This window comes from Streptomyces phaeofaciens (assembly GCF_014648915.1).
In the GTDB taxonomy this organism is placed as follows: domain Bacteria; phylum Actinomycetota; class Actinomycetes; order Streptomycetales; family Streptomycetaceae; genus Streptomyces; species Streptomyces phaeofaciens.
Genome location: NZ_BMSA01000042.1, coordinates 1 through 57671, shown reverse-complemented (window position 1 = coordinate 57671; position 57671 = coordinate 1). Strand labels below are relative to the sequence as shown.

General features: G+C 64.8%; 51 protein-coding genes and 2 pseudogenes. 17 read left to right on the top strand and 36 right to left on the bottom strand.

Translation table 11 applies throughout. The features are described 5' to 3' along the window. Positions 1 to 44 precede the first annotated feature (44 nt). From IE275_RS47155 to IE275_RS41485, 6 genes are all read left to right on the top strand, one after another. A complete protein-coding gene (locus tag IE275_RS47155; protein ID WP_189717878.1) occupies positions 45 to 590 on the top strand; it encodes a phosphatase PAP2 family protein in 546 nt (181 codons plus the stop codon). 161 nt (positions 591 to 751) lie between these two features. Further along, complete coding sequence (locus IE275_RS41505) at positions 752 to 1171, top strand: phage holin family protein (protein ID WP_189717877.1); 420 nt, start codon at positions 752 to 754, stop codon at positions 1169 to 1171. Further along, positions 1168 to 1638: a DUF3618 domain-containing protein gene (locus tag IE275_RS41500; RefSeq protein WP_189717876.1), complete on the top strand. Its 471-nt coding sequence runs from the start codon at positions 1168 to 1170 to the stop codon at positions 1636 to 1638. Before IE275_RS41505 ends, IE275_RS41500 begins: the two co-directional genes overlap by 4 nt. Then, on the top strand, positions 1635 to 1901 hold the full coding sequence (locus IE275_RS41495) for a DUF4235 domain-containing protein (RefSeq protein ID WP_189717875.1): 267 nt from the start codon (positions 1635 to 1637) through the stop codon (positions 1899 to 1901). Before IE275_RS41500 ends, IE275_RS41495 begins: the two co-directional genes overlap by 4 nt. An 864-nt stretch (positions 1902 to 2765) precedes the next feature. Continuing rightward, positions 2766 to 3089, top strand: a complete 324-nt coding sequence (locus tag IE275_RS41490) for a magnesium transporter CorA family protein (RefSeq protein WP_189717874.1) — start codon at positions 2766 to 2768, stop codon at positions 3087 to 3089. 497 nt (positions 3090 to 3586) lie between these two features. Continuing rightward, positions 3587 to 3979: a hypothetical protein gene (locus IE275_RS41485; RefSeq protein ID WP_189717873.1), complete on the top strand. Its 393-nt coding sequence runs from the start codon at positions 3587 to 3589 to the stop codon at positions 3977 to 3979. 385 nt (positions 3980 to 4364) lie between these two features. On the opposite strand, the gene IE275_RS41480 is transcribed toward IE275_RS41485, so the two are convergent. The 14 genes and pseudogenes from IE275_RS41480 to ku all read right to left on the bottom strand — a co-directional run bounded on the left by IE275_RS41480 (position 4365) and on the right by ku (position 20615). After that, the gene (locus IE275_RS41480; protein WP_189717872.1) at positions 4365 to 4982 is read right to left on the bottom strand and encodes a flavodoxin family protein; all 618 of its coding nucleotides are present in this window, start codon (positions 4980 to 4982) and stop codon (positions 4365 to 4367) included. Positions 4983 to 5182: 200 nt separating this feature from the next. Beyond that, the gene (locus IE275_RS41475; RefSeq protein WP_189717871.1) at positions 5183 to 6034 is read right to left on the bottom strand and encodes an aldo/keto reductase; all 852 of its coding nucleotides are present in this window, start codon (positions 6032 to 6034) and stop codon (positions 5183 to 5185) included. Positions 6035 to 6190: 156 nt separating this feature from the next. Further along, positions 6191 to 6910, bottom strand: coding sequence for a hypothetical protein (locus IE275_RS41470; RefSeq protein ID WP_189717870.1), 720 nt, complete (start codon positions 6908 to 6910; stop codon positions 6191 to 6193). A gap of 194 nt (positions 6911 to 7104) precedes the next feature. Next, entirely contained in the window at positions 7105 to 7344 is a 240-nt protein-coding gene (locus IE275_RS46430; RefSeq protein WP_229871179.1) for a hypothetical protein, read from the bottom strand. Positions 7345 to 7426: 82 nt separating this feature from the next. Continuing rightward, positions 7427 to 8275, bottom strand: a complete 849-nt coding sequence (locus IE275_RS41460; protein WP_189717869.1) for an MBL fold metallo-hydrolase — start codon at positions 8273 to 8275, stop codon at positions 7427 to 7429. Between the two features lie 979 nt (positions 8276 to 9254). After that, positions 9255 to 9668, bottom strand: coding sequence for an SRPBCC family protein (locus tag IE275_RS41455; RefSeq protein WP_189717868.1), 414 nt, complete (start codon positions 9666 to 9668; stop codon positions 9255 to 9257). A gap of 89 nt (positions 9669 to 9757) precedes the next feature. Then, positions 9758 to 10594, bottom strand: coding sequence for an alpha/beta fold hydrolase (locus IE275_RS41450; RefSeq protein WP_189717867.1), 837 nt, complete (start codon positions 10592 to 10594; stop codon positions 9758 to 9760). A 615-nt stretch (positions 10595 to 11209) separates the two neighbouring features. Then, on the bottom strand, positions 11210 to 14203 hold the full coding sequence (locus IE275_RS41445; RefSeq protein ID WP_189717866.1) for an AfsR/SARP family transcriptional regulator: 2994 nt from the start codon (positions 14201 to 14203) through the stop codon (positions 11210 to 11212). 310 nt (positions 14204 to 14513) lie between these two features. Next, positions 14514 to 15083, bottom strand: coding sequence for a TetR/AcrR family transcriptional regulator (locus IE275_RS41440; protein WP_189717865.1), 570 nt, complete (start codon positions 15081 to 15083; stop codon positions 14514 to 14516). A gap of 506 nt (positions 15084 to 15589) precedes the next feature. Beyond that, the gene (locus IE275_RS41435; RefSeq protein ID WP_189717864.1) at positions 15590 to 16177 is read right to left on the bottom strand and encodes a hypothetical protein; all 588 of its coding nucleotides are present in this window, start codon (positions 16175 to 16177) and stop codon (positions 15590 to 15592) included. Then, complete coding sequence (locus IE275_RS41430) at positions 16174 to 16758, bottom strand: RNA polymerase sigma factor (protein ID WP_189717863.1); 585 nt, start codon at positions 16756 to 16758, stop codon at positions 16174 to 16176. The genes IE275_RS41435 and IE275_RS41430 overlap by 4 nt, the downstream gene beginning before the upstream one ends. A 1057-nt stretch (positions 16759 to 17815) precedes the next feature. Then, positions 17816 to 18073, bottom strand: a pseudogene (locus tag IE275_RS46425) (IS607 family transposase); the annotation flags it as partial. Between the two features lie 1208 nt (positions 18074 to 19281). Continuing rightward, complete coding sequence (locus IE275_RS41420) at positions 19282 to 19614, bottom strand: STAS domain-containing protein (protein WP_189717861.1); 333 nt, start codon at positions 19612 to 19614, stop codon at positions 19282 to 19284. Positions 19615 to 19679: 65 nt separating this feature from the next. Beyond that, positions 19680 to 20615 (bottom strand): non-homologous end joining protein Ku, encoded by a 936-nt coding sequence (gene ku / locus IE275_RS41415; RefSeq protein ID WP_189717860.1) that lies wholly within the window; start codon positions 20613 to 20615, stop codon positions 19680 to 19682. 421 nt (positions 20616 to 21036) lie between these two features. On the opposite strand from ku, the gene IE275_RS41410 reads away from it, so the two are divergent. Beyond that, a complete protein-coding gene (locus IE275_RS41410) occupies positions 21037 to 21306 on the top strand; it encodes a DUF5133 domain-containing protein (protein WP_189717859.1) in 270 nt (89 codons plus the stop codon). A 354-nt stretch (positions 21307 to 21660) separates the two neighbouring features. Here IE275_RS41410 and IE275_RS41405 read toward each other — a convergent pair whose 3' ends face one another. Beyond that, on the bottom strand, positions 21661 to 21912 hold the full coding sequence (locus IE275_RS41405; protein WP_189717858.1) for a hypothetical protein: 252 nt from the start codon (positions 21910 to 21912) through the stop codon (positions 21661 to 21663). A gap of 69 nt (positions 21913 to 21981) precedes the next feature. Between IE275_RS41405 and IE275_RS47390 the strand changes: the two genes are divergently transcribed. Further along, positions 21982 to 22605, top strand: coding sequence for a transposase (locus IE275_RS47390; protein ID WP_373299383.1), 624 nt, complete (start codon positions 21982 to 21984; stop codon positions 22603 to 22605). Positions 22606 to 22714: 109 nt separating this feature from the next. On the opposite strand, the gene IE275_RS41395 is transcribed toward IE275_RS47390, so the two are convergent. The 11 genes from IE275_RS41395 to IE275_RS41345 all read right to left on the bottom strand — a co-directional run bounded on the left by IE275_RS41395 (position 22715) and on the right by IE275_RS41345 (position 32793). After that, positions 22715 to 23941, bottom strand: coding sequence for a beta-ketoacyl-[acyl-carrier-protein] synthase family protein (locus IE275_RS41395; RefSeq protein WP_189717856.1), 1227 nt, complete (start codon positions 23939 to 23941; stop codon positions 22715 to 22717). After that, a complete protein-coding gene (locus IE275_RS41390; RefSeq protein ID WP_189717855.1) occupies positions 23941 to 24177 on the bottom strand; it encodes an acyl carrier protein in 237 nt (78 codons plus the stop codon). Before IE275_RS41390 ends, IE275_RS41395 begins: the two co-directional genes overlap by 1 nt. 12 nt (positions 24178 to 24189) lie before the next feature. Continuing rightward, positions 24190 to 25149 (bottom strand): beta-ketoacyl-ACP synthase 3, encoded by a 960-nt coding sequence (locus IE275_RS41385; RefSeq protein ID WP_308435776.1) that lies wholly within the window; start codon positions 25147 to 25149, stop codon positions 24190 to 24192. Positions 25150 to 25181: 32 nt separating this feature from the next. Continuing rightward, complete coding sequence (locus IE275_RS41380) at positions 25182 to 26168, bottom strand: AfsA-related hotdog domain-containing protein (protein WP_189717853.1); 987 nt, start codon at positions 26166 to 26168, stop codon at positions 25182 to 25184. Between the two features lie 27 nt (positions 26169 to 26195). Further along, positions 26196 to 26615, bottom strand: a complete 420-nt coding sequence (locus IE275_RS41375; protein WP_189717852.1) for an SCP2 sterol-binding domain-containing protein — start codon at positions 26613 to 26615, stop codon at positions 26196 to 26198. A 153-nt stretch (positions 26616 to 26768) separates the two neighbouring features. Next, positions 26769 to 27680, bottom strand: coding sequence for an LLM class F420-dependent oxidoreductase (locus IE275_RS41370; protein ID WP_229871176.1), 912 nt, complete (start codon positions 27678 to 27680; stop codon positions 26769 to 26771). Further along, on the bottom strand, positions 27643 to 28527 hold the full coding sequence (locus tag IE275_RS41365; protein ID WP_189717850.1) for an SAM-dependent methyltransferase: 885 nt from the start codon (positions 28525 to 28527) through the stop codon (positions 27643 to 27645). Before IE275_RS41365 ends, IE275_RS41370 begins: the two co-directional genes overlap by 38 nt. Positions 28528 to 28557: 30 nt before the next feature. Further along, positions 28558 to 29781 carry an amidohydrolase family protein gene (locus tag IE275_RS41360; protein WP_189717849.1) on the bottom strand — a complete coding sequence of 408 codons (1224 nt, stop codon included), beginning with the start codon at positions 29779 to 29781 and terminating at the stop codon, positions 28558 to 28560. Then, positions 29781 to 30710 carry a UbiA prenyltransferase family protein gene (locus tag IE275_RS41355; RefSeq protein WP_189717848.1) on the bottom strand — a complete coding sequence of 310 codons (930 nt, stop codon included), beginning with the start codon at positions 30708 to 30710 and terminating at the stop codon, positions 29781 to 29783. Before IE275_RS41355 ends, IE275_RS41360 begins: the two co-directional genes overlap by 1 nt. Beyond that, entirely contained in the window at positions 30692 to 31678 is a 987-nt protein-coding gene (locus IE275_RS41350) for a nucleoside-diphosphate kinase (RefSeq protein WP_189717847.1), read from the bottom strand. The genes IE275_RS41355 and IE275_RS41350 overlap by 19 nt, the downstream gene beginning before the upstream one ends. Beyond that, a complete protein-coding gene (locus tag IE275_RS41345; protein ID WP_189717846.1) occupies positions 31675 to 32793 on the bottom strand; it encodes an SDR family oxidoreductase in 1119 nt (372 codons plus the stop codon). The genes IE275_RS41350 and IE275_RS41345 overlap by 4 nt, the downstream gene beginning before the upstream one ends. Before the next feature lie 267 nt (positions 32794 to 33060). Between IE275_RS41345 and IE275_RS41340 the strand changes: the two are divergent. Then, positions 33061 to 33777: pseudogene (locus IE275_RS41340) on the top strand (transposase); the annotation flags it as partial. Positions 33778 to 33863: 86 nt separating this feature from the next. On the opposite strand, the gene IE275_RS41335 reads toward IE275_RS41340, so the two are convergent. The 3 genes from IE275_RS41335 to IE275_RS41325 all read right to left on the bottom strand — a co-directional run bounded on the left by IE275_RS41335 (position 33864) and on the right by IE275_RS41325 (position 39608). Continuing rightward, on the bottom strand, positions 33864 to 35558 hold the full coding sequence (locus tag IE275_RS41335; protein WP_189717845.1) for a hypothetical protein: 1695 nt from the start codon (positions 35556 to 35558) through the stop codon (positions 33864 to 33866). 262 nt (positions 35559 to 35820) lie between these two features. Further along, on the bottom strand, positions 35821 to 38514 hold the full coding sequence (locus tag IE275_RS41330) for a phosphoenolpyruvate synthase (protein WP_229871174.1): 2694 nt from the start codon (positions 38512 to 38514) through the stop codon (positions 35821 to 35823). 50 nt (positions 38515 to 38564) lie between these two features. Next, the gene (locus IE275_RS41325) at positions 38565 to 39608 is read right to left on the bottom strand and encodes a phosphatase PAP2 family protein (RefSeq protein ID WP_189717844.1); all 1044 of its coding nucleotides are present in this window, start codon (positions 39606 to 39608) and stop codon (positions 38565 to 38567) included. 716 nt (positions 39609 to 40324) lie between these two features. On the opposite strand from IE275_RS41325, the gene IE275_RS41320 reads away from it, so the two are divergent. Next, the gene (locus IE275_RS41320) at positions 40325 to 40504 is read left to right on the top strand and encodes a hypothetical protein (protein ID WP_189717843.1); all 180 of its coding nucleotides are present in this window, start codon (positions 40325 to 40327) and stop codon (positions 40502 to 40504) included. Between the two features lie 828 nt (positions 40505 to 41332). Continuing rightward, positions 41333 to 41563 (top strand): bacteriocin immunity protein, encoded by a 231-nt coding sequence (locus tag IE275_RS41315; protein WP_189717842.1) that lies wholly within the window; start codon positions 41333 to 41335, stop codon positions 41561 to 41563. Positions 41564 to 41572: 9 nt separating this feature from the next. Here the strand turns inward: IE275_RS41315 and IE275_RS41310 are convergent. Beyond that, a protein-coding gene (locus IE275_RS41310; RefSeq protein WP_189717882.1) for an IS5 family transposase occupies positions 41573 to 42504 on the bottom strand; the annotation gives its coding sequence in 2 pieces (ribosomal slippage) (positions 41573 to 41769 and positions 41769 to 42504; 933 coding nt in all). Positions 42505 to 42637: 133 nt separating this feature from the next. Here IE275_RS41310 and IE275_RS41305 point away from each other — a divergent pair. Further along, positions 42638 to 43756: an IS630 family transposase gene (locus tag IE275_RS41305; protein WP_189717841.1), complete on the top strand. Its 1119-nt coding sequence runs from the start codon at positions 42638 to 42640 to the stop codon at positions 43754 to 43756. Between the two features lie 12 nt (positions 43757 to 43768). Here IE275_RS41305 and IE275_RS41300 read toward each other — a convergent pair whose 3' ends face one another. The 3 genes from IE275_RS41300 to IE275_RS41290 all read right to left on the bottom strand — a co-directional run bounded on the left by IE275_RS41300 (position 43769) and on the right by IE275_RS41290 (position 48446). Further along, positions 43769 to 44083, bottom strand: a complete 315-nt coding sequence (locus tag IE275_RS41300; protein ID WP_189717840.1) for a hypothetical protein — start codon at positions 44081 to 44083, stop codon at positions 43769 to 43771. A gap of 665 nt (positions 44084 to 44748) precedes the next feature. Further along, entirely contained in the window at positions 44749 to 47472 is a 2724-nt protein-coding gene (locus tag IE275_RS41295; protein WP_268255354.1) for an AAA family ATPase, read from the bottom strand. Positions 47473 to 47591: 119 nt separating this feature from the next. Then, positions 47592 to 48446, bottom strand: coding sequence for an alpha/beta fold hydrolase (locus tag IE275_RS41290; RefSeq protein ID WP_189717839.1), 855 nt, complete (start codon positions 48444 to 48446; stop codon positions 47592 to 47594). A gap of 1010 nt (positions 48447 to 49456) precedes the next feature. On the opposite strand from IE275_RS41290, the gene IE275_RS41285 reads away from it, so the two are divergent. From IE275_RS41285 to IE275_RS41275, 3 genes are read left to right on the top strand one after another with little or no spacing between them, the layout of a single operon-like run. Further along, positions 49457 to 50545, top strand: a complete 1089-nt coding sequence (locus tag IE275_RS41285; RefSeq protein ID WP_373299384.1) for a bifunctional DNA primase/polymerase — start codon at positions 49457 to 49459, stop codon at positions 50543 to 50545. Next, positions 50542 to 52062 (top strand): DNA primase family protein, encoded by a 1521-nt coding sequence (locus IE275_RS41280; protein WP_189717837.1) that lies wholly within the window; start codon positions 50542 to 50544, stop codon positions 52060 to 52062. Before IE275_RS41285 ends, IE275_RS41280 begins: the two co-directional genes overlap by 4 nt. Then, positions 52059 to 52460: a DUF6009 family protein gene (locus tag IE275_RS41275; RefSeq protein WP_189717836.1), complete on the top strand. Its 402-nt coding sequence runs from the start codon at positions 52059 to 52061 to the stop codon at positions 52458 to 52460. Before IE275_RS41280 ends, IE275_RS41275 begins: the two co-directional genes overlap by 4 nt. Positions 52461 to 52592: 132 nt before the next feature. Here IE275_RS41275 and IE275_RS41270 read toward each other — a convergent pair whose 3' ends face one another. The 3 genes from IE275_RS41270 to IE275_RS41260 all read right to left on the bottom strand — a co-directional run bounded on the left by IE275_RS41270 (position 52593) and on the right by IE275_RS41260 (position 55360). Next, positions 52593 to 53132 (bottom strand): hypothetical protein, encoded by a 540-nt coding sequence (locus IE275_RS41270; RefSeq protein ID WP_308435774.1) that lies wholly within the window; start codon positions 53130 to 53132, stop codon positions 52593 to 52595. A 565-nt stretch (positions 53133 to 53697) separates the two neighbouring features. Continuing rightward, the gene (locus tag IE275_RS47535; protein WP_189717834.1) at positions 53698 to 54705 is read right to left on the bottom strand and encodes an SsgA family sporulation/cell division regulator; all 1008 of its coding nucleotides are present in this window, start codon (positions 54703 to 54705) and stop codon (positions 53698 to 53700) included. 223 nt (positions 54706 to 54928) lie between these two features. Next, complete coding sequence (locus tag IE275_RS41260) at positions 54929 to 55360, bottom strand: universal stress protein (protein ID WP_189717833.1); 432 nt, start codon at positions 55358 to 55360, stop codon at positions 54929 to 54931. Between the two features lie 1087 nt (positions 55361 to 56447). Here IE275_RS41260 and IE275_RS41255 point away from each other — a divergent pair. Further along, positions 56448 to 56921: a Dps family protein gene (locus IE275_RS41255; protein ID WP_189717832.1), complete on the top strand. Its 474-nt coding sequence runs from the start codon at positions 56448 to 56450 to the stop codon at positions 56919 to 56921. A 262-nt stretch (positions 56922 to 57183) separates the two neighbouring features. Then, the gene (locus IE275_RS41250; RefSeq protein ID WP_189717831.1) at positions 57184 to 57432 is read left to right on the top strand and encodes a DUF2630 family protein; all 249 of its coding nucleotides are present in this window, start codon (positions 57184 to 57186) and stop codon (positions 57430 to 57432) included. Positions 57433 to 57671 lie beyond the last annotated feature (239 nt).

The window sequence follows — 57671 nt, the reverse complement described above, 5'->3', positions numbered from 1 at the left end:
AGGTCATCGAGTTAGGCGCTGCTCAGACCGGGAAGTCGCAGGTCATGAGAGTGCTCGCAGATCTTCGTGAAAGTGACCACCGAGCGACGCGATGGGCGGCATCATGGCGGTCGACTTGCGTACGCCGGGTCCTGCCAGCCGTCGAAGAGACGGCCGAGCACACCAAACTGTGGTGGGGCGCCGCCGCGGCCCTGTCCACCACAGGGTGGCGGGGGCGCAGGGCCGCGACCGCCGGCCTGGCGAGCATGGCGGTTGCGGAACTGGCCTCGAACTGCGTCCTCAAGCAGATGTGGCACCGGCGTCGGCCGCCGAAGGAATGGATCTCGCACAAAGAGGTTCATGATCGCCCCGACTCCTCGTCCTTCCCGTCCGGGCACACCGCCGCAGGGGTGGCGTTCAGTACCGCGGTGGCGGCGGTGTGGCCGTGGGCGGGCGCCGTGTGCTCGGTGCCGGCCGTCATAGTGGCCACCGAACGTGTACACACGGGCGCCCACTACCCCTCCGACGTCGCTGTCGGCGCCGCGACAGGTCTGGCCGCAGCCGCCTTGGTACATCGTGCTCCTCGCTTGGTCTTGCGACTGCTGCGTTGACAAGCACACGCCACTCGATTGCCGCAGGTCCGCTGGATGGTGGACCCGCATCCGGGTACCCGAAACTCGGCCAGGCGGGTGGGCCTCGAGACCCCACACAGGCCGACGCCTTTATTCAGGACACGAGTACCACCGGCAGCTGAGAAAGGCGGAAATCCATAATGAGTACGCAGGATTCCCACCGCGGCCCGAGCGGCTCGCGGGAGCCGGTCGGTGACCTGGTCCAGCGGGCCTCCCAGCAGCTGACAGAGCTGATCCGCAGGGAGATGCGGCTGGCCCAGGCGGAAATGAAGGAGAAGGGCAAGCGGTATGGCAAGGGCGGCGGCCTGTTCGGCGGGGCCGGTCTGACCGGCTTCCTGACAGCGCAGGCACTGGTCGCCACCGCCATCGCGGCCCTGGCTGTTCCCCTCCCGGTGTGGGCCGCAGCCCTGATCGTCACCGCTGTCCTCGGCGTGATCACCGCCGTGCTGGTCCTGACCGGCAAGAAGGAGGTCAGCCAGGCCGCACCACCAGCACCGCAGCAGACCATCGACAGCGTCAAGGCCGACGTGGCCGAGATCAAGGAGAGTGCACAGCGATGACCCAGCCTCCTAACGACGAGCCCACCGCCTCCAGCCCCGAGCAGCTGCGCGAGCAGGTCGCGCAGACCCGCCAGGCACTGGGCGAGACGGTCGAGGATTTGGCCGCCAAGACGGACGTCAAGGCCCGCGCGCAGGAGACGGCGACCGCACTGAAAGAGCAGGCGGGCACCAAGGCCACGGAACTGAGCCGACAGGTCAAGGTGAAGGCTGCCGAGGCCGCGCACCTGGTGCAGGACAAGCTGCCCGACCCGGTCAAGGACAAGGCCACTGCGGCCGCCGAGCAGGTGAAGGCCAAGGCCGGACAGGCCGGTCAGGTGTGGCAGGACAAGGCACCCGAACCGGTCCGGGCCAAAGCCCAGCAGGGCGCCCGGGCCGCCCGTGACAACCGCACCGTGCTGATCGTGGCCGGCAGTGTGGCGGTGGCCGCATGGCTGCTGCTGCGCCGCCGGGGCAGGAGGCAGCCGTGAAGGCGTCGAAGGTCGCCTACAAGCCGGTCGGCCTGGCGCTCGGCGCTCTCAGCGGCATGCTGGCGGGCGGGCTGTTCAAGCAGCTGTGGAAGAAGCTCGGCCAAGACGAGGACGCCCCGGACGCCACCGATGAGGAGCGCACCTGGCGAGAGGTTCTGTTCGCCGCAACCCTGCAGGGCGCGATCTTCGCCGGAGTCAAGGCCGCCGTAGACCGGGCAGGAGCCACCAGCACTCGGCGCCTGACCGGAACGTGGCCCGGCTGATCCACCCTCCGCCTGCGGCGCCCGTCCCTCCCGGGCGCCAGTGGCTTGTGCACTCGGCCCGGACTGGTGAGAGGAAATTGTGACCACATACCGCTCATGGGCGGCCCTCGCCGCTGTGGCGGTTACCGCCACAGTGCTGCTGGCCCGATGGTGGGTGAGTTACCGCCACAGCGGCGCCCGTGCCCGCCGACACAACACTGGACCTCCTGGAGGCGACCGAGTCGGCGAACCCCGCCCGGCGATGCCCGATGCCGCCTCCGAGCACGCGCTGCGTGAGGTCGAAGAACATCTCAGCAGACACTGGGAGCGGCTGCGGTCGCTCTATCCCCGTCACCCCGACGACACCGCACACACTGACACGCAGTAGCTGGTGTGGAGGCTCGTGGGGCCGCCAGCCCAGCCGCTGCGTCTCCACCTGCGGTTGTATGCCGCTACGGCCGCACAGCCCGGGACGGGGGATGGACGACAGTGCGGCCTCTTCCCAGGAACCTCGCCCGCAGGGCGGCCGCTCTCGTCGCCCGAAGCCGGACAGTGAGGAAGAGGGAGATCACCGGCTCCGTCTCAGGGCTCAGGGAGGTGAGCGTTCCAACTGCCCAGAGGGAGCCGAGATCAAGCAGACCGGTTTCGCTTGCCGTCGCGAGCAGCTGCAGTAGCCGGTTGCCGCGGCGGCGACCCGCTGACGCCGAGACTCGTTACCGACTGCCGTCTGGGAGCCCGTGTGCGAAACGCGGGCTAAGTGGCGCCTGGCCCTGGTCCTGGCGTGGCGCGCGGGCTGCGGGGGGTGCAGGTTCCCTGAGCAGCCACTCCTCGTAGCGTCCGAGCGCAAGTACCAGGCCCAGCAGTCCCGGGGCGTTGGAGCGGCACATGTTCTCCGCGGAGCGCGAGAACTTCACCGAGCCGGTCTGCTCCCTCAAACGCGGGGTCCTGGAATTCCGCGACGCCGTCCAGCCCCTGGTCCCGGTGGTGCAGGACTTCGCCGGCCCTCACGCCGGGTGGCCCGAGGAGATACTGCCGCACTTCCGCGACGTCGCCGACCACATGCACCGCATCGACACCGAGGTGCGCTCGCTGGACGAACTACTCAACTCCGCCCTCCGCCGACTCCGCCACCACGACTGCCACCCACGGAGCGACGAACGCCATCGGAGCCTGCAACCACCACCCGGCCCCGCTCCGCCCATCCGATAAGGCGTACGACAACGCGCTGGCCGTACTGGACCATGTCGACCCGGCCCGCAGATCACCGGCGCACTGCCCCCACCGTCACTAGGCGGGTCGTCTCGTGGCCAGCGAGGCGTTCGGGCCAGCTACCGGCACGCGCGGCCCAGTCGCCGGCGGTGGTTGCCCTTTACATCCGCCGACAGGGCAGCGTGGAGCGTCTCCACGCGGCCGCCCGGCTTGAGAGCACGGCAGCTCGTCGCGGCCGCGTCCCACGTGAGCGGGCCGTTCCACTGGTGCTCGGTTGTGCCGGGTTCTGGACCAGCCTGCCTGATTCTCGTAACGAAGTGGCACTGTATGAAGCGGAAGTCACGACGGAGCCGCAATCGACGCACGCACCTTTGAGGGGAGTGGGGTGTACGCGTCGCCCTGCCGGCACTGCGTGACCAAAGAGCGCGGCCGACCGCGCAGACTGCCACCCGCCGGTCCTTCACCGGCCGGGTCTGCTCACCTGACACGATTGCTGGATGGATCCTCTGCCGACCCCCTGCCCCGCTCATCTGGTCCCCGACGTCACCGGCGCCGACCGCTTCGCGGCCGCGTACCAACGTGCCCGGGCGCAGCACGCTGTGTTCGTCGCCGTCGAACGCCAGGGCCCGTGGTGGACGGTGAAGGCAGACACACTCCCCGTCGGCCGCGGTCACGTGGTCGACAACGCCATGAACGCGGCCGCCCGCGACGCGGTGGTGCGCCTGGTCGCAGCAGGCGAGGTCCGCTCGGACGCCTATGCGGGCCCGGTCTATTTCGTCCTGCACGGCGTGGACGGCGAACAGCGCGCCCGTGAACTCGCCGCAGCCCTCCACGCCGCCCTCTACGGCGACCTGGAGCCCCTCACCCACGCCTTGCACAGGGCGCGCTGACCTGCCTCCCGCCCGCTGAGTGAGAGACGGGAGGGGGTAGTTGGGACGGCCGGGAGCAGTCCCCGGTGCTGGCCAGCGCCGCGGAGGCTACGCGAATACAACCACTGGCCGTCATGTCAGGCGGTGGACGAATGATGGCCCGGTGAGCGAGACACGGGGTGGCTGGGCTGGGCTTCCGATCATCGCCACGCAGCGGATCGACACAAGGGCCTCTTGCAGTTCGCTGGATTCAGACAACCGCGAGCTATCAAGAGGCCTCTATGCCATGCCTCGGCCCCGGCCAACTCTCCCGAGCCATCGTCACATTCGGTGCAAGGCTGTCCGCGTGATCGGATTGCTCACAGCCGATGGGGAGCAGCGGGGATGCCACATGCCAGAGGACGTGTCAGGCTACGAAGGTGGTGGACAAGGCTACGCGTCCGGCGACCACGAGCGCTGCCTGCCGGGCCACCCGGGCTCCCAGGTGCTCGGCGGTGTTGATGTCCGCGTCGTGCACGGCGTCGGTGCCACCGTCCACCATCGTCTGGGCGCCCGCGCCGGTCCAGTATCCCAGCCGGTTGAGGTCGTTCTCCGTGGCGGTGGTGGAGTTCCATCCCGGAGCGAGCCCCAGGTTGACCCAGAGCATCCGGTGCTGGGCGGCGAAAGCGGCGAAAAAGGCCAGGGTGTTGGACTTGTCGCCGCTCTTGGAACCGGAGTTGGTGAAGCCGGCAGCAGCCTTGTCCGCCCAGCGCCCCTCCCGGAAGCGCTGGCTGGTGGCCTCGGCAAACGTGTGGAATCCGGCGGACGCGCCGCCCATGTAAGTGGGCGATCCGAAGATGATGGCGTCCGCGTCGTCCAGCTGTCGCCACTGCTCGTCAGTGATGGTAGCGACGTTGATGAGAGCCACGTGGGCGCCTGCGTCGGCCGCTCCCCTCTGGACTGCCTCGGCAAGGACCGCGGTGTGGCCGTATCCGGAGAAGTAGGCCACGGCGACCGAGGGGCGCGAAGGGGTGAGGTCGGTCATGAGAACTCCTGCGGTACTTGGTGACGAACTGCGGTATTCGCAGATGCGTCGTGTTGTCGAATAGGCGAAAATGACCGGTCGTATTAAAGGCTAGTGGAGGCCTCAGGGACCGGCCGGATTGAGACAGCTGGGGGATCCGGAACTATCCCGGACCGCCGCGTTCAAGGCCGGCTGCTCGGCCCGGCGGGCCGGAGGCCAGCTCAGTTCAACTCGGCCAGGTCGGCCGGGCCCAGTGTGAGACCGGCCGCAGCAACGTTCTCCTCCAGATGTTCCACCGACGACGTGCCGGGTATGGGAAGCATCACAGGGGAACGTCCCAAGAGCCAGGCGAGGGCGACCTGGGAGGCTGTGGCGCCGAGCGCCGAAGCGCTGCGCGCGAGTGGCCCGCCGGGCTGGGCCAACTGTCCTGTGGCCAGCGGGAACCAGGGCAGGAAGGCCATGCCGTGGGCTTCGGCATAGTTCAGGACGTCCTCGGAGTTGCGTTGGGCGACGTTGTACAGGTTCTGCACGGACGCGATACGCACGATGCGGCTGGCCTCCTGCAGCTGTTCGACGCTCACCTCGGACAACCCAATGTGCCCGATCTTGCCCTCTTCCTGGAGCTCCTTGAGAGCGCCGATCTGCTCCGCGAAGGGGACAGCGGGGTCGATGCGGTGCAGCTGGAACAGGGGGATCCGCTCCAGCCCCAGGTTGCGCAGACTTGCCTCAGCCTGCCGGCGCAGGTACTCGGGGTGGCCGTTGGACCCCCACCTGCCCGGCCCCGGTCGGGTCAGTCCTGCCTTGGTGGCGATCACCAGGTCTTCCGGGTAGGGGTGCAGCGCCCTCCGAAGCAATTGCTCGGCCGTCTTGGGACCGTAGGAATCGGCGGTGTCGAAGAGGTTCACGCCCAGCTCAACGGCCCGGCGCAGCAGGTGGACGGCGGCGTCCGGGTACGGGTACGGGCCCCAGACGCCGGGACCGGTCAGCTGCATGGTTCCGTAGCCCACCCGGTTGACGGTCAGTTCGCCGCCAATGGTGAAGGTTCCGGAGGAAGCCGCGGAGATGGAGCTCATCGCGCGATGCCTTTCTCGTTCGTTCAGGGTCGGGCTCCATCCCAGGGGTGTAGACCCGGGTCTGGATGGGTGCCGCCGGGTCCGGTCCGGACGGAGGCAAATACCTTCCGAGTGGTAGCTGCCTCTAGCGGCCTGGACCCGACGACAGCTTGGGGGTCAGGAGACAGCGACGTTCTCAAGGCGCACGGAAACCACCAAGGGCTCGGGGATCTTGTTGCCGGACTCGTCGCGGGTGTAGATCTCTCGCGTGGTGGGGATGACCAGCCCGGACACCTGCTGGTGGCCGGAGACGTAGTGCGCCGCAGGGGAGCCCCCGGCGATGTCCACGCTGTAGTCGCGCCGGTGGATGAGCCCGTCGTCGCCGATGTACAGGACCTGCTCGGTGCTCAGGGTGGCGATGGAGGAGGGGAACGTCACCCGCAGCCGGCGGAACTTCCGCCCGTTCTCCGAGGCGGAGGCGATCTCCTCCGTCTGGACTCCCGGGAACGTCAGGGACAACGGTTCGGCAAGGTAGGTCCACATCGCGCTGCCAGAGAAGTAGGCCAGCTGGAGCCTGGTCCACGGGGTCGTCAGAACGTGGCCGGCGAACGAGGCGCGCGGATCGGTCAGTTCCTCGACCACGGTGCCGTCGGACGTTTCCACCGCAACGCGGTCGGCGGTGAAGGAGGTGCGGTGCTCGGGGTTGAAGAACGGCTTCTGTGACACGTACTGGCGGTCGAGCGCAACGGTGACGTCGACATCGTTGAGGGCGCCGGGGTGACCCTTCAGTTCCCACAGGGCACCGCCAAAGAACTGACGGGCGGTGATCTGGTGCGCTTCTTGCCAGCGGGCGAGGCCGCCGTGCGCGTCCAGGACGGTGTTCAGCAGGTCGGACACGGTATATCTCCTAGTGATGGGGCTGTCGGTACCAGCCGGGGAACTTGTAGATGTCCTTGAAGTCTTGGGTGGGGTACTGGAAAGACAATGCATGGGCGGCGTCGAGGTATTGCGGATTTGCGCGTCCGGAATCGAGGCGGCCATGCGGTGGCTGACCTTGGTTGGGATCATCAGGCCGTTGTCGCCCCGGGTGATCAGCGTGGGGCAGGATTCCGGTGAGCCGCTGCAGAGCCGAATGGTCGGGGGATGCCCCATTCCAGGACGGCGTCGTACTGGGCGTCGCGGGAGTCCAGACTGCCGGGAACGTCCCGGTCCTCGGTGCGTTCCAGAAACCGGCCCAACGACTCCACACCCTTGGCCTGGCTGGACTTGGTGTGTGCGAAGAAGATGTAGGGCAGTTCCTCACCGGTGGGCACTCTGGCGCGGGCAGGCATCTCAGGTGGACAAGACAGTGCTTCCTCTCTCAGCAAGCGGCGCGGCGCGTTCGGGACGCGCTCAGCGCGCCGGTCAGGACAACTACGCTGGGCCCGGGAGCTGGGCGGTCGCCGAGGCGAGGAGTGTGTAGGGGTTGCCACGATCACGGTGTGCGGAATTCATCGCCGTAATGATCTCCTCGGCGTCCCGAGCAGCGGCGACCGCTTCGACAAAGTCCTGGAGATAGCGGCGTGATGCCGCGAGCACGCGTGCCGCGTCATAGTCCGGCGCCGCAGGATCCCGGTGGCCGGACACCACGATCCGCGGGTTCAGCGCCGCCACGATATCCAGCGCCTTGAGCCACTGCATGCGCGCTTCATGGTCGGTATCCGCCAGCCACATGTGAATGCCGTCGTAGGCGACATCGCCGCCGATAACCGCGTCGAGTGCCGGCACGTGCAAGACGCTGGACGGATGGGTGTCGCTCTGTCCGACCGGCACCGGGCGCAGTTCGTACCCGTCGACCGTGATGACCTCTCCGGCCAGCGGCTGCGGTGCGACGGTGCGAGTCGGAAGCTGCCCGGGGAAGAGCGACTCCCAGAAGGAGAGCACGGGCGCGCTCAGCTGTTCCTCCGCGTACGGGACTACCTCGGGCAGAGCCACCGCGACCGCGTCGGGGAAGGCGTCCAGTACGACCGACAGGCCCAGGAAGTGGTCTGCGTGGCCATGGGTGACGTAGACGGTGGTGACGGTCTTTCCCTTAGCGCGGATCCATTCGGTGAGGCGCTCAGCCTCCTCGCGAGTAATGAGCGCGTCGACGAGGGCGGCCTCCTCCCGCCCATGGATCAGGGTCGCAGTGCTGGCCGGCCACGTCGCCTGCCTCCCGCCCCAGCCGGGCGGGGTGACAGCGATGGGTTTGTAGTCGCTGGTGTAGACGTCGATCGTCAACATCGGGGGTGCTCCGTTCCTCGCAGGACCAGGGACTACTGACCCGTGGGTAAGGCATGGTCGTGTCCGTCCGCGAATAAAACCTAGGTCAGGGCTGTGGCGTGCTTGTGGACTGCTTGTGGAGTCGGCGGCAGGCGCGTGGCAGGGCGAAGTCCCGAACATGTTTCGGCTGCCCGCCGTACTCCGCCGTCGAGGACTGGGCATGCATCCGGCGAGGGTGTGGCCCGATCTGCTGATCTACCCGGACGGCCGGCACCCGAGACCAGGCCCAGCGGGTACCCAAGTTTTGAGCGAACGGTCAGCTCATAGACCCGAGCATTCGATGGCATAGTCGAGCATCCGGCGCCAGACCCGACGTCCCCGACGACCATGGCAGCACTGGCTCAGTTGCTATCCGCACTTCAGTCACCGGAATCCATGCCCAGTCACACCATATGCAGAGCTGAAATGATGTACTGATGCCGCCTGTCAGCCCATATCCTCAGAGTTGTCTCACAACCTGGGTCATCAGGGCCGCCGAAGGCCACAACGATTCAGGCGGCGTTCGCCATCAGCAGCGTAGCGCTGCCAGTGGGGTCAGAGAACCGCCCCCGACTCGCCGAATGACAGTTCAAGCAGCTGCCCCCGCTCTGACGGTTTGTCACGGCAGCTCGAAGCAGTGGCGAGGGAATGACCAGGTCGCCGCGCCCGCCACCGCGCGTTCCTCACGCCCTGCCTCTGACCTGAGGCAATCCGCCGACCGGACCTGACCAGCGACCCCAAGGGCCGACCCCAGTCACGATGAGGGCCACGAACTCGTGGGCGGGTCGACCACAGACCGCCCACCGACATTTCGCACCGCCATGAAGCTCGCCCTCTGGCCCGGCGTGAGGCCGTCGGTGGCTGAACAGACGCCTGTCCATTACAGATACCGGACCCTCCGGTGAAAGGACGCTGTCAATCCTTCCCACCGGAGGAGAACAAAAGTGTCAGGCACCTGCTTTCATACGCCGAGCTCGACCGCGACCCTGTCGAGGCACGCCTGATAGAAGCCCGAGATAAAGGCTGCGGCGTCGGCCTCGGTAGAGCCGATTGCAGGGTCGAAAGAAACGGTCCAGTCGATTGCCGACTGCTGCGGACCGGTCTCGGTCACCGCCAGGCGTGCTGTGACGTTACGCAAGGGCAACGTCCCGGAGTCGTCGATGTGGTAGTGGTGGAAGTGCGGGCCTTCGTCCAGCAGCCTCTCCACGAGTCGGGCGCCATCGTGTGTCGTGATAGTGCGGGTCTTGCGGACATCGTCCCGGACGGTACTGGCGATGCCGGGTATCCACGTGTCCACGGTATAGAAGTCGCCAACAAGGTCCCATACCTGGGCGGCTGATGCGTTGTACTGCTGATTCTTCACCAGAGTAGCCATTTCTCTCCTCGTTTCACGAGCGATAGCGTGCGCTGGAACGCTGGCGCGCAATTCTTGTGCTATCTGAATATGCGCTGCCGCGCGGGGGATCACTTGGCCAGGAAGGTGAGTAGCGCCTCGTTGACTGCCTGCGCGTGTGTCCACAGCAGACCGTGCGGGGCGCCTTCGATCTCCACGTAGTCAGCGGCCGGTACCGCCTTATAGAAGGGACGCGCGGTGGAGTCGATCGGAAGGATGTTGTCTGCCGTGCCGTGCAGGATGAGAGCTGGCACGTCGATCTTGGGGAGGTCGTTGCGGAAGTCGGTGAACCACGTCAGGGGCGCCGCGGCCGCCGCATAGGCGCCACCGCCTGCCGCGACGTTCCAACTGTTGTGGACGGCCGCATCGCTGATGCGAGAGCCCAGGTTGTCCTCGAGATTGTAGAAGTCCTTGTAGAAGGCCGTGTAGTAGGCGTATCGATCGGCCTTGATGGTTTCGGAGATCTCCTGGAAGAACTCGATCGGGGCGGCGCCCGTCGGGTTCTCGTCCGTCTTGAGAAGGAAGGGCTCCAACGAGGCGAGAAAGGCGACCTTGGCCACCCGGGCGGTGCCGTAGGTGCCCACGTAGCGACCCACTTCGCCGGTGCCCATGGAGAAGCCGACCAGAACCACGTCGTTCAGGTCGAGGGTCTCCAGCACCGTCTTCAGGTCGGCGGCGAAGATGTCAAAGTCGTAGCCGGTGGTGGCGTGACTTGACTGGCCGAAGCCACGACGATCGTAGGTGATGACGCGGTATCCGGCGTCGAGCAGGGCGGCGCTCTGCTTCTCCCAGGAGTGACCGTCGAGGGGGAAGCCGTGGATGAGAACGACCGGCTGGCCGGATCCGTGGTCCTCGTAGTAGAGGTTGATGTCGGTGGAGTTCTCTTGACCGACCGTGATGAAGGGCATGGTGGATCACATTTCGGGTGGGTAGGTGTGTCTATCTCGGGCGCTTTGCATCTTGGGACGAAAGCCACGTTGTCCTCGAGGCTGCCGCTAGTGCGGTCTGAGCAGGCGCGCTGTCTTCCCTGTCCTGTACACAGCTTGGGTGTGGGTAGTGGAATTCTTGTGGCGAGATTCTTGGCCCCGCCCCCGCCTTGGTCTAGCCTCACTGCCTGGTGCCCTCAGGCATGCCAGTGGCGCGGGGTGGTGTGCCTGCTGTGAACCGCTGCCAGGACTGGTCGGGCGGGTCTGCTGCACGATCCGGTGACATCTGAACTGGCTTGCCCTGTGGGGCAGGTGGGAAGGATGTCGCTGCGCCCCAGCCCTATCCGGAAGAGTTCCGCCAAGACGTCGTGCGGGTCGCGAGGAACCGCGCCCCGGGTATGACGGTCGAACATGTGGCCACGTTTCGGGGTCCACCCGATGACGTTGTGGAAGTGGATGCGCCGGGCGGACATCGACGACGGGACAAAGCCCGGAACGACCAGCGAGGAGAGCGCACAACTGCAGGAAGCACCTCGGCGGATCAAGCTGCTGGACGCGGTGGGCCGTAGCCGTCCACACCAAGCCGCTCGGTAGCTCTCACGGTTGCGTCTCTTGCAAGCGAGCCCTCGCCTGCTGTACGGCCGGTAGCAGTGCGGGTTCGGCGGCATGAGCAAGGACTTCCATCCAAGCCGAGCGGGCCCCGGCCTGGTCTCCGGCGTCGACGAGAACCTCGCCCAACACCAGGAGACCGTGGACGATGTCGGCCCGGCCACCGATCTGCCGCAGCAGCTCAATGCCTTGTCGGTAGAACTGGGCCGCGCGGAGAAGGTTGCCGCTCGCTCGGTGAACGTCACCCAGCAGGGAGAAACAGCCTGCCTCACCGCGGATATTGCCCAGCTCCCGGAACACCGTAGCGGCGCTGCCGGCCAACTCGATCGCTTTCGCCGCGTTCCCCAGCCGCAGCTGGCTGTAACCGGTTGCCAGTACGGTATCGGCTTTCAACTCGCTTGGCCCGGTACGCCGTAACAGTCCCATGGCCTGCTCGTGATGCTGGCAGGCCGCAGCGAAGTCGCCCTTGCTGATCCATACCGTGCCCATGTCCTTGACGACGTGGGCGAGGTCCTCGACCAAGCCCAACCGCTCGAAGAAGTCGCGGGCGAATTCCAGGTGGGTCAAGGCATCATGGGTGTCCCCGAGGAAGTATTGCGCGCCGGCGAGGCCGTGATGGGTGCGCGCCATGCCCTCGACATCGTCGACGCGTCGTGCGGCTTCCAGAGCGGTCCGCATGGTTGCCGCCCAGTCGTGCCACCAATTGTTCCGCTGGTGGAACAGTTGCATGGACAGGGCCAGCTCCCAGGCCAGTCGCGCGTCACCCCGTGCCGCAGCATCGTCGATGAGCGCTCGGAGGGCGCAACTCTCCTCGGTGAACCAAGCCATCGCTGCCGTGCTGTCGCTGATCAACTCCGGTGCCACGCCCTTCAAGGGGGCAGGAGGAAGCACCGGATTTGTCGGCGGACGCAGCGCGAGGTTCGCAGCGTGCGCGGTCTGACGATAGTGGTCCACCAGACGCGACTTCGCCTCTGCCCGCTCTGTCTTGCTGTCGTCGCCGAGTTCGGCGGCGTAGGCCAGCATCAGGTCGTGGGACCAGTAGCGGTCGGGGCGCCGTGCAGTCAGCAGCCGGGCGTGCGCGAGTTCTCTCACCGCAACGGCGGCCTGGCGCGGTGGCAGGCCGGTCAAGCTGGCTACCGCACGGGTCGTGATGTCGGTCCCCGGATACAGGGGCAGTAGCCGGAACGCGCGCGCTGCCTGCGGGCCGAGCGTGCGGTAGGACCAGGAGAAGACCCTGCGTACGCCGTTGCCGGAGTCATGGTCGCTGAAGGCTTCGAGGCGCCGTCCGGCGCCGGTGATCTCGGCCTCTATCTCCGTGAGTGGCTGGTCAGGGTGAATTGCGGCCCTGGTGGCCACGAGCGCCAGCGCGAGCGGCAGCCGACCGCAATGCTCGGCGATACGCTCGATCGCGGCTGTCTCGGTGTCGGTCCGGTATTTCTCAACACGCGCCACGAAGTACGCCGTGGCCTCCTGCAGCGTGGGCACGTCCAGGGTGAGCGAGTGAGCGCCGTGCGCGGTGACCAGGCTGGTCAGCCGACTGCGGCTGGTCACGACCACCATGCACTCGGGAGTGCCGGGCAGCAGCGGCCGTACCTGTTCGACGTCGCGGGCGTTGTCGAGGATGACGAGGATCCGCCGTCCCGACAGGGCGCTGCGGTACAGGGCGGAACGCCTGTCCAGGGAGACTGGGATCTGCTGCTGGGCGACGCCGAGGGCGTCCAGGAAGTCGTGCAGCACTTCGTGCGGGTCTGCGGGATTGCCCTCTGGTGCGAAGCCACGCAGGTCTGCATACAGCTGGCCGTCAGGGAACTGCGCGGCAATCTGATGTGCCAGGTGGACGGCGACTGCAGTCTTGCCGATACCGGGTATGCCGTCGATCGCTAGGATGCGAAGGGCCGCCCCGGTGGTCTCCTGCGCAACGTTCTTGGCCCGCTGCAGAATCTCTCGGCGACCCGTGAAGCCCATGAGATCAGCGGGCAGCTGGGCAGGCCTGAGCGGGGCGGCGGAAGCGATTCGCACGCCGGGCACAGCCGAAGTGCCTTCCAACACGGGGGGTCCGGAGGCGTCGGTAGGTTGCGAAAGAGGAGCCGCGGTCACCTGCTGGTGCAAGATGTGGTGATAGGCGGTGCGCAGTTCGGCGCCGGGATCGACGCCTAGTTCGTCGGCCAGCCGCAGGCGCAGCGCCTCATAGGACGCCATTGCTTCGGCCTGCTTGCCGTCGGCGGCCAGCACCATCATCAGCTGTGCTTGGACAGCCTCGTCCAAGGGGTTGCGCTCGGCCGCCTGGCGGAGGAACGGCAGTACGGCTGCTGCGCGGTTAGCGTTCAGCCCCACCTCGGCCGCTTCGCGCACCGCTGAAACATATTCGTGCTCCAGCACGACGAAGCCTGGGTACGTATCGGCCACCAGATCCAGGTCGGCGCCGGCCCGTCCCTGCCACAGTCCCAGTGCGGTGGTGAACAGCCCGACCGCCTCCGCCTGGCGGTCCGCGCGGGTCATGGCACGGGCCTGTTCCATCAGGCTTCGGAAGGCGAGCAGATCCAGGCTGCTGGCGCTGACGCGCAGGAGGTAGCCGCCGCCCTGCCGAACCAGCCACCGCCCGGGAACCCGAGCGGACAGCTCCGGCTGCAGCAATCGGCGCAGTGTCCCCACATGGCGGTGCACCGCGTTGGCTGCGCTGGCCGGCGGACTGCCGTCCCAGAGCAGCTCGACCAGTTCCTCGAGCGATACCGACCGTCCGGGTCGGGCCAGCAGTGCGGCGAGTATGAGGCGCTGCTGCTTCGGCCCGAGGGACAGTTCGATGCCGTCGCGCCAGACCCGCACAGGCCCGAGAACGGAGAACTGGACGTTGTTGCAGGTGTAATCCCGCAGTACGTCAGGACCGCCGTGCGGACCCTCCCGGCTGTCAGGCGCGGCTGCGCCGCTGAGCGGGGCTTCGTCCTTGGGCAGTTCATCCAGAGTGCGAGAGGGAGACGCGTTCACCACAACCTCCACTCAGCCGGACGTCGTACTCGGTGCGGCGATCTGGCAACGCGGAGCACGTCGCTCTGAAGGGAACGGGAGCGGTCCAGTGCGGCGGAGCGGCCAGTAGGACCTGCTGAACGGCGCTCGGACAGGACTTCTAGGTTGTCCATCGGAGCCGGTGCACGGTAGGGCTCTGCTTCCGCGCGCTGCTGCGTGCAGAAGCGGCCTTGGTGTGGTCGGTAGCAAACACTGTCCATACCTGTATAGCTATCGGTGTCGTCAATGGTTCACGGGGTCGTGTTGTGGGCCGCAGCCAGCGGTCTGTGCCTCAGCGCTGCAACGAGTCCAGGGCGAGGTTCAGCGAGCGCATCGAAGCTGTGTCGTCCTCGGTGGCCTTGCCTCGCAGAGCTCCGCCCTCGAACGCGTCGATAAGGAAGGCCGCGACCTCACGCGCCGACGGGCCGGGGCGGATCTCGCCTGTCTGCCTGCCCTCCTCGATCACCGCCGCGAGGGCGTCGGTCCACGCCTCGATGGTCTCCCGCACGGCGTGGCGCACCTCCTCGCCTGCCGTGGGCGCGTCACTCGCCATGGTCACCAGGAGACACCCGAACTCGACTCCCGTTGAGCGGGTCCGGTCGGCCTGCGCAACGAAGTGCGCCCGCAGACGCCCCACCGGCGAAGCGTCACCGGCGAGCATGCCAAACTCGGTGGCGGCACCGTAGCGGCGCACGATTTCGGCCGCGAGTTCCTTCTTGCTCCTGAAGTGGTTGTAGAAGGAACCCTTGGGAACCTCCGCGGCGGCCGCGATGTCCTGCACGCTGGCACCGCTGAAGCCCTTGCATCGGAAGACACCTTCCGCGTGCTCTACAAGTTTTCCTCTTGCACTGACCTGAGGCATGCCTTCAATATGACCGGTTGTCTTCCCTGAGTCAAAGCCTTCAGCCCAGCCGCCTCGCCGGACGTCGCCGCGGCCCGGCCGTCCTGCGGCTCACCATCCAACGCATCGCCACCCACCTGCCGCGCTCCCGGCACGGCAATGGGTGACCTGGATGCCGGACCTGCAAGCCTGGCATCCAGATCACCCTGGGCGAGGTGCTTGTCGCCCCGGCCCACCGCACCTCTTGGCGACTCTTGTGACGGAATGTTTCCGTATGATTTCGTATAGCCATATTGCAATGCAGGCGGTGACCCCTGAGCGGCACGCAGTGAAGCCGGCACGGCGTTCAGGGCACCCCATGTGATCGCCGAGGCTGGCTGCAGAGGCTCACCCCAGCACCATTTCCACGAAGCCGCCGGGTTGATGCCTCCGCTCAGGCCGTCGGCCCCTATGTGCCGTATTTGCTTCAAGGCCCGCCGGATGCACCAACATGAGGATGCTGGCCAGCCCGGTAGCTGCCGCCTGGTTCAGCGTTCTGACTCGAAGGCCTGGCGATACAGCCGGCGCATGTCAGGCTCCGCGCCCACCGTGCCACCACATGGTTTGACTGCGCCCTTCCTGGCGACGACAAGGTAGCGCTCGCCAGGTGCGAACGTCAGGTCCTCCAGCCGCATGCTCTGCTTCATCGTCACCCCGCCGGAGAGGTCGTCGCCGCGGTAGCGGTGTGTTACGCGGAAGGTGACCTTGCCGCCGCTGACGGACGTGACCGTGCCTTCGAAAGCGGTCGTGTTCGAGCGCAAGATGTCGACCGTGGGCGCGGCGCAGCGCGTCGCTTCGTCTGTGTGCTGAACGGTAAGAGCCAGCGGCGCGGCCGACGGGTGAGAAGCGGTGGTGTGCGTGGCCTGCCAGGTGATGAATCCACCCGTGGCGATCAGCCCGGCGGCCGCGGCGGCAAGCAGTCGCGGCTGCCACCGCGAGGGCTGGCTGGTCTGCGTGTGGACGTCGGTGGTGGCCATCACGGTCTCCAAGAGTCGATCGATGTCGGGTGCAGGAGCCCTACGCGCCAGTGCCGGGTCAACGGCTCGCAGACGGGCCAGCAGTTCGTCCTCGTTCACCGGTTGCTCCTTCCTTCATCTGCTTTGTGTCCGACGGGAGTACCGTTCTTTCGTTCGAGAGCCGCGGCCAGCTTCTTCTTCGCTCGATGCAGCCGGATGCTCACGGCGTTGGGGCTCAGGCCGGTCACCTCCGCTATGGCGCGGGGCGATAGTTCCTCCCACCCCCACAGCAGCACCACTTCACGGTCCACCTCACCGAGCAAGCCCATCGCGGCGTATAGGTCTTCATGATCGTTCGCATGCGCAGGGGGCGGGGATGGTGATGCCATGTGCGTCAGCCGTTCAACGAGCCGCAGACGCCGTCTCTCTGCTCGGCGGGTATTGGCCAGACAGCCACGTGCGACGCCGTAGCACCACGGCAGCACCTGGTCGGCAACGGGCGCGGACTCTGCGGGCATGCCCGGTATGTCGTCCAGCCGGCGCCAGAGCACCAGCATGGTCTCCGCGAGTACGTCGTCGACCTGGTTCAGATGGGTCCGCCGCAGCAGATACCGATGCAAAGGCCGTGCCACCACGCGAACCAGCGCTTCGTACCGCCGCTCCCGGGATCGGGCGTGCTCCTGCTTCTGAAGGGATTCCACGCGACTATCTGTCCGCACCCCACCTCCTTCTTTCAAACAGGTTGATCAGCCAGTGGACAGGCTGGGGCGCCCTGGAGGTGCGTCGAAGGTCACGGGCCATCGGCTAGGGCAACGGCCCGTGACAGGGTCACCTGGAAGGCGGAGGGCCTTGGGACGGCCCTCGGCGTTTCCCCCGCTCAGCGGCCTTCTGTGCGTTGGCGGCGCACTGGAGTGAGTGCAACGGCTGGCGCCCTGCTCCTTACTGATCATTCAGAATGAAGTTCGTTGTGAGGTTCGGTAGTTGAGTGTTGTGCCGGCAGGATCTGTGGTGTGTCTGCGGATCTTGTGCCTGACGATCTGGGGGAACGTGTGACCCGCTGCTGCCTGCTCGTCCGCGCGGGCGGCATCGGTATCCCGGGCGGTCGCCCGCGGGATGGCCGCGCTGCGGTGAGGGGCATCGTGTACGCGCCGTGCAAGGGCGTGTGACGGCCTGGCGGCGTCTGCGGGACTGGACCAAGGCTGATGTCTGGCCGCAACGGCACGAGGTCCTGCCGGCCGAGCTGCGGTCGGTGGGCTTGCTAGACACGGGCGGCGCAGCGATCGTCGGCTCGCATGCCAAGACCCTCAAAGGGGGATCACACCGGGCCTCGCCGGTCGACCGGGCCCGGCCGGCAGCAGGCACCACGTGATCGTCAACAGACATGGCACCCCCTCGACCGTCTTACTGGCCAGTGGAAACCGTCACGACATCACACAGCTGATAGGCCTGTCGAACGCGATACCCCGCGTCTGTGGGTTCCGCGGGCGGCCGCGTCACCGGCCGGGCCAGCGGTTCGCCGACCGCCGCGTCCTGCGGCACGTTGTAGGACTCTCTCCGTCTTGCGCTGCTACCACGAGGCGGTCACCCACCCGACGGCCAAGTTCTACGCGGCCCCGGCGGCACCGCAGTGCAAGCGCAGCATCCTGGGAGGCATTCGGGTCCAGCGCGAAACGGTACGCCTGTACCACGAAGCCGGGCTGAGGCTGGAACTTCTTCACCCGTCGGCCTCGCGTGTCGACACGACCACCGCACGGGCGGCCTGGCTCTTCGCCTGCCGCCCATACGAGCGCACACATCGACGTCAGGACATCGGTGATGTCCTGCACCAGGTCGTCGGCAGTCTCGGCGGGGTCGAGGACGACCAGGCGCCGCCCGGACGCCGACAGGACGGCCTCCACGTGCTCGGCACCGAACTGCGCCCAGCAGGTCCCGGTGCTCGACTACGATGACAGCCGCCTGCGGGTCGCACAGCAGCCGGTGAAGCTTGCGGCGTCGCGCGTTCAGCCCGGACCCAATCTAGGTCACGACCTCGGCAACCGGCAGGAAATCAACCATGCCCGCTATCAATGCAGTTAACCGGACGACGCAGACTGGCGGAAGTCGTGTCATGGGCTCACGACGGGGACGGTCGTGGACCGGTCGGAATGCACTTCCACAGGGCCCGGGTCGGCTATGACGCATCACCTACATACAAACGGCTAGTCGCAGCAGGGGGCCAGCATGGCGTGGCCTGTGGGGACTATGGCTGCACACCACGATCGTCCGAACCTGAGAACGGAGCTGACAGTCGTCGAGTTGGTCTAGCGGGAAAGGTGCGGCCGCCCAGTGACTGGGGCCGAGAACGCGATCGGCGTGGCCGACAGGCCCTGGGTTGTTTCAAGGCTGGGGATCGCCGAAGGCACGTGCAGCAGGGGCCTTGCAGCCCCGCCGAACAACTCCGGGACTGGACTGGGGAACTTCGCAGCGCTGAATCTGACGGCCGATTGCAACCGGCTGCGCCCGCCAGCCGACTTGGAGAGACCGGCGCCCTAAGCCTGCGGCGGGCAGCGGGTGGCACGCCATCAGCCAACCGCGAAGCCGGGCGCCCCGTGTGCGCGGACTGCGGGAACAGGTTCAGCGACGACCGATGGACAGCGGTCGACCTACTGGACTGGGGCCGGCCGCGCAAGTCGCACCCGCATCTATGCGAGTACTGCCAGAGCCGGGCCGTCGTAGCTGAGCGCCGGGCCGAAGCCGACGAACGCGGGCCCCAGGAGCAGGAGCACGTGTGCCAGGAGGCGGTAGCCGAGCAGACCGTGCGGAAGGCCGGCGGCTGGCTCGGACGCTGGCGCCCCTGACCCGGGCGTGACTTCCGCCAGACGCCCACGAACACGACGACCCCGGCGACGGCGGTCTGGCGCAGCCGGGCGCCCCCGAGGACGTCGTCCAGGCTCTGTTCGCGCGTGTCCAGCAGCGCCGGAGTGAGGTGGGCGTTCATGGTGGCGGCGCTGGCTGGGAGGTTGGGAAAGGCGGTGGCCGGTTCGGCGAGCGCGAGGCTCCAGCTCGTGGCCAGGCCGCTGGGCGTGGCTCCGCCCCCACAGAGCACCCGCGCCCCACACCAGCCGTAGAAGAGGGCAGGAACGGGCAGGCGCCGGATGCGCTGTGGCGAACCGGGCGTCCGGGCGTGCCTTCACCCGTCGGCGGCGCCGCGTGCTATGGCGCTCGTGGGCGTGGCCCGCGCTGGTCTAGGGCAGGGCGTCGTGGAGGGTGGCGCGGACATCGAGCACGGTGTCGGTTCCGGTGATCTCCGGCAGACGCCGCAGCTGCGGTGTCGGGCCTGCCACGCGCAGTGAGGTCATGTGGTGGATGCGCAGCAGCAGGTTCAGGAACGTCGAGTCTGCGAAGGAGACGCCGCTGACGTCGACCACCACGGGGGAGTGCTTGCGTGCCGTGGTGTCCAGTACTCGGTGGAGCGGGGCGATCGTGTCGGGGTCGTAGTCGCCGTGAGCGACGACAACCCAGACACCGTCCCGCTCGTACTGCAACGCCGTGCGGTCGTCCTCGCGTCTCTGGCCCATGGAGGGATCATGCCCTGCCTGCCGAGGGTTGTGTTCCAGCGCCGTGAACCGTGGCCGGGAGGGGCTCAAGCGCTGCGCGGCCGCCGCCCCGGCGTTGTCTTCTTCGCGGCCGCCTTCTTTGCGGCGGTCTTCTTGGCCGGCTGCTTCTTCTCGGCCGTCTTCTTGACCGTGTCCTTCTTCTTCTTCGGCTCGGGCATCTCGTGCACGTCGGCGTCCTCGCCGCGCGAGGCCCTGGCCTTGGACACGGATTCCTGGAGCGCGGCCATCAGATCCATGACCTTGCCCGGCTGCTCCGGCTCCGGTGCCTGCGGGAACGGCGTGTGCTCCTTCTTTGCCTCGATGATCTTCGCGAGGGCCTCGGTGTACGTGTCCCGGAACTCGGGTCCGTCCAGATCGTCGCGGCTCATCATCTCCATCAGCGCGAGCGCGCCCTCGATCTCGTCCTCCGCCACCTCGACGGGCGCCGGCAGCAGCTCGGCGGGATCACGGATCTCGTCCGGCCAGCGCATCGCGTGCAGCACGATCGCGTCCTCACGCACCCGCAGGAGCCCCAGCCGCTCGCGGCCCGACCACGCGTACTTCGCGACGGCCACTTTCGACGACCGCTCCAGTGCCTGACGGAGCAGTTTGTACGGTTTGGCGGCGACCTGCCCGTCGGGGGCGAGGTAGTAGCCCTCGGCGATCCTCAGCGGGTCGACGGAATCCAGCGGCACGAACGCCTCGATCTCGATCGCCTTCGCCGTCGGCAGGGGCAGATCGCGCAGTTCCTCGTCCGTGACGGCGACCACCTGGTCGCGGGCGTACTCGTACCCCTTGCCGATCTCCGCGTTCGGAACCGGTCGGCCATCCAGCTCGCAGATCTTGCGGGTGCGGATCCGCGCCATGTCCTCCAGGTGGTACTGGTGGAACTGGATGCTGTGGTTCTCGGTCGCCGACAGGACGTGGATGGGCACCGTGACCAGGCCGAAGCTGATGGCGCCTGACCAGATCGTTCGGGGCATGGGCAACCTCCGCACAGGGGCCCCGAGACGTCCACCGTACGGCAGGGCGCCGGGCGGCCGCCCGACGTGGCCGGGGCACGACATCTGCCGCACCGGGGGTGCGAGACCGGTCCCGACAAGTGTCGCGCCAATCTGCGGCCCTGTGCACTTCCTTGCAGGCCACCATGCCTGAATAGGCGTGGCGGGGTGCTGGCCTCAGGGCGTCCTCGCGCGTCGGCCGGGCCGACGCACGACGGGCCCGGCAACGCAGGCGACCGCGGGGGAGTGCCTTCATCATGGCGAGAGCGCCGTCACCGCCAGCAAAGCACCACCGCCTCGCCCCACACGACTATTGCCCGCAACGCGATGAGGCGCTTGCCCGAACAGGAGGCCGGTCACTCGGTGAGACAGCACGTTTTCCTGAGCGAAGGGAACCAGTCCCATGCTGATGCCCCAGCCTGCTTTCCTGCGCCGGCTCCTCGACGAGTACGAGCTGCTCCGCGTGGAGGACCCATCGGCCGCAGCCCCGGGCCAGCGTCTGCGGGACCTGGAGTACACGCTGTGTGTCGACGGGACCCGGAAGATCGAGGACGCCCTGGACATGGCCCGCGCCTACCTGACCGCGTCGGCGTCCCAGACACAGCCGGCTGGCGAGGCGTCCCGGGCGGTCACGGCCACCGCAGCCGGCCGGTGGCCCGTCGGGCCCGGATGAGTGTTGAGATCGCTCAGGGCCTGGGAGCAGCCGTGCCGCGTAGGCGGCACCGTGCGCGCCCAGCGGCTGTGCGGCCGCATGACCCCTGGCTGGACCGATGCCTCACGTTCCACGTCGGGGTGTGTCCTACTCGCTCGCCGGCGTCGGGCTGCGCGACGCGTGCACTGTCATCGCAGGCCCCTGCACAGGAACGCATCGTTCGCGGCTCTGGCTTTCGTGCTTGGCATCGGAAGCCCGCGCCGGCCGGCTCCGCCCTTTGGCGTGCGAGGCGACCCGGTGGAGGCTGGCTTGCTGCTGCCGTTCCGCCCCTTAGCACGGCTCCCGGCTGGAGTCTTGGGTGCGTACCGGGTTGTTCTAACCCGCGTTCACGTGGCCGGAGCCGTCGCCGCCGGCATCACCGGCCCTGGCGCGGTCCGTAGCCTCGATGCGGGCGGGGTGACTTCCGGGGACGTAGCGGGCCGTGCCGCCCTTCACCAGAGTGTCGAAGGTGCGCTCGTTCGCTGTGTATCCGTCACGGCTGCCGATGGCCCAGGTACCGCGGTTGAGGTAGTGGAGGGTAACGCCGTTGCCGATGTCGAGGCGGGCTATCCGGCGGAGCAGTTGCATGGCCTGCTCACCAATGGGCGAATCATGCGTACTAGTCACTGGCATGCCGCCAAGTAGTTGAGTGGTTTGGTGAGTGATGAACCTGCGACGGATCAACCTTATCGGCCAGTGTGTACACATGTACATGCTCCTCGGTGTCGCCCCGCCGCCGGGGCCGGGCCGAGCCCGGTTGACCAGCAGGCACCACGTGATCGTCAACAGACAGGGCACCCCTTGACCGTCTTACTGGCCAGTGGAAACCGTCACGACGTCACACAGCTGATAGGCCTGTCGAACGCGATACCCCGCGTCTGTGGGTTCCGCGGGCGGCCGCGTCACCGGCCGGGCCGGCTGTTCGCCGACCGCGACTACGACAAGTACCGCCGCATCCTCAGGTCCCGCAGCATCACGCGGAAGATCGCCCGCAAGGACACATCCCACGGCTCCGGTCTGGGCAGGAACCGCTGGGTCTTCGAGCGGACCTTCACATGGCTACACCAGTGCGGCCGCGCCTTTTCGCCTCACGTCAGGGCGCCGTCTTGTGGTGTGCGCTTCAACCTGCCTGCGAGGTTCCTGCAAGGGCACGGCGAGCGGGATGTATTGGCAGCCCGCTTCCGCCCAGCGCGTGGGGACGGCTGGACGGAAGCTGGGCTACTCCCACTCACGGGCGACGTACTCGGCCTGCAGCCGTCTCCTGATGTGTCAGATCCCTGATCCGCTTGCGCGGTGGCTCCGCCAGGAAGACCGAACACGGCGGGGAGGATTGAAGTGGCTGTCAGACTTGGAGGCAGTCCCTCTGGCGGAGCCACGGCAATCATCACGGTCAGTTTCTAGTGAGTACGAGTGCTGCGTTGTGTCCGCCGAACCCGAGGGATGTGCTCACCGCAACTTCCATGGGTGCGCGTCTGGGGGTTTTGGCTACGACGTCGAGGTTTAGCGCGTCGTCGAGGTGTTCGAGGTTTGCGGTGGGTGGAGCACATCCGTGACGGAGGGTGAGTGCGGTATATATCGCTTCGATCGCTCCAGCGGCCGCCAGCGCGTGGCCCGTGACGCCCTTGGTTGAGGTGACTGACGGCCGGCTACCCAGGACGCGGGTGAGTACGGTGCCCTCGACCAGGTCATTCTGCTGTGTTGACGTGCCGTGCGCGTTCACGTGGTCCACCTGCGATGGGTCGATTCCCGCGTCGGCGAGTGCCCAGCGCAGTGCCGTTTCGATGCCGCGGCCGTCGGGATGTAGGGAGGTCGGGTGATGAGCGTCTGTGGCGGATCCATAGCCACGCACTACAGCATGCACTGGAGCTTGGCGGGAACGCGCGTCCGTAAGCCTCTCCAAGACGAGCATGCCTGCCCCTTCTGCCGCAACGAACCCGTCTCTGCTGGAATCGAAGGGACGGCTGGCGGTCTCCGGCTCTTCGGTGGCTTTGGTGAGGGCGCCCATCTGCATAAGGCCCGCCATCACAAGCGGCGAGAGCGCTGATTCTGTTCCGCCGACGACGACGATGTCGCACCGCCCTGATCGCAGCAGATCGCGGCCCGCGCCGATTGCGCTGGTACCAGACGTGCACGCGGATGCGACTACCTGGCTCGGGCCCTGCGCTTTCATATCGATGGCCATATAGCCCGCCACCATGTTGACCATGAACATTGGCACCAGTAATGGGGAGACTTTGGTCTGCCCCCGCTGATACAGGTTCTCCTGCTGCCTTTCCAGGGCGTTGGCGCCACCCAGGGAGTTTCCCACCACAACCCCGACACGAGTGCCGTCCCACTCGTGGGGATTCCACCCCGCGTCCTTCAGCGCTTCTCGCGCAGCCACCTGGGCTAACTGAACAAACCGCTCTGTCTGCCATGCGGCGAATCCGCCGAGCAGTGCCCCGGCGTCGAAGTCCGGCACACTGCAGATCACATGGGCTTCGCCATCGCGTGACCTCTCATCGAGCCGGGCGCAAGATATACCCGAGCAAACCCGGTCCCAGTTCGGCTCGACACCGATGCCGGCCGCCGTAACCAGTCCCATGCCGGTGATTGCAACAGGGAAACCGCCCGCCATTATACGGCTCCCAGTTCGGAGATGGCCTGAGCTGCTTGACTTATGGTCATTTCGCCGCTCAACACTCCGTTGCCTATGTCAATCTTAAGGTAATCGCTGAGGATCAGCGACAGCTCTACAATTACCAGCGAGTCAATCCCTAGTGACTCGAAGGTCGAATTTGGTGAAATAGCCGCGCTTGGCAGCCTTAGTTGATCCACAAGAACAGCGACAACAAGTTCTTCTACCGTTTCCATCAGACATACCCCTTACGGATGCGGCACTTCTTTGTTGAGCTGCGGCCATACGAGTGCCGCCGATCCCCATGTCAGTCCGCCGCCGAAACTGCCGAGTACAACGCGATGGCCGGCCGTAAGTTCACCGGTAGCTGCAGCGGTTGCCAGGGCCAACGGAATCGAGGCGGCAGCAGTGTTACCGACCTGGGCGATATTGCTGACGAACCGCTCACTGGGCAGTTCGAGCCGACGCGCAACGGCAGCAAGGATCCGAGCGTTCGCTTGGTGCAGCACGATCCGGTCGATGTCGTCCGCTGTCCAGCTGCAATCGGCGGCTGTCCGCATGACCGATTCGGACATCCTCCGCACCGCTTCCGTGAAGGTTGCCTGGCCAGCCATGGTCAAAAACATGTCCTGGGAGCCCACCGGGAGACTGGTGGATCGGGCTCGGGATCCACCACCTTGAATCGTGATCAGCCCATGGCCTGTGCCGTCGCTGGACAGTCGCATGCCGCTCAACGCGCCCGGCTCGTCAGCGCGGCCAGCCCGCAGGACAGCCGCACCCGCTCCGTCACCGAAGACTGCCCGAGTAGCGAGGTCGTTCGGGTCCACGATGGTACTGAACGTGTCCGCGCCGATGACCAGGACCCGGTCGGCCACCGATGTGGCAATCAGCCCCGCTGCAGTCACCAGGGCATAGACGAATCCTGAACAGACTGCAGCCACATCAAAGGCGGCAACGTGACCGAGTCCGAGGGCGGCCGCGACCTGTGGTGCGGTTGGGGGACATAATTGGTCCGGCGTACTAGTGGCTAGTACGAGCGCGTCTGCTCTGTGGACTCCTGAGTGGGCCAAGGCGCGTTCACCGGCGCGGACGGCTAAGTCCCCCGTCGCTTCGCCAGGTGAGATGAAATGGCGCAGCTCAATTCCTGTTCGGCTCGTTATCCACCCCTGTCTCACGTTGAATTCTTTTTCGATTTCACTGCTTTTCACTGTTCGGGCTGGCAGACAGGCTCCCAGTCCACTCAGAACGGCAGAACGCACCGTGCGACCTCCTCCGTGCTGAGCTTTGGAACCACGCTCTCCAAGCGGATCCACGCGACCTCAGTGTCCCTTTGACGCAGGGACACGGTGGCCTTGTTGGGCTCTGTTGAGGATGCTTCGAGTCGGATTGCAGCATCAAGTTCCGTGTAGGAACGGAAGGTTGCTTCCATCGATGTCAAAGCCACGGCGTGAGGCTGGGTGCTGACGTAGGTGGCGAGCTGCCGTGCGGCCTCCACGAGTACTGTGCCAGGAACGTGGTCTTGCGGGTGGTCGAAGAGGGATCGATGGTCGACGGGTACACGCAGGCAGGCACTCATGGTGTCCTCGCGCTGCGTCATGTCACTGAGCAATGTGTCAGCGCGGGAGAGACGGCCCACAGACGCCGGCGGCACAACCTCGGCACAACTCTGTCGGGGCAGCCGATCCGAAGTGGGGGGTCGGCCGTCCCGGCCACGGGAGCGCACGACGTCGTAGGTCTTGCGAGGCACGTAACTGACTTTCAGCTCCACCCGTCCGATGATGCGGGAGCCGACCATCAGTCTGAAGCTGGGGCCAAGCCCGGTCGTCCGATCGCCCCACCTGACAGGCGCCAGACCATCCGTGGCCATGACAAGTGTATGGAGGCTGGTGGTCGGCACAAGAGCGATGGCGTCCCAGTCGATGAGCATCGACCACGATCGCAACGCAAACGCGGCGTCGGCTTCCACCCCGAAAAACGTATGCGCCAGATAAGTTTCGGCCTGGCGGCAGCACTCGAGTAGCAACATGGGATCGATGAGCCGGTTGGCCTCAGATGTATGGGCCGAGTAGAACGGGTGTCCTGTGGGCAGCGATGCGCTGGCCCGATAGTTACCGTGCGCTACCGGCTTCACGTCCACGAGGAAGACCTCGCTATCATGATGACGATGCACAGACTCGCGGGCAACCAGATGACCAGATGCTGGTGCACGCCATGGATCAATTTTCATGTTCGCTTCGCAATCTTGGGAGCGAATCTAGGATCGGTTGATGTCAGCGAACTGAGAGACGTCAAAGATTCGGGGAATACTAGCGGCCAGCCCCAGATCACCTTTGACCTTAATCTTCCCCATCATGAAAAGCTTCATGGGGTTATCCCTCCCTGAGACCATCCTGATGAACGTGATAGACGCCATGGTCATTATCAGCTGCGGCTCATGGCAGGGGACCCGTGAGACCATGCACCTGTTGTTCTCTATGACAGCCTCGTAAAGGCGATCACCGCTTAGCACCCAGTGCACGACGACTGACAGGCCACCAGCTTCCTCAGGACGAAACATCTGCGGTAGCTGATCGAAAGCAGCATCCACCAGCCGGCGCCCGTCCGGTGACGTGATCGCCGCTGCGAGTTCCTTGTCGGTGGTGGCCGCCAAGGCTGCGAGGTCGTATTCCTTCATTTTTTCCTTCCCTTCCTCTGTTCATACGGCCCAGAAATTTCCTGGAATGTTCCGAGCAACTTCGAGTGCAGCTATTCACAGGCCCACAGATATAATGCCCTAGATCTGAGTGGCCCTACCGGCGTCACGGCCGGCCCACCGCATCACTTCCTTTCATGAATCAGAAATGCCGAGCGCGCTGGCGGCCACTGTTAGCACGGCTAGGTGATCAGCGAGTGTGGTGAGCCCTAGGCCCAAGGTGTTGACAGACAGGTGAGTGGCACCTGCCTGGTGCCAGCGTCGGGCGGATTCGGCCACCTGCTCGGCAGATGTGAACTGCGTTCGCCCATGCATGCCAACGGCTTCGGAGCGGCCGCAATCCCGTGCCGAAGCAGTGATCGTTCGGATAGCGTCGTCAAGTTCGGGCCCGGGTTGGAGACGAGGGAACCACCCGTCGGCTATCTGGCCGATGCGCCGGTAGGCGACCGGCGAGCCACCGCCCAGCCACACGGGGATGGGCCTCTGAACCGGCAGCGGAGCAAGTCCTGCAGCGATTACCTTCTCGGATACTCCCGTGAAGGTGACCGTGCCTTGGGTCCATAGTTCGCGCAGCAGCCGGACTTGCTCCTCGATGCGGGCACCGCGGGTGGCGAAATCACGGCCGAGAGCATCGTATTCCACTCGGTTCCAACCAATGCCGACACCAAGCCGCAGCCGGCCATTGGAAAGGCGGTCGACTTCGGATGCTTGTTTGGCCACTAGGGCTGTTTGGCGCTGAGGTAGTACGAGCACCCCGGTAACAAGCTCCATTGAGGTGATCGCGGCCAGAAAGCCGAACAGCACCAACGGTTCATGGAACGGATCGGCCACGGTATACTTACCGGTCCAATTTGGGTGCCCCACAGGGTCGGTGCCAAGCACATGATCGTATGCAACGACGTGCCTGTATCCGAGGTTTTCGGTGGTGGCGCAGTACGCGCGCAGCTCTGACGCGCTGCAGACGATCTCGCCTTGAGGGAGAACCACACCTATTTCCACGGCTTTCCGGTCACTTCCGTGTCGCTGCAATGAGTTCGACCCTTGCATGTCCCTGCACAGTTGGGTCGTAGGCTGCGGGTACGGGACGGTCGAAGCGCCGGGCCAGTTCTGGTATTTCACAGATCTGCGCCTGCCAACCGTGCGAAGCCAGCCACTCACCTGGCGGCAGTTCACATTCGTTGAGCCACAAGTCAGCCAGCGCATGCAGGACATCGTCACTGTCGGCGGCGAGCATGGACTGCTGCGTCAGGGGCGTGTCAAGCATCTGCCGGGTACTGTATTCCACGCCGAGTTGACTATCCGCAGCACTCAGGTCAGCAATCTGAGCCCAGAGACGATCACAATCATTCTCGGGCAGGTACATGACCAGGCCTTCTACTAGCCAGGCGGTGGGCAGATGCGGGTCAAAGCCGGCGTCGAGCAGCGAATCCGCCCACTGCCCGCGAAGGTCCGCGACGACAGCCCGGCGATCACAGTCCTGCGGCGCCCCATGTGTGCTGAGTACGCTGTCTTTGAAGGTGAAAACATCAGAGCGGTCGATCTCGAATACCCGGACATCAGCGGGCCAGGGCAGTCGGTAGGCTCGCGTGTCCAGCCCGGCAGCGAGGATCACAACCTGGGTACAGCCAGCGCCCGTCGCGTTGAGCAGGAAATCGTCAAAGAACCGGGTCCGCAACGCGAATAAATCACCAGTGCCGAGCCGGAGCAGACGCGTCCGCTCACTGAGCCAGTCCAGGACCTGGTCTCCTCCCGCCAGAACGAACTGGCCGGCGAGCAGGTCTTCGAACAATCGATCATCTCGCATTGTCTCCGTCGCCCGTGCCGCAGCGACCGCGAGGGCGGTGGCGCCGACCAAGGTCATAGCCGAGTTCGACGCTTCTTCGCTCGTTGCCATAGAACAGATTCCTCTCACTGCGCATTGTCGTCAGGTAACGCTGGCCCTGAACCCGTCCAGATCGAAAGGGGTGCCGCGGCGCCAGACCCGCGTGATGGAGCGTGTAGCAGTAATGTCTGTGGTCGGATCACCTGCCACGAGAACCAGGTCGGCATTGCGGCCAGGCTCAACCCTGCCGCGGTCGGTGAGGTTGAACAGGTCGGCTGGCCCTGACGTGGTCGAGGCCAGCGCTTCGAGCGGAGTCAGTCCCGCCTTCACGAGCAACTCCAGCTCTCGGTGCAGGGATGCCCCGTGCACCACCGGGCTCAGTCGGCCCGGTGCGTTGTTGGCGTCGGTGCCAGCCAGCACGGGCACGCCGGCCCGATGCAGACGCAGTGTGCTGGCCATCGCATGCCGCAGGTCACCACTGCCCACGGCCAGGCCCTCTCGCCCGCACCGGATCGCGTGCACATCGTCGGCGGACAGATTCTGCGAGATAAGGACGTCGCCAGCGAGTGCCCGTCCTGTGTCCGCGGTAGACATTTCCATCATGGTGAGGGTCGGGATGATGGTGACGCCCTGCTGCACACACTGCCGCACCACATCCTCGGGTAGGGGCCCTTCCACCGGCACATGTGTGAGGGCATCGACGCCTGCGGACAAGGCCATGCGCACGGCGGCAATGTCACACGCATGCGCAACGCAGATCATGTTCCGGGCATGCCCAGCTCGTACGGCTGCCGAAGCCGTGTCCAGGTCGAGCATCTCCAGGTCGAAGCCAGCGTGCCGGCCATTGTCGAAGATCAGCTTGAGCAGGCGCGACCCTTCCTTATGCCGTTGGGCGACAAACTCCTCGGCTTCCTGCGGTTGACTGAGAGTAGGAAGGGCTGTCATGAGCTGTGTCGGGTGTCCCCCGGGCTTGCAGACGACTGAGCCGGCGCTGAGTAAATCCGCGAGTCCATCGTCCTCCTCAACGACTTCGTACAGCAGACTAGTCAACTCCGGCGGAAAGCTGAACATGTCCAATTCGGTAGTCACCCCGAAAGCGAGCGCTGTTCGCAGGTTGGCGACCGAGCCGAAAACATGGGTATGAGCATCGATCAACCCAGGTAGAAGTGTGTGGTTCCGTCCGTCCACGATCTGGCAGCCGGAATCAGTTCGAGGGGGGGTTTCGCCGCTTAAGACGGTCGCAATGTGTTGGCCCTCCACCTCGACGGTGGCAGATTTAGAGATGTTTTCGCCGTCGAACAATCTGACGTTCTGTATGGCAATCATCAATACCCATTCATTTTGGCGAATATCTGAGCGATAAGCAGGATGTAAAGAGTGAGCAGGAAGAGCACTGCAGACGCAACGGGCCAGTGATCCTTGCGGCGAGACAGGAATTGGACGCCACCGACGACCGCGAAGATTAGGGCCCCACCCGGAGCCCACGCGAGAAGTCGGGTCAGTCCCTGCTCATTCCATGGCTGCAGCGCGAGCATCGCGAGAACGCAGGCGAGAGTGGCGGACAACAAAGCTACCGCGCCGCTTCCGGTCGGCCCCAGACGAGATAGTGAGTATGTGCGTACCCCGGGCACAGGGAGCCTGAAGGTCTTCCTCGCGATTTCCCAGTGGAGGAAGGATACAGCGAAAGTCAAGAGCAGCAGTAGTGACCGACTGTAGCTCTGGAGGCTTCCAGCTTCGGCCAATGACGTATAGAGGTAGAAGCCAATGAGAAGTTGAACCGGATATACGACGGCAAGGTGTAGCAGCGGGCGCCTCCGCAACCCTGCCCAACGGTTCTCGATCTCAGTCAGAAGCGCTGTATAGCCTAGGAACGCCAGCAAAACAACGGTGGAAAGACCGGAGAGGAAGACGTTGCCAGCCAGGATAACGGTAACGATCAGCCTCATAGCCTGGTCCAGATCGCGTTCACTGACGACACCAGTGACCAATGGTCGCGATGGGTTATGGAGCCGGTCGTATTCCAAATCCTTCTGCTCATCTACAATCCGCAAGTAAAAGAGCATCAGCACGACCGTGAGAGCCCGGATAACTGTCGCCCACGAAGGCCGCCAACCAGCGCTGGAGGCGGCGACTTCATAGGCACCTGCCCACAGCACGCCGTAGGTTAAGTTGACGTGTGGAGGGAACACCTGGATGACGAAGTCCCACAGCCGTCCGACCCGGCTGCGCCGCACCGTTACATGTGCTGGGGGCATGCAGCCACCGCCGTAAACGCCTCAAGCCATTTCGTCCTGCTCACGCTGGCAAGCAGGGGGGCATGCTGGTCCAGAGTCATGGGCAAGGAAGCACATCCGACGACGGTGAGATCCCACTCGTCGACCGGGAGATTCTGCTGCCAGATCAATTCAATCAGCGGTCCCCACGCCGACGGCTGTCGCAAAGCTCGGCCCAGCCCAGTCTGCAGCCGGCTACGAAGTCCCGGCCCCGCGTTGCGTGCATACTCCTCGACTTCGGACGCCAGACGGTGTGCGGCGGGTTCGAATTCCAAATCTCGCCGGGGCACATCGTCATACAGTCCCTTAGCCAGCGCTGTCGCGGTGTTCCGTTGATCAGTGCCAAGCAGGGCATTCCGGACGAGTTTGATTCGGTCATGCGCATTGAAGAGGATGCACAGTTCGCGAAGGAGATCAGCAGGCTCGTCCGAGGCGTGCACCAGATTGATGAGAAAACTCCGGTCGCCCAAATGTGATCGCAATTGCCCGGGCGTGCGTCGACTGGGGTCGGACGGGCCTTTGCGTTCGCTGAGCAACAGGGTGGCAGGAATGCTGGCATTGGAGAGGAGCTGCTGATGTCGCATCAGTAGCACCAGTGAATCAGATGCGGATCCGATGAATTCTGCAAGACGACGTCGCTGAGGAGTCGCACAGTTGAACTGGTAATGCCACATGGCACGGACAGTGTTGCGGTTGAGTCTGATACGTGCGGCCGCAGCGATTTCGAACCCTGCCTGACTCGTCCATTCAATTGCTGGCAGGAGCGCGCGAGTGGCAACCGCATCAGGCTTGAGTAAGAGCAAGGCATGAGTGAAGGCGAATCGCCAGGTTTCGTCTGTGTCGGAAAATAGTTCGCAGCCATCCAGGAAATAACTGTCGGTGGCGAATAGTGCCCTTTTCTCGGGTTCGCAAATGAAGCCACTAGCGCTGAGATTGCCTGATATGGTCAACGTTCCCCTACCTTCAACGGGGTGAGCGCGCGGTCCGCTACGGGCAGCGTTGAGCCGAGATATCCTGCCTTGAGTGCGTAGTCGATCAGCCGGCGCAGGTAGGAGGAGCCTGCGGTACTAGGCCGTCGGACGAATCGGTCTGCAATCGCACTGTCGAATCGCTGGCGCCTCAGAAAATAATTGTCATACAACGAGACCACTCGTTCGTAGTACTTCTTCTCCACCCGAGATAGGCAGTCTGGCGTGAACGTGTTCGGGTCCAGGTAGCGTGGCACGTGAAATGATGGATACTCCGCGAAGGTATCCGAGACGTCACGCATGCGAACGGGGGCACCTACAGCATGCAGCGTGAGATCGCGTGCACGGTCGAAATCCTCGGTCGCGGCTGTGAGCACGGCTGCTACGTGGTCGACCGGGACTAGGTCGACGCAAGCATCGAAGTGGCCGGGGATCGCGCTGACGAGCCCCTTACTCAATAGCTTAAGGACGATGTAGATGTTCTTGAACTCGCGGACTCTGCCGGATCGCACTGTGCCCGTGACCACACTGGGGCGGACCACTGTGGCTGGTAGCCCATCCGCAGCGGCCTTGCGCACTATCAACTCGGCCCTCATTTTGCTCTCCTCGTAGGCATTGCCGAAGCGCTGTCCCACATCGAGCTCATTCTCCGCGATCACTCCATCACGGTTGCCACACACGTAAGCGGTGCTGACGTGGACGAACGGCGTTGCGTTCTCCTGGGCAAGTTCGAGAGCATGGACGGTGCCGGTAACGTTGATCTGCTGATAGATCTCGGGAGGACGGCCGAAGTCTGTGATCGCGGCGCAATGCACTATTCGGTCCAGGCTGGCAGAGAGGCTGGACCACGTCTCGCTGTCGAGGCCGAAGCGTGGTCGGGTGACGTCTCCTCTGAGCAAGCGGACGACACCACTTTCCCGTGCGGAGGCGGCTGTCCAGGGGGCCGAGCTGACCCTACGGCCGTTGTTGGCGACGATTTCCCCGACGTTGTGGACCAGGCCGTACACATGGTGCCCGGCGCGCACAAGCCGGCTGGTCGTTTCGGCGCCGACGAGGCCAGAGGCCCCTGTGACGAGAATATTGAGCCGATCGGACATAACACATCCTCCTATGTGGTCGGCAGTTGGTGGCGCCGCACCATATGAATGACGTTCCGGAAATTGGTGGGGGCCACGGTATTACCGGATTCCGTCAAGCGGCATGAACTGCTGTTCCAAAGACATTGCAGGTCGATTAGGCGGACCGCGTCGTAGAGGTTCTAAAAGAAGCCGTCGATCACGTGACTGTCGGTCTGGTTGCTCTTTGGTCCTGTCATGGGAAAGAGAGAGTCGCGTCCGCGGGCCGTCTCGGACGAACTGTGATACCTGGTCGAGCCGTTGCTGCCCACGCCGGATCCGAAGCTGTTCGAAGGTCGGCCTCGGATACCCGACCGACAGGCATGGAGCGGGATCCTGTTCATGCTGCCTACCGGCATCAAGTGGGTGTACCTCCCCCAGGAGCTGGGCTTCGGTTCCGGTGCGATGTACTGGCGGCGCCTGGCCGCGTGGAGTGAGGCCAGCGTGTGGGATGAGTTGCATCTCGTACTGCTGGAGAACCTTTGGGCCGCGAAGAGCTGGACTGGTAGGGACTAGTAGGGGGCGGTGATCGACTCGTCCCACATCCGAGCTACCCGGCGGGGCCCAAACGCGGACCCAGCCCGGTCCACCGCGCACCGCTGGCCCTGACCGGCGGGAACCGCAACAACGCCACCCAGTTGCTGCCCCTGCTGGCCAGGATTCCGACGGCGGCCAGAACCGTCGGCCGGCCCAGGCACCGACCCGATGCGGTCCTCACAGACCGCGGATACGACCACGACACGCACCGGCGTCTGGTCTTACAGCGCGGCATCAGCCCGGTCATGGCAGAGCGAGACCACCCCCGCGGCTCCGGCCTGGGCATCTTCCATGCATGGTCGAGCGCACCGTCGCCTGGCCCCAGGGCCTCCGCCGCCTGCGGACCGCTGGGAACGGCGCGACGACATCCATGAAGCACCCATCGCCACGTCCAACACCTTTGTTAGCTGCCCTAGCAGCAGGTGCTTCGCAGGCTCGTGGTACTGCCAAAAGGGGCCAGGCTGGCAGCAACGCCACGCCGCCTTGGGACAGGAAGGTACCCAGCCCATAGAGAGTCACTGAGTTCCTCCTGCTGTCGCCAGCCCGCGGGAGGCACCTGGAGCAATATACGGCTGGGCACCCCCGCTACTCAGCAAGTCACGGGCCTCTTCGATGGGTATCGCTGCGTCCAAATAGGCCCCCAGACGCAGCCAGTCATAAGATATGTCGAGTGTCGTTTGCCAATTACTGGCTGAATCAAAAGATGCCGGGAAAGAGTCGGCTCCGCATACCGCACGGATAAGAGAGACAAAGTAATTCACCCTCTCCAACAGTGCCTTTCCCTGCACAGGGTCGGACACGCCTACCCGGTGCAGCTGCTCAGCAGCCGAGAGGATCTCTCTGGCCCATGGGCCGACCATGTCGCCACGGTGGACTAGTTCCGCGTCTGGAGGAAGGGGGTTCACTCCGCATGCGCTCAACAGGGCTCGCAGACCACCATCGACCGCGCGTCTGGCAGTCAGCTCGGCGACGCGCCACTGCTGACGATCTAGCGCTCCACGCATATCTTCAATGGCGTTCTCCACCATAATGTTGCCCCAGACCATCGCCATGGCTGCGGCACCAAAACGCCGGGCGGGCACGGCAACCAGGTCTATCGCGTCGGAGGACGATGCCGTGGCGCCTCGGAGATCGAGCAGCGGTGGATCCACGGCAGCCGGCCGCGGAGTAACTGTGCCACCCGGCGAAGCCATGGGCAGCACTGGAGTGATCGCGGTGCCCTGCCACGTCACCTGGATGAGGCCATAGCGCGCGAGAACAGCAATTATTGTGCCAGCTTGCTCGACGCCGGCTGTTACCGCGGCCTGCCTGATGGTAGCCACGGGCCGCTGCCACACCATATGACGCCATACGACCGCTGCGGCCTGGCCCAGAACAAACACATCTTCCTTGTTCCGCACCAGATGGACTCGGTCACCAATCCTCCACGTGGTCACGTCACTTGTGCGATCGACGAGCAACTTTTGTGGCGTGTTCTCACATCCGCGCACCCCGAGGTCGTGCACGAGGCTGATACAGCGCATGGCGTGATCGGCCGAAGATCCATGGTGCCGAGAGGAGTCCGTCACTTCCCAATACCGGCGAACCCGTTCGTCGTCATCCATCCTATGTAACTGCAGTGAAATCCACTTCGGTTCCAAATAGGTCTCACCAGCACGAGCTGCGAAACTCTTGGCAGCTTGCAACAGGCTTGCTTTGGCCCACACCGCCGCCACTTCAGCCTGTCCCAGCGCGAGCATGCATACCGCGTACCGGGCGGACTGCCGGGCATGCTCCCCCCACCAGTGCGTCATGACAGTGGCGAAGTCACCGAGTGCCAAATGCTTTCGGATTCCATGGATGACTTGTGAGTTTCGGACGATGTGACCGCGGAGGAACCGCTGACAACGGTTGAGCAGATGCTCGTCGAGCCGGACAATGCGCCGCGGAGTGGAGCCGACAAACGCGGCGACAGCCTTCAGGTGCTCGGTCACCTGTCGAATCGTGCGAGTTCGGATCTCCACGCGCCGCCCGTCGATGAAGAAGATCGACGGCATGGTAGGCATATCTGCTTCCTGCTGACAAACCAGCAAGAAGTCGATGTCGGAGCCAGAATTCCCGAAGCCCTCCGCGATGGAACCTTCCAACATCAGCGCTGAGTCCGCTGGAGCATCGACGTGTGCGAGGACTTGGTCAGCCAGTTTGCGAACGTATGATTCTGTGAGGATCATGCTCGTGCAACCACTTCCTGGGGTCTGCCTTCTGACGGTTTACGGGAAAGCGTTGGATCCGCGGCCAGGCGGCCGGATTGAAAGCCTTTTTGAATCTGATTGCACAAAGGTGCGACTCTCATGGGGTGCCGGATGAGTCGCGGCCGACCGAGAATCCCCAAGGAAACATCCACGCCGGCGACTGGCTTGCAGGGAGGGAGTGCCAACTTGTTGTTTTCACTCACAAGGGGCAGGCTTCCACAAGAAGGAGATGCTGGCACCCTCAGGACACCACTGTCTCGGCTATACATTCCGTCTCTGCAGGATCGTCAAGGATGGTGACCGTGCCTTGGGCGCCGTCCATCCGGATGAGCATGCCTGTTTCGATTTCTCGGGTGGCGTCCTTCATCTTCACGATGGTCGGCACGCCGAGTTCACGGGCGACGATGGCCACGTGCGTAAGAGGGCTACCACGCTCGATAATGAGTCCTGCTGCGTTCGGCAGGGCCGCGACCCAGCCCGGATCGGTGCGGTAAGCCACAAGAATGCCGCCCTTCACATCCTGAGGTCGGGTCGCCACGACTGCCCGACCTTCCACAAGCCCGGGGCTGGAGGGCGTACCACGCAGGCTACGCACTCCTGTGCGTGCCGCATGCTGTGACGCCCAACCCGTCGCCTCATCGAGGTTGCCGTCGAAATACGGCCCACCACGAGTCTCGAACCGGGCCGGCGCGGACATGAGTTCATCGCGCTCACGTATCCGTTTGCGTACCGCGACGAGATCCTTCAGCTCGGTGTGGGCGATAGTCCCCTCGTAGACGCCGCACAACTCTTCCAATCGCAGGTAGAAAACATCGTCGAAACTCTCAATTGCACCGACGCGATGCAGATCGCGGCCAAGAGCCCGCAGGATCTGCTTGGCTGACCCGAAGGCACGAGTCCGGCAGAACCGCAGCCGTTCCCGGTCCGCCAAGGAGCGAGATGCCTTGCGACGTACTACTTCATAAAGTGCTCGCCGGATCCCGTGCAGGTGGGCGTCGAGATATTCCTGTGCTGTGTCCCGGGTATGGGGATCGGACGGTGAGTGCAACGCATCACGCAGCATGAGGAACAGGCTGGCGGGATCTTCGCGCAAATCCGGTACTTCGAGCTTCAATTCGTCAGGGCTTCGGTACCCGTGATCAGAAATGTAGGCCTCAACAGCTTGGAGAAATTCATCGTGGCCCGCATCCCTCAGCGCGCGCATCATTTCGTTTGGCTCGGCGTTCTCCACCAGATCCGTAAGGTCCGGCTCGGCGCGCACACGGACCGCGAGCGCGGACAGGGCACGAGCCGGCTCGACGGACTCCACAGCGGCACCCGGACGGGCCGCTGCCCAGGTGAGCCATTCAGGGGCTTCAGGCATCCACTTCGTTCCCAAAAAATGCAGGGCGCCCAACGACAGGAGGATGGTCGAGTCAAGCATCTGCATCGGCCCCCACCGGTACAGCAAGTCACGTTTCAGGTCTTTGAACCGTCGGTAGGTCTCGTCGGCAGGCAACGAACCGTAGTCAACCTTATCGAATACGGCATATGATCGATAGAAGTATCGAGTAAAGCGCCGGACATTATTCGCCATTCGCAGAAATTTCCATGCGAAGGTGAAATTGATGACGGCCCGGCTGAACCTACGACGCCAGCGTGAGCGAAATTCATACGGCCGCAGAGATTCAGCGATTCCATCCGACACCGGTACGTCGACACCCATAGCCGTCTCTAGCAGCCTACGGTTGATCCGATAAAATGGGGAGATTCGTACCAGTCGGTACCAGTTGAGCAGGTTGTAGTAGACGCGGCCATGGAAGTGCCCGAGCAGCGACGGCAGCCAGTCGTCCATCTGTCGCAGCTGTTCTCGCGGTACGCGCAGGGACCGGGCATAACTTTCGTAGACCGTTCCGTACGCCATGGCTGCGAAGGTAAATGTCAACGGAGAGGTGACACCACTGAAGCTCTCCACAATGTTGGCGTTATCCCAGATGCGCAGCTCCCCATCGCGGCCGGGATTAGTGGTCACCGGACGGCTCTGAAGGATCCACAATTCTCCATCGGCAATGGCCCATTCGATATCCTGCGGACAACCGAAAAGGTCAGCTATACGAGAACCCGCAGCGTGCAGCTTAGCAAGATCATCACCATTCAATGCGAGTGCAGCACGCTCCGATGCAGATACCTCGGAAACGTCGTATCCGGATGTGGACCGTGCGTCGAATCGCTCCGCCTTGGCACCTACCTCACTGGAAATTACTTCGCCTGTGCTGGCCTTCAGCGTTAACGTGTCAGCATCAACAGCTCCGGATACGATTCCTTCTCCAAGACCGTATATAGCACTGACAAAATAGGCATCGGAGGTTGCGTCCGACGGATGAGCGGTGAACAGGACACCACTGCACTGCGCTGGCACCATCTGCTGCACGACCACCGCCATGCCCGTTGCGTGTATCGGCAGGCTGTGAGACAGACGGTAGTGCAACGACCGTTCTGAGAAGGCAGATGCCCAGCACTCCTTCAGCCGTTGGAGAACTTCCGCCTCACTGACGACATTGAGATATGTGTCGAACTGCCCCGCGAATGAGTGCTGACTGCCATCTTCGTCCATCGCCGATGACCTCACGGCGACCCGACCAGCGCCCGCCTGGGCATAAGCCACCTCAACTGCCTCATGCAGCGCCGGCGGAAGCTCTGCGGCCATAATTAGTGAGCGGATGCTCTCCGCGACTGTGCCAGCATTCTCCACCGTTACGGATCTGAGGACGGCCGACACAGCCGTACCAATGCCGGCCTCCTGCATGAATTCGTCAAAGGCTTCACAACTGATGGCCGCCCATGGAGGAATGGGGAGATCCCAGGATGTAAGACGATGAAGGTTAGCTCCTTTTGCTCCTGCGAGATGACGTTGCCCCGGCTCACTTTCTGCTGTGATTACATCAATTTTAGACAAGATGACTCTCCAATCAGTCGGACGTTTCTGGTAAACCTGTACATTGACCGTCAGCGGGCAACGTCCGCGTGACTTTGCACCAGCGGGTGCGGATATGTTCTGTCGATTCCAGGCGGAAACCAGTACCGCACGATCACCCGCGCCAGCGAAGCGGCAAAGGCTGCCAAAAACAAACCCGCAAGTAGGTCGACGAAGTAGTGGACACGCAGGTACTGCGTGGCTAGCAGAAGGAGCAACCCTACTGGCAGGAAGCACCAGAAAAGTCGGCGCGACCAGTTCCACGAAAAGATCAGCAACAGAATTGTCAGCGCTGTGTGCAGGCTCGGAAACACATCACGAGCCGTCCCCTGCGCCGCTTCAATAGAAGCAATCAGGCCGCCCCCGAAGGTGCCGTCCACAGCAAGGGGGTCGGGAAATAGACTATCCTGATACAGATGGGGTCCGACAGCAGGAACCAATATATAGAAAGAGTAGCCAACGACGTAAATAATCGTTAAGCCTAGCTGAAACTCTTGGTAACGCCGCGTTGACTGGCGATATAAATAAACCGAATAAAGGAATTGAGGCCAGGCGCAGCACCAGTAGCAGAGCGCCAGGACCAGTGTAACTGCCGGTGATCCTATTTGATCATTGAGCCAACGACTTACGTCTGTGCCAAACAACGCATGATCCATTGAAATCAGCACCGGATCGGCTAGCGAGTGCCGGACCTGGGGAACCAAGTCGCTCAACGTCGTGTAGGTGAACAGCGCGGCGAGCGGAGGAAAGGCAACACGTAACCCATAAGCGGTGGCCGCAGCGCGTGATGACGTAACTTGCAATGGGACTTTTCCTGCTTGACTCGATGGCCATCGGGTGAAGCAAAAGCTCATGATTAATGCCGTCGATAAAAGCAGTGGCCCGGCTTCACGGGTAAGTGTGCCGAGCAGCGGAAGCTTTGCCCGGTAAACTAGACTTAACGTGACCAGGCACGCTATGAAGACAAGGAAAAGCCACTCTTGCGGCCAAATCAAACGCCACCATGGTGGCGCCTCTGATGCAAGTTTCGGATTGTTTGGGGGGATTTGTGAAGCAGCTTGAATGTCACCGTGCATTCGAGGGCATCCCTGCGCATTCAGCTCTGTAAAGAGGCAACGAAAAACTGTTCGTTGATAGCCGCTCTCGTTCTGCAGGCACGTAGTCCTGATTGCAGCGACATGCGCGCCGGGAGCGTGTGTAGTCCTCGTCAGGGGTCGACCAGCAGAGCACCCCTGTCGCGTCTAAGTTTCAGACGGGGTCTACCTCTGGCCGGAAAATCTAGTTGCATGTGGCCAGAAGGGCAAGAGCCCCGGTGTCAACTCGTCCCGGTTACTAGGTGTGAATGAGCCGCTTCCATCCTGCGTTTCCGCAGATGAGAAGGGGTGTGAACGGCACCGATGAATTGAGCTGGGGGAAAACATGTTTCGCCAAGTGCCCGCATGCGGGCGTGGTCGTTGTTTGTTGTACTGATGGGGCGCGGACGCTGGCGCCGGCTCCCTGGCACACTTCGCGATCGCCCCTCGGCCGCTTCGCAGGTGAGCATGCAGTCATACAAATGATGCTCATCACTCCGAAGTGTGACCCCTATAGAGGCTCACGCAGCCGATTGCTTCCCGCCTCAGCGAGGTGAAGCGGCAGGTCAACGAGGGTGAATACGAGACGAGGCCCTGGTCCGTTGAGCCGCGCCTGGTCCCGCATCTACTTCCCGCAGGAGCCGGTGAAAACATGCTTTCTAACTCATCTACACGCGAAAGTGTGAACACAGCTAGCGATGCTGGATACGCCCTGAGACATGTTCAACCAGCTGGTACGGGACGTTGAGCATGTAAAGACAGGGAACCCCGCCGATGGCGTGCTGAGCGAGATCACCACACCAACGACGAGGAGACGCGCCATGGCGCCCCACCTGAACAGCCCTTTTCGCCGGCGCCGGCTGAAGGATTCAGTGATCTCCGGAGTGGCCACCGATTGAGTGACGAACCTCGCAGTCACTCCTCGGCCGCATCCCTGGTGAGCATGCAGTCATACAAATGATGCTCATCACTCCGAAGTGTGACCCCTATAGAGGCTCACGCAGCCGATTGCTTCCCGCCTCAGCGAGGTGAAGTGGCAGGTCAACGAGGGTGAATACGAGACGAGGCCCTGGTCCGTTGAGCCGCGCCTGGTCCCGCATCTCGCCACGGTCGACTACCGCTGAGCTGGTGAACTCGACCGTCGATGGCGGCTCCGAGGCATCCGTGCGGGAGACACTTCCTTGGCCATCCCCTTCATCAGCTCGCTTTCGGCTCCAGGGGCCAGGAAGGCGAGTGTCGCTGGCAAGGTTGCTGCTGCACGAGGTCGTCAGCCTTCGCCGATGCACTCGGACCCGGCCGCGAGAAGGGCATGTTCTCGGAACCCTCACCGCGGGGATGCCGAGGCACCGGGGACATAGTGGCATTCGCTGAACAAAACTGGCATTGCGGCGGTGTGGGTGCTGTGGCTCGAGGGCGTCAGCTCGGGCATCGGCGGTACCACTCCCGGCTGCCGGGGGACGCCTTACGCAGGGTGCTCGACGGCTACGGTGTGGGAAGCACGGTAGACCGGCAGGAGGATCACCTGATCCTGCCGGATCTCCTCGACCCGTACGAGGTATTGGCTACAAGATTGGCCCCGGTGTGGAGGCCTCCGCCATTGCTCCACCGCTACGCGGCCCCTATCCGGGCTTCGCGGTCATCGCGCGGACGGTACGAGCATCCACTTCTCCTAGGACCTGTCCGGACGATCACGCGTCCCGATACGGTGGCTGCGGCGGAGGAACCTGATGCGTGCAATGGGGATGAGCCGTGCGGAGGCGGTCGCGCTTGTGCAGCGGATCATGGATATGGACGACGCATCCGACGACGATATGGCCGGCTTGATGGACAGGCTCGACAGGGCCCTGGCCTGCCCGTCCGGTCACGTCAGAGACTTGATCTTCTGGCCGCCGGAGCGGGACCTTTCGGCTGATGAGGTAGTCGATCAGGCCCTGGCGTATCGGCCGATCGTTTTGTGACGTCGGGACTCAACCCCGAAGCCAGACCAGCAGGGCTGCGGTGGTTGCGGTGCTGAGGAAGACGTAGCCGCGCTTGTCACAGCGAGTGGCGACGGCCCGGGATTGCTTCAGTCTGTTGATCGCTCGTTCGACGGTGTTGCGCTTCTTGTACCGCTCTTCGTCGAAGCTGGGTGGCCGTCCGCCGCCTGAGCCTTTGCGCAGTCGGCGGCCTGGCTGTCGGTCTTCTCGGGAATCGTGTGCCGGATGCCCCGGCGCTGCAGGTACTCGCGGCAGGGGCCGTTGGTGTATCCCTTGTCGGCCGCGAGGCTGTCGGGCTTCGTGCGGGGCCGGCCCGGACCGCCTCTCTGGACGCGGATCTTTGTCAGCACTGTCTGGAACTGGGTGCAGTCCGCCCGCTGCCCTGCGGTGACGACCAGGGACAGCGGGCGGCAGCGGCCGTCGGAGCTCAGGTGGAGTTTGCTGGTGAACCCGCCCCGCGAGCGGCCCAAGCCCTCACCTCCTGCACCACCTCCACCAGGAGGGCAACAAGGCTTCGCCAGGGAGTTTCGCCCTGGTGTTCTGCTGCTATGGCCCCCCTTTGACACGGGTGCCGGCGGCGGATCGATGCGGGCACCGGCCGCGTGCTGGTGAGCCCGCACGATGGTGGAGTCGACCGAGATGTCCCAATCGATCTCGCCGACGGCGTCCGCGGCGGCCTGGACCTGCTGCAGCAGACGCTCCCACGTGCCGTCGGCCGACCACATCCGATGCCGTTCATAGACGGTCTTCCAGGGGCCGAACCGCTCTGGAAGATCCCGCCACTGCACGCCGGTCCGAACTCGGTGCAGGATCCCGTCGATCACCTGCCGATGATCCCGCCACCAGCCACAACGTCCGCTGCTGACCGGCAGGAACGGGCGCAGCCGTTCCCACTCGGCATCCGCCAAGTCACCCCGCCCCATGCCTGACCAACGAGGCATCAGTCACACTGTCACATGATCGGGCGGACAAGTCCTAGTGCTCTGACCGCGAACGTTCGCCGGGTTGCTGGTGGTGCCGGTTGGAAATGCTTTCCCGGACCAGTGGGGAGGCGGGATGGCGCAACCGGTCCGGGTTCGCGGGCTGACCGAGCAGGAGGGACAGAAGCTCCAGCACATCGTCCGGCGGGGCAGCACGAGTTCGGTGCGGTTCCGGCGGGCGATGATGCTGCTGGCCTCGGCCGGCGGCAACACGGTCCCGGTCATAGCCCGCCTCGTGCAAGCGGACGAGGACACCGTCCGTGACGTGATCCACAAGTTCAACGAGATCGGGCTCGCATGCCTGAACCCTCGATGGGCGGGAGGCCGTCCCCGCCTGCTCAGTCCTGACGACGAGGACTTCGTCGCCGTGACGGCCACCACCCGCCCGACCCGGCTCGGGAAGCCTTTCACCCGCTGGTCCATCCGCAAGCTCGCCGACCACCTGCGGCACAACCCTGCCCGGCCCGTCCGGATCGGCCGGGAGGCGCTGAGGTGCTTACTTGCCCGCCGCGGGATCACCTTCCAGCGCACGAAGACCTGGAAGGAGTCCCCCGATGCCGCCTTCGATACAAAGCTCGCCCGCATCGAGTACGCGATCAACGACCGTCCAGACCGCACGTTCGCGTTCGACGAGTTCGGTCCCTTGGGAATCCGCCCGACCGCAGGCTCCTGCTGGGCCGAACAGGGCCGCCCCGACCGGCTGCCGGCCACCTACCGCCGCACCCACGGAATCACCTACTTCCACGGCTGCTATTCCGTCGGCGACGACCAGATGTGGGGCATCAACCGACGACGCAAGGGCATCGACCACACCTGGGCCGCGTTGAGAACGATCCGGGCAGCCCGCCCGGACGGAGCCCCGATCTACGTGATCCTCGACAACCTCTCCGCCCATCTGAACTGGAGAATCCGCAGGTGGGCGGTCCGGAACAAGGTTGAACTGTGCTTCACCCCGACCTACGCGTCCTGGGCCAACCCCATCGAAGCCCACTTCGGACCCTTGCGGCAGTTCACCCTGGCCAACTCGAACCATCCCAACCACACGGTCCAGACCCGGGCCCTGCACGCCTACCTGCGCTGGCGCAACAAGAACGCCCGTCACCCCGATGTCCTCGCAGCCCAACGACGCGAACGCGCCCGCATCCGCTGTGAGAAAGGCATCCGCTGGGGCGGACGGCCGCTGAAGGTGGCCTGACGGACGTCAGGGTCACACACTCTCGGATTCGACCGGGCGCCGATGGCCGCAAGCGATCTCGTTGCCGGCGACGTCCGTGACATAGCCGTGGACCCCGTTGAAATGCACCGTGACCGAACCTGGCCGGTAGTCCACCTGGAAAGGCTCATTGCCGAGTGTCGTCCCAGGCCAGGGATCGCCTTCGGAGGAGCCGACCGTCCAAACGACAAAGGTCTCACCGGGACGCAGCCAGTGGTCACTCCCGTAGCACTCCAGGACCAACTCCAACAGCTCGGCACCGTTGTTCCGAACCCGTAGACGTGCCACCGGTGCATCCTGCGCTGTCACTGTTCCTCCATCACCAACCGACCTGCCTCCCGCAGCAGAGTACGCAGGCGCCCTCTCAGCGGAACCGGTGAACCTTCCCGGTCAGAGCACTAGCTGGTATGCCTGAGCCGCCCGCCTAACCACCTGCAGGCGTCCATTGCGATGCGCGACGAGGTCAAGGACCCGGTGAACACCTACTTCACCTCCCGACTGGCGGTCGGCTCCCTCGTGTCGGACCAGTCACGCGGTATCGCTCGCGCGAGGCCTTCTCGCGGTAGCCGAAAGTGCTGCCCGGGTAGGGGCCTTTACACGTGTGACAGATACCGGGCTCGACTAGATATGTGTGCACAGTGAAACACCTGCCCACACGTGTCGACCACCGATTCTGCGGATAGGACCAGAGTCATGCCGAGCTCTATCCGACGGGAGATCGACTCCCGGTCCGACGTCCCTCTCCCTCGAGCAGTACACGCTCCAGAGGTGGCGGCCACGCTCTGCGCCGGGTCGTGCCGCCGCCATCACCGTGCTGCGTGCGCCCGCCATAGGGCGGCTCCGTTCGCGCCGTGTTCGCCACCAGGCCCAGCAGGGTACGTACCGCTTTGAGCTCTCGGTCTCTAGGCGTGAGGAGTCATTGTCTTCAGGCAGGGGGAGAGAGTGGTGCTCGTCAGATTAACCTCTCCCTTTCGTCAGCCGTCACCGGCTTCGTCGAAGGCCTTCAGCGCGTCCCGCAAGGCCGCGCGGGAGGTGATGCCCAGCTTGGGGAACACTCGGTACAGGTGCGCGCCCGCAGTGCGCGGCGAGATGTTGAGCTGCCGCCCGATCTCCTTGTTGGACAAACCGCCCGCCGCGAGTTCGGCGATACGGCGCTCCTGCGCGCTCATCACCACCCCGCTCCTGGTGGTTTGTACCCCTACCCCCACCCCCGCGGCGCGTAGTTCGTTACGAGCGCGCTGAGCCCACAGCGGGGCCTTGAGCTGCTGCTCGAACAACTCCAGCGCGGCGCTCAACTGCACACGCGCGGCGGTGTATTCACGATGCCGACGCAACCATTCGCCGTACAGCAGGCGAATGCGCGCGTAATCATAGATCCACAGGGAGACGTCCGGTATCGCGAGGGCGGCTTCGTAGAGTTCACCCGCCTGCTCATCGGGCGCTGCGACCGCGATCGCAGCAGCGAGGATGACCGCGAGGTGCGGCGAGATGGCGTCGAGACGTGCCTGCCGGCCTGCCTCAACATGGGCGCGGGCTTCTGCGGTCCGACCCGTTCGCACTGCGGATTCGACCAGGTCCAGGAACACGCGCTGGTAGTGGGGAAAGTGCGAGGGGAGTTCTCCGGGCGGAGTGAGCGCGGCAGCCTGGAGATACGCCTCCTCGAAGTCGCCCCGGCCGATCGCGGCACGCGCCCGCGTTTCGTTCACGGCGGTCAGCAGCAGGTTCATGCGCCGCGGCTGGCACCATGCAGTGATCGTTTCGCAATGCGTGCGCAACGCTTCTTCGTCTCCGCGGCCGGACGCGACCATGGCCAACCCGTAGGTGAAGATCAGGTGAATGAGGTGGTAGTCGTGGTCGGTGGCGTCAGCGATGCCCTGGGACGCGATGGCGACAGTCTTGTCCCAGTCGCCCCGCATGTAGGCCTCATGGGCCCTCGCCACTATGCCGAAACGTAGACTGTCGTACGCTCCGTGCCCGATGAGGTCCCGCCACACACCGTCGTAGAAGGTGAAGCAGTCGAGGTACATGGCCGTGTAGATGAACCAGTTGACCTGCCACAGGGGGGTGCGCGGGGACAGGGTGGCCGTGATCTGATCCAGTCGCTTCCGCACACCGTGCGCGGTTCGCGGCGGGTCGGCGACGCAGTCGAAACACATGCGCGCGGGCTCGGAAACCCGGTCGAGCACACGGTACACGCCCTCCCAAAGCTCCGCACGCCCTGCCCACACCGCCGCATTCAGCAGGACGTAGAAGGCGTCGTCGAACGCATCCTGCTCCTCCTCGCCTGGACTCGCGGGCGCCGCCTCCATCGCGGGAAGGAGGATGCGGAAGACCGCGTCTATGTCTCCCTCGCGGTGAAACTGCACGTAGGCCGCGGCTGCCGCGCCTCGCAGTGACTCCGCGCTCTGGGCAGTAACCAGTTCGTGTGCCGTCTCCAGTAGGCCGCCGACACCCGCGGCGAACGCGGCCTCGTCCAGGCGACGGGCACGCTCGGCGGGGTCCTGACTCAGTTCGGCCGCGCGGCGGAACGCGGCCGCGGCCTCTGCGGCACCGCCACGGGCCTGGGCCCGGCGCGCGGCTCGGGTGAGTTCAACCGCGACCGACTCGTCGGGTTCGTCCGCAGCGTGAGCCAGGTGCCAGGCACGTCGCTCGGGCTGTGCCTTCGTGACCTCGGCCAGGACTCGATGGGCCAATCTGCGGCGTGTGCCCGGAGACATATGGACCACGCAGGAACGGGCCAGGGGATGACGGAAGGTGATCTGCTCGGACAGGTGATCGATGCGCACTACTCCGGTGCGTTCCCCCGCTTCCAGCAAATCGTCGTCCCATGTCTCGCCGGCGGTGGCCAAAGCCGCGTGGATGTCCCGCAGATTGCCGGGGCGTTCTCCGTCAAGTGCCGTCAGCAGCAGAGCGAAGCGTGCACGTGAACCCAGCTGCCGGACCCGGTCGGCGAATACGCTTTCCAGCCGGCTGCTGAGGGGCAGACTCAGCGGGAGCCTTTCGTGGCCCTCCCGTTGCGCGCCGGTGAGCTGACCGGGCAGCTCCACGAGAGCAAGCGGATTTCCCTCGGCCTCATCCAGCAGCCGTCGCCGCGTCGGTTCGGCCAGACCCGGGTAATTGGAGTCCAGCAGCGTCAGCGCGTCCTGCGCCAGGAGGGGACCCACATCGAGAACATGCAGTCCCGTCGGATCGAGGAAGCCGTTGCCCCCACTCCGGGCGGCCATGACGAACGCTGCCCGGCAGCCCTTGAGCCTGCGGGTGATAAAGGTCAGTACCTCAGCGCTGGAACGGTCGATCCAGTGGACGTCGTCCACGATCACGACCAGCGGCTGGTGCTTGGAAGCGGTCTGTAGGAGGGCCAGCGCCGCGGTTGAGATGGCGAACCGGCCTGGCGTCGATCCTTCACGCATTGACAGGGCCTGCTCCAGCACTCCGCTCTGGAATGCCGGCATCGCGGCCAGATGATCCAGCAGCGGGTAAAGGAGCTGGTGCAGCGCGGAAAACGCCAGCCCTTGCTCGCTCTCGACTCCGACCACTTGGAGCACACGAAGGTTTCGCTCCTGTGCACGTGCCACCACAGCATCCAGCAGAACAGTCTTGCCAACTCCCGGATCTCCCTGCAACAGCAGTGCTGTTCCCTCGTGCTCCGCCTCGGCCAGCACGGCTTCTAGAGCGTGCAGCTCGGACGTACGCCCCACCAATGACAACGTTCCTCCCACGCCGGTGAGGGAGTTGCCCGCACAGGCACCCTCATGATGCGAGGGTCAGAGGGTGGACGCATCTGTCACTCGACTGGGCTGGTCCGTTATGTTGTGATTTAACTTGATGATGCGATTTCTCCAAAAAATTTCAGCACGTCTTGTGCAAACTGGCAGTGGTGCTGGAATAGGAAGCCATGCCCTGCGTCGGGATAGATACGAAGACGCGCTTGGGGCATCAAACCGGCGAGCAGGTGAAAGGCACGGGAAGGCACTACCCGGTCATTGTCGCCGCCCGCCACGAACGCCGGCTGGGTGATCGCCGAGAGTCTGCGCAGAGCCTCGTGGTTGGGAGCAACCCACTCCGCCACCGCCTCGCACTGCGCCTCCCTGGCCTCCCAACAGACCGGCAGATCGCGGTCATGCTCACGTTCGAGATAACGTCCCAGAAATTCAAGGCCGCTGCGCTGGCTGGCCTTGGTGTGGTTGAAGAAGGCATACAGGTAGTCCTGGAGATGAAGTCGCTTGAAGTCCACTCGGTTGAAGATGCCCTCGGGCCAGCCGTGAATACCGGGCCCGCCACGCGGGGCAGTGGCCGCCAGGACCAGGCCGCGGACAGCCGCTGGACGCAGCAGTGCCAGTTCCTGTGCCGTGTATCCCCCCATGGAGAATCCCAACAGGTCCGCCTGCACAACTCCGATCGACGCCATAAAGGCCAGCGTGTCGGCAGCCATTTCCGCGATGGTGCGTGGAGTACGTCCGGTGCTCAGACCCACGCCTGCGTTGTCGAAGGTGATCACGTCGCGCTCGGCCGCCAGAACATTGACTAACGCTGGATCCCAGCAGTCCAGAGTCCCCCGGAAATGTTGCAGCATCAGAAGGGGCGGAAGATCACCGGAGGGACCACATCGTCGGTACGCATACCTGACGCCGTTAGAAGCCTCGACCAGATGGTTCGATGCATCGCTGTACATGTCAAATCTCTCACCCGGGGGCGCGCTCTCGCCGAGCGGCGAGATGGACGGCGTCCAGTGTGACCCCACCCCACGGCCCTGCCATCTGCCATCTGACCATGGGCGCGGCACCGGCACCCATCGTCCGTTGACCGCCACGCGTTTCACGGCGTCATAGGGTTGCCATCACTTCGTGGTCGCGACGGGCGATTGGTTTCGCACCGCGCTCCCCTACCGCCCCAGCGCGCTATTACGGCGAAATACATCACTTCCGCTCGGCGTCATCGCCAGCAGATCCACGACATCCTGCCGCCAGTGCCACACGCGAGAACCTGCGGAAGTCCTAAGTATGCGAATGCTTACCGGGGCAGGGGGTACAGGCAACTGGTCGTAAGGCCGTGCGCTGGTCCTGCGCTACCGCTCAGGACCAGCGCGACGACGCCCGGGCCTTGTAACGCATCGCCCGCGCTTCCTGTCGACCAAATGTCCTTCCAAGCACCCTCGGTCGCTTCGGTCGCTGTTCAGTCGCTGAGCCCGGACAGCGACGGAAGGGGCTCAGCGACTGAAAAACAGCGACTCAGCGACTCCTCAGTCGCTGAGTCGCTGGGAAGAAGCAGCAGGTCAGTGGGTGTATTAGGGGCGATGAGCGACTGAAGCGACTGAAGTTACAGGTATATGAAGACATTCGCGTGTGCGCGTGTGCGTGATATATAAGACCCTTCAGTCGCTTCAGTCGCTGTTTAGGTTGCTACATGGGCTCCGACCTGGCGCTACTTGGAGCATCAGACGACAGCGACTGAAAGGCTTTGAGTCGCTGACAGCGTGGTTCGGTCGCTAGGGTTGCGCGCCTCCCGTCGGAGAACCTGGGAAGGCACGGCTGGCGGGGGCATAGTGCTCAGGCTTCACGCCCCAAGCGTCACCGTTCGCTAGTGTGTGTGTGTTCATCGTTGGGTCGCTTCGGTCGCTGGTAGGGGGTTCAGATGTCAGCTGATCTCCAGTTTTCTCACAGCGATTCGGGGCGTTGCTGGCCCATGCCCGGTCCCTCACCCATGCCTGCCCCTTCCTCTGTGCCCCGTTCACTGGCCACCGCCCGTTGGTGTGCTCGCAGAGGCTGGCCCGTGCACCCGCTGGCCCCCGGCCGCAAGACGCCGGTCGCGAACTGCCCCGACTGCCGCAACTCTCGGCACAGGCCAGCCGAGTGCCCTTGTTTGCCCGCGGGCCGTCCCTGCCACGGTTTCCACGCCGCGACGCTAGACCAGCGCCGGATCGACAAATGGTGGAGCAAGCGTCCGGATCTCGGTGTCGGGGTCGCCTGCGGTCCGGCAGGACTGGTCGTCATTGACGTCGACGCCCACGTGGCCGAGCCACCCGCCCGGGACCGTATCCTGCCGGGTATCCCCATCGCCGACCACATCGACCTCACCGGTCTGGCCAACGGCTATCACGCGCTGGCAGTTCTGGCGGCTCTGCGGGGGCACCCCAGTCCCGCGGAGGACGCCGGCACGCTGCGCGTCCGTACCCCTTCCGGAGGGCTCCACATCTGGTACAGGGCGACCGACAACCGGCGCTGGCAGTGCTCGGCGGGCTCTAGCTCCGGCCGTGCCCTAGCTTGGCAGGTCGACGTACGGGCGCACGGGGGCTACATCGTCGTTCCTGGTACAACGACCATCGACGGTACCTACTCGGCCATCGGAGAGGTCCGTGACCCAGCCGTACTTCCTGCCTGGCTGGCCCAAGAGCTGGAACGGACCGGCCATCTGCCTGCGTCCAACATCCCGGCGCCCCGGCCGGTGCCGCCCCGTGCCCAGCAGGCCGTGCTGGCCGCGGGCGGGGGTCGGGAGCGGCTCAGACACACCGTTGCCGCCATCCTGGCCCCTGTGGAGGACTGCGCGCGTGTCACCGAGGGCGCAGGCTTCTCTGACGCCCTCAATCGAGCTGCCTTCACCCTCGGCGGTCTCGTGGCGGCGGGCCGGGTGACGCGCGAGGAAGCCGAGCGGATGCTAACGGAGGCCGCTGGGACAGCCCGTCCGGGTCAGGAGCGCCGTTCGGCGCAGATTATCCACAGTGGCTTGACCACAGGAGCCACAAAGCCCCTCTACGGTCGTGGGGGCCGCCCGTGACGTCCTCGCCCAACGAAACACTCTTCGACTTCGACCCCGAAGCGGTGGCGGCTCAGATCCGCAGTCAGGCCCAGATCCCCCTGCCCCCGCAGGCTGAGCCGGAGCGCGTCAGCACGACGGGGGCGACAGAAGCCGGGCTGCTGCCGGACACGCTGTCCGACCGAGGCAACGCCAAATTGTTCGTCAGGCTCTATGCCAACGACTACCGGCACGTCCCCGGAATTGGCTGGTATCGGTGGGACACGACCCGCTGGCAGAGCGACGAGGATGACACTGTGCTGTGGGCGGCGGGGGACCTGGCGGAGAACATTGCGGTGCATGATCCCCGCGGAATCTTTACCACCCAGGCTCTGCAACAGCACCGCAGGCGCGCGCTGTCCACCACTGGGATCAACGCCATGCTCACGCAGGCGAAGTCCGCCCCAGGGATGGTGCTTAACGCCGCTCTCCTCGATGCCGACCCATACGCGCTGTGCACGCCAAGCGGTATCGTCGACTTGCGAACGGGCTTGGTGAAGACACCCGACCCGAACAAGGACTTCCACTCGCGTTCCACCACGGTTGCGCCGCACCACATCCCGACGTCCCGGTGGGACAGGTTCCTGTCCGATACCTTCGGTGACGATGTCGAGGGCAGGGAGATGATCGACTATCTGCAACTGCTGCTTGGCTACTCGATCACGGGCGACGTCGGCGGTCAGGTGCTGCCGTTCCTGTTCGGTTCCGGCAAGAATGGTAAGTCGGTCCTGCTCGACGTGCTCATGAAACTGCTCGGTGACTACGCGGACGCCGCTCCACCCGGCTTCCTGATGGCACGCCCGTACGAGGGGCACCCCACGGACCTCGCCGAACTCCACGGGCGCCGGGTAATCGTGTGCTCCGAGGTCAAGCCGGGTGACCGTTTCGACGAGGCGCGGGTGAAGCTGCTGACGGGCGGTGACCGGATCAAGGCCCGGCGGATGCGGCAGGACTTCTTCAGTTTCCAGCCGACGCACAAGCTGTGGCTGTTGGGCAACCACCGTCCCGAGGTGGGGACGGGTGGTTTCGCCTTCTGGCGCCGTATGCGCCTTATCCCGTTCGAGCGGGTCGTTTCAGACGACCGCAAGATCGATAATCTCGCCGACATCCTGGTCACGGAGGAGGGATCGGGCATTTTGGGCTGGCTCATCGATGGGGCACGTCGGTATCTTGCCAGTTCCCGGGACCTCACCGGTCCCGAGCGGGTCCGCATCGCCACGACTGCCTACGCGGAGACAGAGGATCACACTGGGCGCTTTTTCGAGGAGTGCTGCGTCCTGGAACCGCACGCGCGTGCTGAGCAGGCTGGCCTATATGCAGCGTACAAATCGTGGTGTCAGAATGAAGCTGCGCCCCCCATGACGTCCCGGGCCTTCGCGGCCAGGGCCCGGGAGCTGGCGGGCCTGGCGTCGCCCAAGGAGATGGTCCTGTCCAACCAGCGTAAGTACTACCCAGGTATCGGACTGCTCACGGATGAGGAGAGGGAGGCACAGGCATGAGCTCCCTGATCACTGAGGACGAGATCAGCCAGGAGACCGAGCTCGTGTGGCTGGAGGATGTCGAGGACCTGGACTATGTACGTCAGAGCCTCGATCGACTGCCCAGCCGGCGCGGCAAGCCGGCCTACCATCGTGACGGTCGTATGGTGGGCTACGCCCTCCTGGGCTCAGGTGCAAAGCCCTCCCGGTCCTCCGGTACGTTTCGGCGCAGGGTCTTCTGGCTGTTGCCGCATGACCGGGACAGTGCCCCCGCTGGCTTGTACGCCACAGGCGCCCCTGCGGAAGCGGTGGATCCCGGTACCTTGGCCGCGCGGGTTAAGGGTTACAAGACCGAGCGCTCGGAGGGCGGGCCCCCGTCGACGGCCATGCGGGAACTGGGCATAACTCTTCCCCTGTGAGGACGGCGGCCCGATTCTTCTGACGGCGGGCATGGTGGGCGGCGAATCATCGGCGCCCACCATGCCCGCCGACCGTTTTGCCTCGCAGGCTACCCCTGATTGGTGGGGCGAGCGGACACTGCGGTCGGTCGGTCAGTGCCCTTCGGTTCGGTCCTCGAAGTCGGCTGAAGCCGTGGCCCCGCCTCCTTCCTCGGTGGCGATGAGGGTGTACATGACGGACCTGTTCTGCTTTGATCGCTCGATGAGGCTCTTGGCGACGAGCCCCTCCAAGGTGTTGCGTACGACCTGAGCTGTGGGTGTCCGGTCGGGGTATTTGTTGATGAGTTCCTCCCGCAGTTCCTTGGCCAGCCGCGGCTCCTTGTGTCCCCTGAGCAGGTCGAGGAGGAGGTCACCCAACCGCGGACGACGACCAGGGCCCGGAGCGGATTTCTGCTTCTGCGGGGAAGAAGTGTGGCCGGCCATGGTTGTCAGGAGCGGGTGCAGCTGTGTCGGGGGAACTGGGTCCTCCGACGACTCCAGCGGCGTGTCCAGGCTCTGGGCCTGTTCGGGTACCAACGTGGAGTGCTCTGCGAGGTTGAGGATGCTGAGCAGCAGCTCTTCTTCTTGTTGAAGACTTTCCAGACGGCGTGCCAGCTCCTGTTGCAGACGGCGGTTCTCTTGCAGGTCGGACACGGCTTGCTCCATATACCGTGATCGGACCGTGGCGGGGGCTGACTTGGTGGGCACAGCCTTCACTCCCTTGCGTGTGGATGACCGCATCGTACTCAAGCCAACGCACATAGAACGAGCGGGAACAGGGTCCATGGCAGATACATGCTGCCGCGCGGCGTGCCGGCGCTGTCAGCGCCCCTAGAGAGTATGCCAGGGTATGCCACGAAACACGTGCCTCCTCGTCGGGCACGCGATGTGGTCTGTCTGTTGCTCCGGAGGCTGGTCGGGGGACGGAGCCGTCCTCCACTCCCCTCCGTTTAGCATCCACAACCCACAGCACCATCCTGTCCTCGGTGTGGGCTGAAAAAAGCCGCTGCGCGACGCCTGCGCCTTCAGAGGCATCCAACTTGCCTCAACGCGCAGCTAGTTAGGAATGATGGAAGCCTGAAGCTATTCACTTCGCTCCGTGTCTGCGGCTCGGAAGCACCTGCGCGAGGCCGCGGTGAGGTGTCGGTGTGCCTGTCGACTGTGTGCCACGGCCTCGGCAGTCTCTGGTCAGCCCCGGGCTTTCAGCGGCGGACGTCTCTCATGCCGGGGGGAGCAGGCTTTGGGCGAGGGCGGCCCAGTCCAGTAGTGCGCTTTCCGTGCCATGGGGAACAAGGGTGTAGGTATCCTGGAGCCAGTGCCGCACCGCTCGCAGGTTGGTGGCGAACGTCGCCACGCTGTTGGGTCGTTTCAGTTGCAGATACAGTGTGGAATGGTGGTATCCGCCCCGAGAGGGCCACACCTTGAAGTCGCCATCGCCGCTGAGGCCCTCGGTGCCGGCGTACAGCAGGTCTCGGCCGACCACCCAGGTGACCCTCATATCCTCGGCGATGAGAAGCTCGAGGCGGATCACGTAGGGGTCGTTGGGGTCGTAGCTGAGGGTGCAGTTGATGGTGCTGCTTTCCGGTGGGCCGGAGAGCAGGTGCAAAGTCGTCAGCAAGGTGATCGGCGCTCGCTCGCTCCCGCCGAAGTGGTTGTGTTCCTGCCCGGGGGCGGTCATCTGGTTGGCTCCTTTCCTGTCGTATGGGCCGTGCGGTGTGGTCGGTCCCCGGCGCGCAACGCCGAAGCGTGATTGATCTGATCTGCTCTCGGGGCCAGCCCCCGCTGCGGCCGGGGGGCGATTCGGGGCCGCACGGGCCCGGCGCAGCCTGGTGGAGCGCTGGGCTTGCTCACTCAAGCTGTCCCATGAGCCTGCATCCTCGTGGTTGCCGAGGGCGCAGTCCCGGCAAAGGCTCATAACGGGGCATCGACGGCAGACCGTCTTGGCTGCAGCAATCTGCTCGAGTGCTGGCCCCCTCGTCGTCGACCCGGAGTGACAAGTCCGGGACCTCGAATACCACTGCCAGGACAGCCGTGGCCGACCAGGCTGTGCGCGTTCGACGAAGGTGGTGCCATGGCGGCTCTCAGCAGTTGATATGCAGTTGCTCGTATCGTGAGCCTGTCGGTGACAGGCGCCGCCGGGTCCGGACCGTAGACCGGCCTCGGGGCGGACGGCGCGGTATACGCCGGGCGAACACGGGCCTGATCGTGCCTGGCCGAATGTCGTCATGGGTGCCTGCTCGACAAGCCTGTGGAATGACTTCGCTCTGTTGTCACCACCTTCTTGAAGGCCGCTGTGGCGCGCATCGGTCGTCTGACTACTTTCGGGTGAGGGGGATGACGACACCTGTCCGTGGTGCGGGCACTGACGCGCCGACGCCGGTGTGTGAGGCGCGGAAGGTGCCCGGCCACCAGCGTCGGCGCGTCAGCGTCGCGTGGAGGAGGCCGGCGTCCTACGACGCCGCAGGTGCCTCTGGAGTCAGGAGGACGGCAGTCCGGCTGGCGTGGGCGACGGCGTCACTCACCCTGGGGTTGAAGAAGGCGGCGAACGCGCTTCGGTGGTGGGGGCTCACGACGATCAGGTCGGCCTTGAAGTCTTCGGCCGCCGCGGAGATCACGGCGGGTACTTCATGCGTCAGCCCGCGCACCAGGTGCCCTTCGGCCTCCACTCCGAGCTCTCGGAGCCGGGTCAGCGATTCCTCGAGGACTGCTTTGCCCTCGTCGTCTTCCTCCAGGTTCAGCACGGTTCCTGCGCTCACCATGGACGTGGCGACGTGCACCAGGTGAACCCGTGCGTTTGCGAGCCGCGCCATCTCGCCGGCCAGCGACAGGGCGGTCAGACGGGCGTCACTCGTGTCGATGGCCACCAGGATGCGTTCTAACACGATCAGGTCCTTTCTCAGGCTGTGCGGCAACGCGCCGGACTGCGCGTCGGCGAGAAGTGGCTGAGGGCCTCGGTCGGGATCCAGACGGCACCACGCTCCACTATCCAGCACAATATGACCGGTCATCTATCAGAAAGCGCGGCTGGGTTGCAAACAGGCCAGAGAATGTTCGACATCGGGCTGCGGTGCCAGAGAAGTCGACCGTCGACACTCACCACGGATCACCTAGGGTTGGTCCCGTCGGCCATCTCCTTCCGGTTTGGTCCCGGCGAAGGCAACAGCGCAGGCCAAAGACCGACCCCGAGGTCGTGGTGAGCTTGCGGCGACCGTTTCGGCCCGGGACGGTCGGCGCCCTGACGCCCGACGTGGCGCGCCGCGTCGGGCGGTGCCGGGCCGCTACGCAGGTGCGACGCTCATCTGGCTTTCCGTGACCCTGGTCGACAATGGGCAGTTCAGGGCAAGTTTCGTGCACGGACGCCACCCGCATCGGCGGCCAGGTATGAAAATGGCCGGTCGTCTTGATACTCTGGTGCTAGCCGAGATGCTGCCACACAAGTGTCAGACGGATGCACCGTTGGCGGAGGTCGCTGGAGCGGGCAGCAGCCGCTGCGTCCGGCCGTGGGCCACGAACCACGGCCCGACGCGACGAGGTACACGCATTTCGGAGCGGTCGCCCACGCGGTTGGGCGGAGCGGCTGAAACCGGAGGCCCGGTGAGGGGAGGACGCAGAGACGAGCGGAACGCCAGGCGGCGGCGGACGCCTTCCGGCATGCACGCCAGCTCCTCCAGCTCAGGCCGGACTCAACTCCGGGACGCCCTCGGACGCGTGGACGACGTGGACCCAACGGAGATGCCGGAAGCCGGGCGGGTCATCCGCTCCTTATCGGGTGCGGGTGTCGTGTGCCCGCGCGCATGCCGTAAGTCAGACAACGGATCGCTGCGGGGAGCGTGAGCAGAACAATGGGCGCACAAGCCTTGGGGCACCCTCGAGCGTGGGTCGGGTGAAGTGGTGCCGCCGAAGTTGTCAGGTTCTGCTACGTCGTCAAGGACGGGTGGCGGGTCCGCCGGGGAAGGGAAACGCGCTGTCATGACCATTATTACGAGCCCGCTCGCAGAGCAGGACCGCCATATCACCGGAGCTGCCCTGCAGAGCACCCTGGTGGACCTCCTGGACCTGTCCCTGCTGGCCAAGCAGGCTCACTGGAACGTCTACGGCCAGCGCTTCCGAGCCGTACACCAGCAGCTGGACGAAGTCGTGACCACCGCCCGCGACTATGCCGACCAGGTGGCCGAGCGAGCTGCCGCACTCGGCGTCAGCCCGGACGGCCGGGCCGCGACGGTCGCCGAGAGCAGTGGGCTGCCCGCCTTCGACGCCGGCTGGATCGCCGACAGCGCGGTGGTGGAGGCACTGGTTGGGGTGTTCGCCACACTCATCGGGCGCATGCGTACCCGCATCGAGGCGACCGGTTTCGCCGACGCCGTGACCCAGGACCTGTTCATCTCACTGACCGCCGAACTGGAGAAGCAGAGCTGGATGTTCCAGGCGGAGAACCGCGCTTGACGTCCGGCGGTGACACGGAGGAAGCAGAGAGGTCCTGGGACGGGGCGCCGCGTGACGGGGCGCCACGGCTGTTGCGCGCGTTGCCATGCAGCACACGGGTTCGGCCGGACAGCCGGGCCATGACCGCCCAGGCACGGGAATCCGACCCCGCCGACCACTGGCCGTCCTCTCCGGGGCGATCGCTCAGGTTGGCCAGGCCACGCCGGGGCTGGCCGTACTTATGACGCACGCCGTGGCGCAAGCTGTGAAGGAGAGACATCACATGGAGACCGACCAACACATCCTGCACCGGATCGCCGAGATGGCGGACGAGGAGCGCAGACTGCGCGACGCTCTGACGGCGAGCGGGACCGACACCTCAGCGGAGCGGGCAAGGCTCGGCGCGATCGAGCGCGAACTGGACCAGTGCTGGGACCTGCTGCGGCAGCGCCGTGCCCGGGAGGAGTTCGGGCAGGACCCGGACGAGGCACATGTGCGGCCGCAGTCCCAGGTGGAGAAGTACCAGTCCTGACAGGAGCAGGTCCCGCGGTGTCGGCCGCCCGCCGCCCGCGCGCGCACGTTGACCGTGCCACGGACATCCGAAGGAGCCAATGTGTGTGCATGCCCGTCAGGACACCCCTCATTCCCCGCGGCCCGGACCCGGGCGCCTTACTGGAGGAGGTTGGTCCGATGAGCGGCTGGAGCGGCAACCCGTTTCGTGACCCCTCGGACCGACGGCTCCCGCGTATCGCGGGGCCGTCGGGCCTGGTC

Excerpts from the sequence above, each read along its gene's own strand:
- IE275_RS41390 (WP_189717855.1), bottom strand. The coding sequence starts at position 24,177 with ATGGAAACGGTAGAAGAACTTGTTGTCGCTGTTCTTGTGGATCAACTA.
- IE275_RS41305 (WP_189717841.1), top strand. The coding sequence starts at position 42,638 with ATGGCGCAACCGGTCCGGGTTCGCGGGCTGACCGAGCAGGAGGGACAG.
- IE275_RS41345 (WP_189717846.1), bottom strand. The coding sequence starts at position 32,793 with ATGTCCGATCGGCTCAATATTCTCGTCACAGGGGCCTCTGGCCTCGTC.
- IE275_RS41410 (WP_189717859.1), top strand. The coding sequence starts at position 21,037 with ATGCTGATGCCCCAGCCTGCTTTCCTGCGCCGGCTCCTCGACGAGTAC.
- IE275_RS41290 (WP_189717839.1), bottom strand. The coding sequence starts at position 48,446 with ATGTACAGCGATGCATCGAACCATCTGGTCGAGGCTTCTAACGGCGTC.
- IE275_RS41480 (WP_189717872.1), bottom strand. The coding sequence starts at position 4,982 with ATGACCGACCTCACCCCTTCGCGCCCCTCGGTCGCCGTGGCCTACTTC.
- IE275_RS41380 (WP_189717853.1), bottom strand. The coding sequence starts at position 26,168 with ATGAAAATTGATCCATGGCGTGCACCAGCATCTGGTCATCTGGTTGCC.
- IE275_RS41440 (WP_189717865.1), bottom strand. The coding sequence starts at position 15,083 with ATGCCTCAGGTCAGTGCAAGAGGAAAACTTGTAGAGCACGCGGAAGGT.
- IE275_RS41405 (WP_189717858.1), bottom strand. The coding sequence starts at position 21,912 with ATGCAACTGCTCCGCCGGATAGCCCGCCTCGACATCGGCAACGGCGTT.
- IE275_RS41370 (WP_229871176.1), bottom strand. The coding sequence starts at position 27,680 with ATGCAAGGGTCGAACTCATTGCAGCGACACGGAAGTGACCGGAAAGCC.
- IE275_RS41320 (WP_189717843.1), top strand. The coding sequence starts at position 40,325 with ATGTTCAACCAGCTGGTACGGGACGTTGAGCATGTAAAGACAGGGAAC.
- ku (WP_189717860.1), bottom strand. The coding sequence starts at position 20,615 with ATGCCCCGAACGATCTGGTCAGGCGCCATCAGCTTCGGCCTGGTCACG.
- IE275_RS41505 (WP_189717877.1), top strand. The coding sequence starts at position 752 with ATGAGTACGCAGGATTCCCACCGCGGCCCGAGCGGCTCGCGGGAGCCG.
- IE275_RS41325 (WP_189717844.1), bottom strand. The coding sequence starts at position 39,608 with ATGCACGGTGACATTCAAGCTGCTTCACAAATCCCCCCAAACAATCCG.
- IE275_RS41455 (WP_189717868.1), bottom strand. The coding sequence starts at position 9,668 with ATGGCTACTCTGGTGAAGAATCAGCAGTACAACGCATCAGCCGCCCAG.
- IE275_RS41250 (WP_189717831.1), top strand. The coding sequence starts at position 57,184 with ATGGAGACCGACCAACACATCCTGCACCGGATCGCCGAGATGGCGGAC.
- IE275_RS41255 (WP_189717832.1), top strand. The coding sequence starts at position 56,448 with ATGACCATTATTACGAGCCCGCTCGCAGAGCAGGACCGCCATATCACC.
- IE275_RS41485 (WP_189717873.1), top strand. The coding sequence starts at position 3,587 with ATGGATCCTCTGCCGACCCCCTGCCCCGCTCATCTGGTCCCCGACGTC.
- IE275_RS41315 (WP_189717842.1), top strand. The coding sequence starts at position 41,333 with ATGCGTGCAATGGGGATGAGCCGTGCGGAGGCGGTCGCGCTTGTGCAG.
- IE275_RS41420 (WP_189717861.1), bottom strand. The coding sequence starts at position 19,614 with ATGGGCCAGAGACGCGAGGACGACCGCACGGCGTTGCAGTACGAGCGG.
- IE275_RS41460 (WP_189717869.1), bottom strand. The coding sequence starts at position 8,275 with ATGTTGACGATCGACGTCTACACCAGCGACTACAAACCCATCGCTGTC.
- IE275_RS41360 (WP_189717849.1), bottom strand. The coding sequence starts at position 29,781 with ATGATTGCCATACAGAACGTCAGATTGTTCGACGGCGAAAACATCTCT.
- IE275_RS46430 (WP_229871179.1), bottom strand. The coding sequence starts at position 7,344 with ATGCCTGCCCGCGCCAGAGTGCCCACCGGTGAGGAACTGCCCTACATC.
- IE275_RS47155 (WP_189717878.1), top strand. The coding sequence starts at position 45 with ATGAGAGTGCTCGCAGATCTTCGTGAAAGTGACCACCGAGCGACGCGA.
- IE275_RS41355 (WP_189717848.1), bottom strand. The coding sequence starts at position 30,710 with ATGCCCCCAGCACATGTAACGGTGCGGCGCAGCCGGGTCGGACGGCTG.
- IE275_RS41335 (WP_189717845.1), bottom strand. The coding sequence starts at position 35,558 with ATGATCCTCACAGAATCATACGTTCGCAAACTGGCTGACCAAGTCCTC.
- IE275_RS41275 (WP_189717836.1), top strand. The coding sequence starts at position 52,059 with ATGAGCTCCCTGATCACTGAGGACGAGATCAGCCAGGAGACCGAGCTC.
- IE275_RS41375 (WP_189717852.1), bottom strand. The coding sequence starts at position 26,615 with ATGAAGGAATACGACCTCGCAGCCTTGGCGGCCACCACCGACAAGGAA.
- IE275_RS47535 (WP_189717834.1), bottom strand. The coding sequence starts at position 54,705 with ATGACGACATTCGGCCAGGCACGATCAGGCCCGTGTTCGCCCGGCGTA.
- IE275_RS41450 (WP_189717867.1), bottom strand. The coding sequence starts at position 10,594 with ATGCCCTTCATCACGGTCGGTCAAGAGAACTCCACCGACATCAACCTC.
- IE275_RS41285 (WP_373299384.1), top strand. The coding sequence starts at position 49,457 with ATGCCCGGTCCCTCACCCATGCCTGCCCCTTCCTCTGTGCCCCGTTCA.
- IE275_RS41365 (WP_189717850.1), bottom strand. The coding sequence starts at position 28,527 with ATGGCAACGAGCGAAGAAGCGTCGAACTCGGCTATGACCTTGGTCGGC.
- IE275_RS41490 (WP_189717874.1), top strand. The coding sequence starts at position 2,766 with ATGTTCTCCGCGGAGCGCGAGAACTTCACCGAGCCGGTCTGCTCCCTC.
- IE275_RS41395 (WP_189717856.1), bottom strand. The coding sequence starts at position 23,941 with ATGGCGGGCGGTTTCCCTGTTGCAATCACCGGCATGGGACTGGTTACG.
- IE275_RS41475 (WP_189717871.1), bottom strand. The coding sequence starts at position 6,034 with ATGAGCTCCATCTCCGCGGCTTCCTCCGGAACCTTCACCATTGGCGGC.
- IE275_RS41500 (WP_189717876.1), top strand. The coding sequence starts at position 1,168 with ATGACCCAGCCTCCTAACGACGAGCCCACCGCCTCCAGCCCCGAGCAG.